The sequence below is a fragment of the Dietzia sp. NPDC055343 genome, assembly GCF_053645265.1.
Window position 1 is genome coordinate 1 of sequence record NZ_JBSHMJ010000005.1, and the last position, 55,621, is coordinate 55,621.

A 55,621-nucleotide genomic window follows, 5' to 3' on the forward strand; every position below is an offset into this window, starting at 1 on the left:
ACCCCGACACGGGGCCTCCGGACGAGGGGTGCCGTACCCGGTGCGCGACAAGACGGCCCGCAGGAGGCCGTCATGGCGTGGATAGTTCTTGTCTTTTCCGGTGTTCTCGAGGCCGTGTGGGCCACCGCCCTGGGCCGGTCCGAGGGCTTCACCCGGCTCGGACCCTCCGTGGTGTTCGGAGTGGCGCTGGTCGTGAGCATGGGCGGTCTCGCCTACGCGATGCGGGACCTGCCCGTGGGCACCGCCTACGCGGTCTGGGTGGGCATCGGCGCCTCGCTGACCGTGATCTACGCGATGATCACGGGCGCCGAGCCGGTGTCCGTGCTCAAGGTGATCTTTCTGCTGATGATCGTCGGCGGCGTCGTCGGGCTGAAGGCCGTCAGCTGACGTCCGCCGAGTGCTGTGGCTCGTGATCGCGAAGCGGCAAGCCGCCGCGACCCCGGGAATGACCTAGGCTGGTCCGCGACACGGGGTGCCGCCCATCCGGGCAGCTGAGATCACACCCGTCGAACCTGATCTGGGTAGTTCCAGCGAAGGAATGTCGATACCGCGGCCGCGTCTCTGCGCAGGTAGGCGGGTATGCATCGCCACCCTTCGCGGGAACCGCCGGAAAGCGAGTGGCAGTGAATTCCGGGAACAGCGTGCGTATCGACGAGCAGGTAGTCCTGGTCACCGGCGGAGCCCGGGGCCTCGGTAAGGAAATCGTGCGGGCGTTCGGGCGCGAGGGCGCGCTCGTCGTCGTCAACTACCGTCGCAGCGCCGAGGCCGCGGCCGACCTGGTCCGTGAGCTCGGCGAGGACCGCGCCGTGGCGGTCCGGGCGGATGTGACCGACGACGACGAGGTACGCAGCCTCGTCGAGGCGGCACGTACCCACTTCGGACGACCGATCACGACGGTCATCAACAACGCCCTCGCCGACTTCGAATTCAACGGCGACGCCCGCCCCTCGCCCGAGACGCTGACCTGGGCGGACATGGAAGGACAGCTGCGCGGCGCCGTCAAGGCGACGCTCGCCACCACCCAGGCGGCGCTGCCGGGGATGCGCGAGGGCGGGTTCGGGCGGATCGTTAACATCGGTACCAACCTGTTCCAGCACCCGGTCGTGCCGTACCACGACTACACGGCCGCGAAAGCTGCCGCGCTCTCGCTGACCAGGACCCTGGCCACAGACCTCGGGCCGGACGGCATCACGGTCAACATGGTCTCGGGCGGGCTGCTGCGCACCACCGACGCAAGTGCCGCTACACCTGAAGAGGTCTTCGACCTCATCGCCTCGGGCACGCCGCTGCGTCGCGCGATCGAGCCCGCCGAGTTGGCGGACGCGGTGCTGTTCTTCGCCTCGCCGTGGGCGCGGGCGGTGACGGGGCAGAACCTCATCGTGGACGGTGGTCTGGTCAAGGGCTGAGAGGAGACGCTGTTTCAGCGAGCCCTCACGACTCGACGACGTCGTGAGGGGCTCTGACGTCCGACCCATGACAGATGTCACCGGGTAAGTCGTGACAGCCAGCCCTGTTCAGGCGGGCGCTGGCCGACGATCGTGGAGGCATGGTCAAGCACAGCCCAGCCCACACCCCACCCGCCGAAGCCACGGCCACGGGTCGTTCTCCCGGTGTCGGTCCGCGGCCGCCGGCTCTGGAGTTCCGGGACCTGGGCCAGACGTTCACGGTTCGCGGATCCGGACCCGTCCGCGCGATCCGCGGGCTCGACCTGCGCATCGACCCCGGAGAGGTGGTCGCGCTCCTCGGCCCGAACGGTGCGGGCAAGACCACCGCGCTCGACATCGCCCTGGGGCTGACCGAACCAACGGAGGGCCAGGTCCGGGTGTTCGGCGAGGCCCCGCGAGAGGCGATCGCGGCCGGCCGGATCGCCGCGGTGCTCCAGACCGGAGGTCTGCTCGCCGACCTGACGGTGGAGGAGACGGTCCGCGCGATCGCGGCACTCTACCGCCGGACGCTGTCGGTCGGGGAGGTGCTCGAGCGGGCGGGGATCGCCGAACTCGGCGGCCGCAGGGTCGCCCGGTGCTCGGGTGGTGAGCAGCAGCGCCTGAGGTTTGCGCTCGCGCTGCTGCCCGATCCGGACCTGCTCATCCTCGACGAACCCACCGCCGCGATGGATGTGGGGACCCGCCGTGAGTTCTGGGCGACCATGCACTCTGAGGCCGCATCCGGGTCGACGATCATCTTCGCCACGCACCACCTGGAGGAGGCGGAGGCGTTCGCCGACCGCATCGTGTTGATGGCGCGGGGGCGGATCGTCGCCGACGGCCCCGTCGACCGCGTCCGCGCCATGGCCGCCGGCAGTCGCGTGACCGCCGTCTGGGACCCGATGGCGGGAGAGCCGTCGCCGGAGGAGTTGCCCGGTGTCACCGCCGTTGACCGCACGGCTGCCCGGGTGATCCTCACCAGTTCGGACAGCGACGCCACCGCGCGCGTCCTTCTCACCGAGACGTCCGCGCGCGAGGTCACCATCTCGGCCAGGTCGCTGGACGACGCCTTTGTCACCCTCACCGCCGATGGTCCTGCAGACCCTGCACTGGCCGACACGGCACCCGTCGACCCTGCCGCTACCGACACCGATCCGGAGGCCACCCGATGAACGTCACCTACTGGGCCATCGACCTGCGCCGGACCCTGCGCGACATCACCAACATCTTCTTCATCGTCGGCCTGCCGCTGGTCATGTACTTCGTGTTCGGCAGCGCGCAGAGCTACCGCGATGCACCCGTCGCGCACGGCAACGTGGGCGCCGTCGTCATGATCTCGATGGCCGTCTACGGCGCGGTCACCGCCACCACCGCCATCAGCGGTGGGGCCGCCCTCGAGCGTTTCCAGGGGTGGGGCCGCCAGCTCGGACTCACCCCGTGGAGCGGCGCCGGCTTCGTGGTGACCAAGTCCGCCGTGGCCATGACCATCGCGGCCGTGCCCGTCCTCACCGTGGGCATCGCCGGCGCGGCCACCGGCGCGCAGGCCACACCGCTGGCCTGGGTGCTCTCGCTCGGCGCGGCGTGGCTCGGCTCCGCGGTCTTCGCGGGCTACGGACTGAGCGCGGGAATGGCGTTCCGCTCCGAGTCCGCGTTGGGGGTCGCGGGCGGCAGCCTGGTCCTGCTCGCGTTCGCGGGGAACCTGTTCATCCCGCTGTCGGGCGTGATGCTGGACCTGGCGCGCTTCACACCGCTCTATGGGGTCAACGCGCTGGCCCGCTATCCGATCACCGGCGGCGTGGTGGCCGACGGCGTGGTCGATCCGGTGTGGTTGCCTGTGCTCAACGTGGTTGCCTGGGCCCTCATACTGGGTACGACAGCCGCGGTGCTGGTACGTCGCCGCCGCGGTCGGGTGTGAGGAGCGACCGGGCATGACGAGCGGTGAGAGTACGACGACGACAACGGCAACGCGTGCGTCCCCGTCACCAGTGGCGGACGGGGAGGTCAGCGCGAAGTCGGTGAACGATGAAGCAGCTGCGGGGCCGTCGCGGTGGCGGCGATTCCGCTCCGCGATCACCGGTCCGAGTGTGCTGTTCTCGCTGATCTGGCAGGTCTTCCTGATCTACCCGATCCTCGCTGTGGTCTTCTCCGGGGCCCCCGCCGCGCCCACGGTGCTGGGGCTGGTCTCGATCGCGGCGTTCTCCGCGGTCTATCTGATGGCTTTCGCCTCGCCGGCCGTGACCGAGGGATACCCGCTACACCTGCGCAGCTCCGGTGCCGCCGGACCATCGGGGCGAGTCGCCGGCGATCTCCGCGACCCTGCCCGGGAGGAGCCCGCGCCGCTCGGGCTGGGCTACCTGGCCGGGCTCGTGATCTGCACTTTCGGGACCCTCCCGGCGGCCGGGCTGAACGGGCCGGTCAACTTCGTCCCGTTCCTCGCCTGCTTCGTTGCTGCCGCGTGGCCGATCCGGCGGAGCGTGCCGACCGCGATCACGCTGATCGTCATCGGCACCGTCGCGGCCCTGGTCGAGAAGACGTGGGGGATGCTGGTCCCGGGGTTCCTGGTGATCCCCGTGGTGCTGTCGATGCTGGGCACACGGATCTCGGTCGGCATCAGCGACCGAGAGGGCCATTACCGGCGGGCGCTGGGTGTGGCAGAGGAGCGCGCAAGGGTCGCGCGCGACCTGCACGACGTCCTCGGACACACCCTGACGGCGCTGACGATCCGCGCCCAGCTGGCCCGGGCGCAGCTCGACTCCGACCCGGACGCCGCCCGGGCCGAACTGGAGAACATCGAGAACCTCACGAGGACCGCCCTGTCGGAGATGCGGCAGACCGTGTCCGGCATGCGGGTGGCGGATCCGGTGCAGGAACTCGCCGGCCTGACCGATTCCTTGCATACCGCGGGTATCGATGTCGTCGTCGTCGGGTCCCCTTCTCTCCTCCCGGACGCGCGGTCGGGCCTGGTGGCCTGGACTCTCCGCGAGGCCGGCACCAACATCGCCCGCCACTCGGGCGCGGGGAACGTGACTGTCGAGTTCTCCCGCGACCGGCTACGGATCACCGACGACGGCGTGGGGGTCGACGCTCGCCGCGCCGCCCACTCTGACGTCGGCCGGACCATCTCGGCTCCGGCGGGGCAGGGCCTGCCGGGGCTCGCGAGCCGGGCCGAGGACGCCGGCGCACGGTTCGTGGTCCGCGACCGGGGCGCGGCGGAAGCGGCGTCGGTCACCGGCACCGTCGTCGAAGTGGGGTGGCCGCGATGACCGAGCCGATCCGGATCATCCTCGCCGACGACCAGGCGCTCGTGCGGGGCGGGCTCGCGGCACTGCTGGCGATGGAGCCGGACATCGAGGTGGTGGCCGAGGTGGGCCGCGGCGACGAGCTCGAGGCCGCGGTCGCCCGGCATCTGCCCGACGTGTGTGTGGTGGACATCGAGATGCCGGGCGGTGACGGCATCACCGCGACCCGGCGCATCCGACAGGACCATCCGGACGTGCGGGTGCTGATCGTGACGACCTTCGGGCGGCCCGGATACGTCAACCGGGCTCTGGAATACGGGGCCGGTGGATTCGTGGTCAAGGACACCCCGGCGCGCGAGCTGGCCGAGGCCGTTCGGAAGGTCAACGCGGGGGAGACGGTGGTCGATGCCCAGCTGGCACGGGAGTCGATGGCCGCCGGCCCGGACCCCCTGACCCCGCGCGAGAAGGACGTCCTGCGCGAGGCGCTGACAGGGGCCCGCATCGCCGACATCGCGGCCGAACTACATCTGACGCAGGGGACCGTTCGCAATCACCTGTCCTCGGCCATCGCCAAGACCCACACCTCCACCCGCGGCGAGGCGGCGAGGGAGGCGCAGGTGCGTGGCTGGCTGTGAGGTCTGTCGACCCAGCCCGCTCACCGGCGGGCGGCCGGGTGGAGTGCCCGCCCCCGCCGGTCGGGCTGATCAGGCGGACGGCGAGGTGTTGGTGCCGCCGTCGTTGATCTCGAAACGCGTCCACTCACCGTCCATGTCGACCTGCATGGCGTAGCCGAGGGAATCGTCCGGGACCTCGATGGTCTTGAACCAGTCGTAGGCCTTGGTGTCGTCGGCGAACTCCTTCTCGTCGATCACGTTCTGGTCGGGATCGATCACGCGGTAACGGGGCATGACTGCTCCTTCGTTCGGGTGTTGTCGCTTCCGCTCGCAGTCTGGGTGATCGAACAGGCGCCCGCATCCGGTCCGGCGCCCCGCCGCCGGCCTGCAGGGGCCCGTCCGCCTCAACCGGTGGTGGCCAGGCGGTCGGCCTCCTTGAACTCGATCACGGGGTCGCTGTGGTTGTGCTCGTAAGGGGCGGCGGCCTCACCCGTGGTCCGCGCGGCCTTGATGTCCTCCCACTGCTCCAGGGGCGTGCGCGGGTCGCCGAATCGCTCGCGCGCCCACTGCGGGGAGTGGGTGCGCGGGCTGTCGGCGGGGACGCCGCGGACCGCCGGCTCGATGTAGCGGACCGCGCGTGGGCAGATCCGCTCGACCATCCACATCATCGCGTCAGGATGGGCGGCCACCCGGTAGAACGCCTTCCAGAAGGCGATCGCGGCGGTGTCTACGGCGCGGGACTGGCGGACACCGAGCATCGGACGCATCCATCGCGGGTAGGTCGCGATGATGCTCGCCCGCAGGACCGGCCGGCCGAGTTTCCGCAGCACCTTGGGCACGCGCGGCTCGATGGTCTCGAAGCCGTTGAGAATGTGGTCGACATTCGCGATCGCGGCCTCCGACGCGGAGAGGCGGTCACGCCAGTCGTCGAAGTACTTCTGCACCTCGCCGCGGGTACGCGGCACCTGTTCCTGGCGGATGGGCTGGACTTCGGCGGCGATCGCACACTGCCGCCAGTACTCGTTCTCCTCGTCGCGGCTGAGCCGGCCGGGGCCGAAGGTCTCGTAGACGTAGAGGATCGAGTGCCACGCGGTGATGTGGATCCACAGCTGCGAATCCGGGTCGTTCGAGTCGTACTCGTTGCCGGTCACCTTGTTGGTCCCGTAGGCCCGGGAGTGGACCTTCATGAGGATGTCGGACATCTTGATGACCGTCGGCGTATCGGCGAAGAGCACCGCCGAGAAGTACTCCATGGTGCGGTCGTAGCGCAGCGGGGTCCGCTGGATCACCTGGCCGGTCTCGTCCACCGCGGCGGTGAGATCGGGGTCCAGATGCTCGATGGTCACCGCCCGGGCGAAGCCCTGGAGGGCGGAGGCGGGAAAAGTCCAGACCTTCCACGCCACGGAGCCGGGGCCGAAAAGCCCTTCGTCGCTTCGGTTCTTGGTGGGTCTTGCCACGTTTTCCCCCTCGGAAGTAGCCTGCGTGAAGAAGCTCACAGCAGTTGCCGGAGAGTATTGGACACGAGCCGACCATTTGTAAAGCGTTCTCGCTAAGTTACTGGTCAACGCGCTGCCTTTCCGAGTGATCTCGCACATCCTCCTACGGCGCGTACGGTCGAACTCCCGACCCCAGGAGGCCACCGTGACCGCCGATCGCCCCGGCAATCGCCCGCACTCGACCACTGAGATACCGGAGCCGGCCCCGACCGTGGACCCGGTGACCAAGCATCCGATCGAGATCCCCTTTCAGTCGCAGCCCGCCCCCGGGCTGGCTTCCGAGCTGGTGCCCCGGGCCGACCACGGTGAGAAGTCCTGGGTGGGGCACGGGCGGCTCGAGGGTCGCCGGGCGCTCATCACCGGTGGCGACTCGGGGATCGGACGGGCGGTGGCGATCGCCTACGCGCGGGAAGGTGCCGACGTGGCGATCGGCTATCTGCCGTCCGAGCAGTCCGATGCCGATGAGGTGGCCGAGCTCGTCGGTGAAGCCGGACGCAACTGTGTGCTCCTGCCGGGGGACGTCGGCCACGAGGAGACGGCACGGGGGATCGTCCGCGACGCGGTGGCCGGTCTCGGCGGTCTGGACGTGCTGGTGCTCAACGCCGCGCGCCAGACCTACGTGGAGAACCTGGAGGATCTGAGCTCAGAGCAGTGGGCCGAGACCATGAACGTCAACGTGAACGCGCCGTTCTGGCAGATCCAGGAGGCGCTTGCGCACCTGATGCCCGGATCGAGCGTGATCTTCACATCGTCGGTGCAGGCCTACACCCCGTCGGCCGGCCTGGTGGACTATGCGACGTCGCGGGCGGCGGTCAACACCATGTCCAAGTCTCTCGCCCAGCAGCTCGCCCCGCGCGGGATCAGGGTGAACGCGGTGGCGCCGGGCCCGTTCTGGACCGCGCTGCAGGTGAGCGGCGGCAAGGACCCGGAGCAGCTGCCGTACCACGGGCAGAAGAGTCCGCTGAAGCGGCCCGGGCAGCCCGTCGAGATGGCGGGTGCGTACGTCTACCTGGCCTCGGAGGAGTCGTCGTACACCACGGGTAACACGCTCTCCGTGACCGGCGGATCGCCGACCCCCTGACCGCGGCCATCGACGACATGGGGCCGGCGCCCGAAATGGGTTCGCCCTCCCGGCCGCGATGGGCAACGGCCGGGAGGGCGAGTTCGTGGGGAGGGGCGGATCAGGTGTCGTGGATCAGGACCCCTCGCATGATCTTTCCGTCCTGCAGGTCCTGGTAGCCCTGGTTGAGGGTCTCCAGGGTGTAGGTGGTGGTGATCAGCTCGTCCAGCTTGAGCTTGCCCTCGTCGTACAGGCGCAGCAGCTTGACGATGTCGTACTGCGGGTTGGCGGATCCGAAGAGCGAGCCCTTGATGGTCTTGCCGAACAAGGCAAGCTGCGTGCCGCTGACCTGCACGGTCTTGTCGGTCATGTTGCCCAGTCCGGTGATCACCACAGTTCCGCCCTTGCCGATCACGTCAAAAGCGGCGGACACGACCGGCTCGTCGACGGTGCCTACCAGGATGAGCGCCTGATCGGCCATCTGTCCCCAGGTCAGCTTCTCCACGGCGGCGTGGGCCTCCTCGGCCGTGGCGAAGGCGTGCGTGGCGCCGAACTTCATGGCCTCGTCACGCTTGAACTGGACGGGGTCCACCACCACGACGTGGCGGGCGCCCGAGTGAACGGCTCCCTGGACGGTGTTGATGCCCAGGCCGCCGATACCGTAGATCACCACGGTGTCGCCCTGCCGGACGCCGCCCGTGTAGACCGCTGTGCCCCAACCCGAGGGCACGCCGCAGCCCACGAGGACGGCCTTGTCCAAGGGAAGCCAGTCGTCCACCTTGACGACCGAGTGCTGTGAAATCACCGAGCGTTCGGAGAAGGTGCCCAGCATGCACATGGCGCCGAAGTCCTTGCCGTCCGCGTGGAACCGGAAAGTGCCGTCCGGCATGTGGCCCTCGAGGATGGTGGCGCCCATGTCGCAGAGGTTCTGCCGACCGGTGGAGCAGTAACGGCAGGTGCCGCAGTTCGGGATGAACGAGCAGACGACGTGGTCTCCGGGCTTGACCTTGGTGACGCCGGTGCCCACGGCCTCGATCACCCCGGAGCCCTCGTGCCCGCCGACGATCGGGAAGCGGGGCGGCAGCGAGCCGTCGGAGAGGTGGAGGTCGGAGTGGCACAGGCCGGCGGCCGTGTACTTGATCAGCACCTCACCGGGGCCCGGATCGTCCAGGTCCAGTTCGATGATCTCGAAGGGCTGGTGGAGATCGAACAATACTGCTGCTTTGGTCTTCATGAGGAGGTCCTTTCGAAAGAGCGCGGCCCGCGGGGGAGCGGGGCCAAGGGAACGGGCCGGCGCGGCCCGGGCGGCCGCGACGCGGGTCTACAGCTGGATGTTGACCGAGCGGGTCTGGGTGTAGAGGTCGAGCGCGCCGGCGCCGAGCTCGCGGCCCCAGCCGGACTGCTTGAATCCGCCGAACGGCATGGCGGTGTCGAAGCCGTTGTACTGGTTCACCCACACGGAACCGGCCTGCAGGCGGCTGGCCACCTGGTGGGCCTTGGAGAGGTCCTTGGTCCAGACGCCGGCGGCCAGCCCGTACATGGAGTCGTTGGCCTGGCGGACCGCGTCGTCGACGTCGGAGAAGCGCAGGGCGGACACGACGGGACCGAAGATCTCCTCCTTCACGACCCGGTCCTCGGGCTTGACGTCCACGAACACCGTCGGCTGGATGAAGAAGCCGGTGTCGCCGTGGCGGGCCCCGCCGGTCAGGGCGCGACCGCCGTCCTCGATTCCGGCGCGCAGGTAGTAGGACACCTTGTCGAACTGGTCTTGGTCCACGACGGGCCCGAGCACGGTGTCGGGGTCGAGTCCGTGGCCGATGGTGGCCTGGGACGCGGCGTCGGCCACGGCCTGGGTGAACTCCTCGTAGATGGAGTCCTCGACGTAGAGACGCGTGCCGGCGGTGCAGGCCTGGCCGTGGTTGAACATCCACGCGGCCACCGACCCGGCCACGGCGGCGTCCCAGTCACAGTCGGCGAAGACGATGTTGGCACTCTTGCCGCCGAGCTCGAGGGAGACCTTCTTGAGGTTGCCCTTGGCGGCATCCACGATGAGCTTGCCGACCTCGGTGGAGCCGGTGAAGGCCACCTTGTCGACGTCGTCGTGGCCGGAGATGGCGGCACCGGCGTCGCCGAAGCCGGTGATGATGTTGACCACGCCGTCGGGCACGCCGGCCTCCTGGCAGACCTCGCCGAGCAGGAGCGCGGTGAGCGGGGTCTGCTCGGCCGGCTTGAGGACGAGGGTGTTGCCGGTGGCCAGGGCGGGGCCGAGCTTCCAGGCGGCCATGAGCAGCGGGAAGTTCCACGGGATGATCTGACCGCATACGCCCACGGGGACGCGCTGGGTGTAGGCGTGGAACTGCTTGTCGCCGGCGAACGGCATGGACACGGGGACGGTGGAGCCCTCGATCTTGGTGGCCCAGCCGGCGTAGTAGCGGAACACGTCCGCGGCCCAGGCCACGTCGACGGCGGTGGCGATGCCCACGGATTTGCCGTTGTCCAGCGCCTCGATCTGTCCGAACAGTTCGGCCTTGGCGTCGAGCAGGTCGCCGATGCGCCACAGGATCTGCTCGCGCTCACGCGGCTTCATGGTGGCCCAGGCGCCGTCGTCGAAGGTGCGGCGCGCGGCGGCCACCGCGCGGTCCACATCCTCGGGCCCGCCGTGCGCGACCTGGGTGATCTCGTTGCCGGTGGCGGGGTCGTAGGTGCCGAAGGTGCGGCCGTCGGCGGCGTCGACCCACTGGCCACCGATAAGCAGGCGATGCGGGCGGGCCAGGAAGTCGCGGGCCTCGGCGCCCAGGCGCTCGTCGACGGGCGCGGCGGAGCCGGTGTCGCGGGAGAGTGTGCCGGTCATGTCTACCTCCGAAGTCGGTGGCGGCCTCGGTGTGAGGCCGGTCACAGACCACTATGGAGGAGGGTCAAGGGCTCGGAGTGTTCAGATTCTGGACAATCTACGACAGGTCGAACTCGCGCATACGGGCGTAGAGGGTGGTGCGGCTGATGCCGAGCCTGCGCGCCGCCCGCGACCGCACACCGTCGCACTCGGCCAGCGCCGCGACGATCGCGTCGTACTCGCCGCGCGCGAGCGCCCCGGACGTCGGTGGTCGTCCCGTCCGGGCGCGCGAGGGCAGGTCCCCCACGTCGAGCCGCGGCGGGGTCCGCCCCTCGATCCCGTCCAGGCATTCGGTGAGGACCGCGCGGAGCGAGACCAGACCGTTGGGCAGGTCGAGACCGCCCACGGCGTCGATGAACCGCGAGGTCACCGTGGGTGCGGCGGCGCCGCGCGCGGTTGCGAGCGCGCCGACCATGGCGTGCACGATCCCCTCGAGTTCCGCGCCGCGTTCGTGCAGGGGGCGCACCGTGGTTCGTGCGCCGCACGCGTCGAGCGCCTCGGTCACGGCGGGGCGCGGGTTGTCGCGACAGGTGACGACGACGAGACCGTTCTCCATCGCGTTCAGTCGCGAGGCCAGACGGCGTAGATCAGTGTCCTCGAGGAGATCGATGTCGTCGAGAACCAGAGGGATGCCCCGGTCGCGGTGTTCCCGCAGGGCGGGGACGGCCAGTTCCTGCCAGGCCTGCCGGGCATGGTCCGCACCGGCCAGCCGCACGTGGACAGCCTCCGGGCCGGCGGTCGCCAGCGCCGCGGTCGTTCTGCCGGAACCCGACGGGCCCACCACGGCGTGTGCGCCGCGGTTCGCTTTCCGGTGGACGGTCCGCCGGGCAGCCGGCTTGTCGTCGTCGTCGGGAAACGACAGGTCGACAAGGTGGCCGCGGCGCCCGACCCGACTCGTGCTGACCCCCACCCGCCCCACCGACAGTTCCACGACATCCGCCGTCTCGCCCCGCTCCACCATCCGCCGCAGCGCCGCGATGTCCTGGGCGGCCAACCGCTCGAGGCTGGAGTTGGAGGCCAGGACCACCTCGTCGCCGAAGGCGCACGTCGGAGAGTCGGAGGAGCGCGTGCGTTCGACGAAGCGTCGCCACAGCTCGCGGTCGTCGCCCCGCGCGGTATCCACGTAACGGGCCTCGATATCGGCGACGATCTTGCGCACGAACGGCGCGAACAGGCGCGAGGCGTCGGCGTTCATGCCGGACAGGTTCACCGCGCCGACCATCCGGCTGGTGAGCGGGTCGATGATGGGGTGACCGTAGCAACTGAAGTCGCGCAGGACCTCCGCGAAGTGCTGCTCGCCGTGGATGAACACGCCGCGGCGCGTCTCGAGGGCGGTGCCGATCCCGTTGTTGCCCACCGCGTCCTCGGTGAGGATCGCACCGTCGTCGACCCCGCGCTGGAGCAGCATCCTGGAGATCCGTGCGGCGTCCCGGACCGTGCGGATGACCTGGCCCCCACGATCGGCCAACAGGAGAGTGGCACCGGTGTCCCGGAGGGCGGAGTCCAGATCGTCCAGGATCGGGCCGGCGGCCTCGGCGAGACGGTTGGCGCGCGTGGCGTGCGGGTCGGGGCTACCCGGGCGCGCACTCTGCGGGGTGAGGCCGCACAGCTCGGACCGGCGCCAGGCCAGGGTGTGCTGGTCAGGGCCGGGGGCAGGCGAGAGCGGATCGGCGAGGGGGGTCAAAGGTCACCTCCGGTGAGCGCGCGGGTGTGATCCGCACCATACCGCCGAAACCGCGTGCAGGACGACGGCGCTGGTGATCTCTCAGGTTGGGGACGGGTGGCGCGCGGCGTGCGCCGGGTGGAGCAGATGGTCCGGCGGTCCGGCCGCCCGCGTCGGCCCGGGCCGGGCTGCGAGGCGGGCCGAGACCGCGTCCGCGCACTCGGTGACGGCCTCCACGGCGCGGAACACGGCGCGGCCGGTCATCCGACGGCCGGGAGCCACCGCCACGGACCCCACCGCGCGGCCGTCCGCCCGCAGTACGGGCGCGGCCACAGAGGCCACGGCCAGGTCGGTGGCGGCCGTGAGTTCGGAGTCGGTCACGTCGATCTCGGACAGTTCCACGAACAGCTCCGACACACGGTCGCGCACGAGTGCCCCGATGCCCGACGCCTCCAGCGAGTCCGCCATCCGCAGCAGTTCGCGGCGCGCCGGGGTGAGCCGCTCGATGGACCAGCCGCGGCGGGCGATCTGCGGCAGCACCAACTCGAGGCGGTCTCTGGCGGCCGCGGTCAGTTCCCCCGACCCCGCCAACCAGCGTCGCTGCTCGGCCAGGAGGAACCGAGAGGCGAGCTCGCGGGCGAAGGGTGCGCGGATCGGGACCACGTGTCCGACGGGCATCACCTCGCGGGAGGCGGTACGCATGCCCGCGCCCACGGAGTCCACGACCTGGGCCATCCCGTCCCGGGACTCGAAGACCACGGCGGCGATCCCGGTCGCGTCGGCCAGGGCCTCGAGCGGCTGGCGGGCGGCGCGGACCAGGTCGGCCCCGGCGGCCAGCTGTGCCCCCACCTGGCGCAGGCGCGGTCCCGCACGCCACCCGCCGTCTGTCTTCTCGGCCCACTCGTCGGCCTGCATCCCGGTGAGCACGGCGTGCAGGGTCGAGCGGCTGGCGCCGACCTCGCGTGCGATCTCCGCCAGTGACAGGGGTGGGCCGTCGGTGGCGAGTGCCTCGACCACGGCCAGTACCCGATGCGTGGGTTCGTGTCGCATAGTCGACACCCTATGTCGATTAACGGATGAACGGCCACCAATTGTGTTCACGGAGGTGGAAATCCGGCCCGTGCGACGCACGATGGAGCAGATACCAGGGACAGACAGATCTGTCTGCCCGCTGTCCGGTCGGCCCTCCCGCCCGGGCCCACGACATTGGAGGTCGCATGACGACGAGGTCGGCGGTGACGCTCTCGCATCTCGACGCGCTCGAGGCGGAGTCCGTCCACATCTTCCGCGAGGTAGCCGCGCAGTTCGAACACCCGGGGATGCTGTTCTCCGGGGGCAAGGACTCCGTGGTGATGTTCCACCTGGCGCGAAAGGCCTTCTGGCCCGCGCCGATGCCGTTCCCGCTCATGCACGTCGACACGGGCCACAACTTCGACGAGGTCATCGACTACCGCGACCGCGTCGTCGACGAGACCGGGGTCCAGCTGCTCGTGTCCTACGTACAGGACGACATCGACGCCGGTCGCGTGGTCGAGGAGACCGGGCCCGGCACCAGCCGCAACCGCCTCCAGACCACCGCCCTGCTGCGTGGCATCCAGGAGAACCGCTTCGACGCGGTCTTCGGCGGGGCCCGCCGCGACGAGGAGAAGGCCCGCGCCAAGGAGCGCGTCTTCTCCTTCCGCGACTCCTTCGGCGCCTGGGACCCGCGCGCACAGCGCCCGGAGCTGTGGAAGCTCTACAACGGCAAGCACCGCAAGGGCGAGCACATTCGCGTCTTCCCGCTCTCCAACTGGACCGAGCTGGACATCTGGCAGTACATCGAGCGGGAGGACATCGACCTGCCGCCGATCTACTACGCGCACGAGCGCGAGGTGATCGAGCGCGACGGCATGCTCCTGGCCAACACCCGCTTCCTCGAGACCCTCCCCGGCGAGGAGGCCCGCACCGAGCTGGTCCGCTTCCGCACCGTCGGTGACGCCACCTGTACCGGCTGTGTGGAATCCGACGCCGTCGACAACGCCGCCGTGGTGGCCGAGGTCGCGGGAACCCGCGTCACCGAGCGTGGCGCCACCCGCGCCGACGACCGCATCTCCGAGGCCGGCATGGAAGACCGCAAGAAGGAGGGGTACTTCTGATGAGCACCGCGACCACCGAACCCACCACCGACTACACGACCGGGGACGCCGTGCTGCCCGAGGGGCACACCATGTCCGACCAGGCGCAGCTGCTCCGCATCGCCACCGCGGGATCCGTGGACGACGGCAAGTCCACCCTCATCGGTCGCCTGCTGTTCGACTCGAAGGGCATCTTCGAGGACCAGCTCGCCTCCATCGAGGCCACCTCCGCCAAGCGCGGCGACGAGTACACCGACCTCGCGTTGCTCACCGACGGGCTGCGGTCCGAGCGCGAGCAGGGCATCACCATCGACGTGGCCTACCGCTACTTCTCGACCCCGCGGCGCAAGTTCATCATCGCCGACACCCCGGGCCACGTGCAGTACACGCGCAACATGGTCACCGGCGCGTCCACAGCGGACGTGGCGATCATCCTCGTCGACGCCCGCAAGGGCGTGCTCGAGCAGACCCGGCGGCACGCCTTCCTGTCGGCACTGCTGGGCATCCCGCGCCTGGTCGTGGCCGTCAACAAGATGGACCTGGTCGACTACGACGAGGCCACCTACGAGGCCATCCGCACCGAGTTCACCGACTTCGCCGCCAAGCTCGAGGTCCACGACGTGACCTTCGTGCCGCTGTCGGCGCTCAAGGGCGACAACGTGGTCAACAGAGCGGTCGAGTCCGCTGACCCGATGCCGTGGTACACGGGCCCGGCGCTGCTCGATCACCTTGAGAACGTGCACATCGCCTCGGATCGCAACCTCACCGACGTCCGGTTCCCGGTCCAGTACGTGATCCGGCCCCAGCGCGCCGACGGACTGGATCACCGCTCGTTCGCGGGCACCATCGCCGGCGGGATCATCAAGGTCGACGACGACGTCGTGGTCATGCCGTCCGGTCGGCAGTCAACGGTCAAGGCGATCTGGGGTCCGGGCGGGGCCGAGCTGGATGAGGCCGCCGCACCCGCCGCCGTGACCATCGCGCTCAACGACGAGATCGACATCGTTCGCGGCGAGATGATCGCGCGGCCGGGCAACCGCCCGCACCAGGGCACCGAGCTCGAGGCCATGGTCTGCTGGTTCGCCGACGACGCGACGCTGACCACCGGCAAGCGGTACATCATCAAGCACACCACCCGCGACACCAAGGCGATGGTGACAGGCCTGGAGTACCGGCTCGACATCAACACCCTGCACCGCGACCCGGACGCCACCGAGCTCGAGCTCAACGAGATCGGCCGCATCGGCCTGCGCACGCAGAACCCGCTGATGTACGACCCGTACCGCCGCAACCGCGACACCGGGGCGTTCATCGTCGTGGACGAGCTCTCCGGCGACACGGTCGGCGCGGGCATGATCATCGGGCCCGCCACCAGCGGCTCGAACGTGGTCTGGCACGCCGGGACCGTGCAGCGAGGTGACCGCGGCCAGGGCCGCACCCTGTGGTTGACCGGCCTGTCGGGCTCGGGCAAGTCCACGATCGCCTCCGAGGTCGAGCGGCTGCTCATCGAATCCGGGCATCCCGCCTACATCCTGGACGGCGACAACCTGCGCCACGGCCTCAACGCCGACCTGGGCTTCTCCGCCGAGGACCGGGCCGAGAATATCCGCCGCACCGCGGAGGTGGCCGCACTCTTCGCGGACGCCGGCGTTGTCGTCATCTGCTCTCTCATCTCGCCCATGCGCGCCGACCGCGACGCGGCGCGCGCCGTCCACGCCAAGGCCGACCTGCCGTTCACCGAGGTGTTCGTCGACACGCCCCTGGCCGAGTGCGAGGCCCGCGACCCCAAGGGCCTCTACGCCAAGGCGCGCGCGGGCGAGATCGCCGAGTTCACCGGTGTCTCCGCGCCGTACGAGCCACCGCTGACCCCGGACCTGCACATCCGTCCCGAGGACGGCACCGCAGAAGAGGTCGCGCAGCGGATCGTCAGCACGCTCCTGGGAATCTGAGTCGGTGCCCGAGGCGCTCTGGACCTACGACTCACTGGGCCTCCTGGTCGTCAGCGCCGTGATCGGCGTGGTGATCGGTCTGACGGGGATGGGCGGCGGCGCGCTGATGACGCCCGCGCTCATCCTCTTCGGGATCCCGCCCACCGCCGCGGTCGCCAACGACCTGGTGGTCAACGCGGTCAACAAGGTCGTCGGCGCGGGCGTGCACTGGCGGCACGGCAAACCGAACCTCAAGATCGCCTTCTGGCTGATCATCGGCTCGGTCCCCACCGCGTACCTCGGCGCCTGGCTGGTGCACGCGGTGGGTGCCGAGGATGTGCAGGGGATGCTCAAGATGGCGATCGGGGCGACGCTCATCGTGGCCTCCACCGCCTACTTCCTCCGGGCGTTCTTCGAGATGTCGGGCAGGATACGAACGGGCGACGACGCGGACCCGCCGGTCAAGCCCGTACTCACCCTGCTGGTCGGTGTGGTCGGTGGCCTGATGGTCGGCATCACCTCGGTCGGATCGGGGACCGTCATCATGATGTGCATCATGCTGCTGTACCCCACGCTGGCGGCGCTGCGGCTGGTGGGAACCGACCTCGTGCAGGCCGTCCCGCTGGTGATCGCGGCCGCGATCGGGCACGTCATGGTGACCGGCGTCGACTGGACCCTGCTGCTGCCGCTGCTCGTGGGCGGCGCCGTGGGAACGTTCTTCGGCTCGAGGTTCGCCGGTCTCGTGCCGGGCGGGCTCATCCGCCGCGGGATCACGATCGTGCTGGCTGTGACCGCCTCGGCGATGCTCGGCGCCTCGCCGCTGCTGATCGGCGTGATCGCGCTGGTGTTGCTGACCGTCGGCCCGCTGGTGTGGAAGTTGCTGGTGCGTCGCTACTCAGTGCATCTGGGCCAGCCCGCAGAACCGGCGCGCGTCTGACGCCGGCCCGCGCGGTACGACCCGTGCGGTCCGGTGGCGCGTCACCCATCCGCGGGTGACACTCCTGCGGTGCCCAACACCGACCTCATGTACGCGGTCGTCGGAGCGGCGCTTCTCGTCGGTTCCATCCTGCCGCGACTGCTCCGGGAGCGGGTTCTGTCCGCGCCGATCGTCGTGGTTGGCGTCGGCATGCTCATCGGTTGGCTCATGCCGAGTGAGTCAACACTCGTCGATGTCATCGAGCACGCGGAGCTCGCCGAGCGGATGGCGGAGGTCACCGTCATCGTCGCGCTCTTCGGCGTCGGGCTGGCGCTCGACCGGCCACTGACCTTCCGCGGCTGGAGCACCACGTGGCGCCTGCTCGTCATCGGGATGCCGCTGTCGATCGCCGGCGTCGCGATGCTCGGGTGGTGGGCCCTTGGCCTGACCCCGGCGGTCGCGGTTCTTCTCGGGGCCGTACTCGCCCCTACCGACCCGGTGCTGGCCTCCGACGTGCAGGTGGAGGGGCCCGGGCACGGGGAGGGCGAGAAGGTCGACGACGAGCACGACGAGGCCCGCTTTGCTCTCACCTCGGAGGCGGGCCTCAATGACGCACTCGCGTTCCCGTTCGTCTACCTCGCGATCTTCCTGGCCACCAGAGGGCCGCTCTCGGAATGGGGGTGGTCGTGGGCGGCGTGGGACCTCGTCGGCAAGACGGTCATCGGGGCCGTGGCCGGGTGGATCATCGGCCGGCTGGTGGGCGCGGGCCTCTACCGTGTCCGCATCGGGGAACACCGCCTGGTGGGGTACGCCGAACCCGCGGCCGCGGTGGCCACTCTGCTCCTGGCCTATGGAATCGGCGAGTTGGTGGGCGGCTGGGGATTTCTGGCGGTGTTCTGCGCGGCTCTGGGAGTGCGCGCGGCCGAGCGACACGACGAGAAGCACGCCCGCGCCCACGAGTTCATCGAGTTCACCGAGCATCTGCTCACGCTGTTGGTCCTGCTGGTGATCGGGGCATCGTTCATTTCGGACGCGATCTTCCGGCTGGAGTGGTCGCACGCCGCGGTCGCTGCCGGAGTCCTGCTGGTGATCAGGCCGCTCACGGCCTGGGTCGCACTGCTGGGCGATCGCAGGCTGCGGCGCCCCGAGCGCCTCTTCGTCGCCGCCTTCGGGGTGCGGGGCGTCGGATCACTGTTCTATCTCTGCTACGCCATGGGCTACTTCTCGAAGGACGACGGCTGGTCACTCTGGCCCGCGGTGTCACTGGTGATCGTCGCGTCCATTGTCCTCCACGGTGCGGCGGCGTCCCCGGCCTTGAGAGCGCTCACGCACTACCGTCGGAGGAGCCGGACGACCTGAGGTCGGCCGCCGGCGTCAGCGAGGCTCCCACGCGTCGGTGTCGAGCGTCAGCTCGTGGACCTCGCCCGGCAGCTGCCCGTTCGCCAGATCGGCGATCGTGACTGCGTCCATCACCCGGCGCAAGGCCGCCCGCGAGGCGATCCACACGTGCTGCAGGACCGCGGCCCGTTCGTTGTAGACCACCGACTCCGGACGGACGTCGTAGACGCTGACGAGGGGGCCGTCGACGGCCCGCAGGACATCGGCGACGGTGATCCCCGAGGCCTCGCGGCCCAGGAACCACCCACCGGTCTTGCCGCGGCGGCTGGCCACGATGCCGGCCCTGCGCAGGTCGGACAGGATCGCCTGGAGAAAACCGTGCGGTATTTCCTGTCGCCGTCCCAACTCCTCCGCGCTCAGCGGGTTCTCGCGGGGATCGTCGTCGGGGCTGGCCAGCTGGGCCGCCGCGAGTTCGACGAGCGCGCGCAGCGCATAGTCCGATTTCGCGGTGACCCTCATGCGGAACAGTGTCCCAGAGCCGGGCCGGCGCCGGGCAGGGGAGTGGGGCGCCCCGGCCCGGGTCAGGCGGGGTCACGTGCGCGCGGGGTCCGTTTCCTCGTCCGCGGCGGGTCCGGCCGCGGTGGTTGTGGTCCCGTCGACGGCCTCGTCGTCGTCCCGACCCCGGGCCCCGCGCTCCACGGCGCCGTGGTCCCGGACGCGCCGCTCGGCGCGCACCGCCCACACGATCCCGGCGATCCACGCGGCGGCCAGGGCGACCAGGATCGGCGTCACGGCGGACGCGGGCGCGTCGGCCCAGAGCAGCAGGGTGCGGGAGTTGGTCACCACGATCAGGCCGCCGGCCGCGGTGCCGAGCACGCGCGCGGGCAGGTGCTTGACGAGCCAGGCCGCGAGCGGCGCCACGAGCACGCCGCCGATGAGCAGCGCGGCGGCGTAGCCCCAGTTGATGCCCGCCGCGCCCAGCCCCACGAGGAAGCCGAGCGAGCCACCCACGGCCACCACGAACTCGGAGGTGTCGATGGAGCCGACGACCTTGCGCGGCTCGACCCGGCCCGAGGACAGCAGGGACGTGGTGCCGACCGGGCCCCACCCGCCGCCGCCGAGCGAGTCGAGCGTGCCGCCGACCAGCCCGAGGGGTACGAGGAACCCGGTGCGGACGCGGCCGCGGAATTCGGGCCGACGCCCGCCCAGGGCGAGGAAGCGGTACAGCACGTACAGGCCCAGCGCGAGCAGGATTGCGCCGACGACCGGGGTGGCCGCGTCGGCGGGGAGGCTTGACAGGACGGTCGCCCCGGCGAAGGCGCCGATCGCGCCGGGGACAGCGAGGATGCGCACGATCCGCCAGTCCACGTTGCCGAGTTTGTGGTGGGAGATCCCGGAGGCGAGCGTGGTGCCGATCTCGGCGAAGTGCACGGAGGCCGAGGCTGCCGCCGGCGCGATTCCGGCGGCGACCAGCAGCGTCGTGGACGTGACGCCGTAGGCCATGCCCAGCGACCCGTCGATGAGTTGGGCGATGGCGCCGACGACGCCGAGCACGATGAGTGTCTTCACGGATGACCCTTCAGGGTAGTGACTTCATTAAGTTGACTAGAACAGTAGACATAAGCGACGGGCGCTGTCTAGACCGATCTGTCTACGCCGTTGGCGTCCGCTGTTTCGGCCCGCCTCCTAGGCTGGGGGCATGACCGCCACGCGTACCCCGGACCAGCAGCTCGCCGTCGATCTCGCAGCGGAGGCCGGACGCCTGCTCGTCGAGTTGCGAACCTCGGGCCCGACTGGCCGGGAACTGGGCGATCTCGGTGACCGCCGCGCCAACACGCTGCTGCTCGACCGGCTCGCCGCGGAGCGCCCCGGTGATGCGGTGCTGTCGGAGGAGTCGAAGGACGACCTCGCGCGCGTCGACGCCGATCGCGTCTGGATCATCGACCCGGTCGACGGCACTCGCGAGTACGGGCTCGGCGACCGGCCGGACTGGGCCGTGCACGTCGCGTTGTGGGAGCGAGCGGGAGACCCGGCACGGTCGCGTCTCACCGCCGCGGCGGTGTCGCTGCCGGCGCTCGGCGTGGTGTTGGGGGTCGACGACGACGAGAACTACGCCGACCCGGCCGGCAATCACGGGGTGGACGGCAGTGGCCTGCTGGACCCCCGCACGGATTCCCGGCCGCGCATCGTGCTCTCGGCATCGCGGCCTCCGGCCTTCGCGGACGCGGTCGCCCGCGCGGTGGGTGGCGAGCTCGTCCCGCTGGGGTCAGCCGGTGCCAAGGCCGCAGCGGTGGTGCGCGGGGAAGCCGACGCCTACATTCACGCCGGTGGCCAGTATCAGTGGGATTCGGCCGCTCCAGCCGGGGTCGCGCTGGCCCGCGGGTTCGTCGCGCTGAGGGTGAACGGTGACCCGCTCGAGTACAACGTGGCCGAAACCTTCCTGCCGGACCTCGTGGTGTGCCGCGCCGACCTCGCGGACGCGATCCTCGAGGCGATCGGCTCCGTGGCCGGCTGAGCCGACGGCCACACTCGGCTCGCTCGCGACAGATTCGGCGGCGAGGGGGCTGGTACTGGTCGGACCCGCTGACCTGCGGTGCCGTGAACCGTCCTTTCAGGGCAGCCCAGGTCAAGGCCCTGCGGGGCCCTGCCGGGAGGCCGCCCACGACCGGCGCTCGCCGGCCCGGCGTTCTCGCCCGACGACTCGCAGCAGGAGAGGGCTCTGGGATCGGCCGGCGTGAACTCGGCTTTCAGTTCCTTGTTCAGCTTCATGGCTGCGAGCGGACTTCCGCCGTGCTGTGCCGCGCTTGAGTCCTTGGGTACGGTTCGACTGTGGCCGCGCACGGAGACGAGGAACCGACGGACCGGGGAGATACCGCCGGCACGGGTCCGGAGCCCGAAGTCTGGCGCCTGGTGCATCCGCGTCACGGCACGCTCGAGGTTGCGGTGGGCGGCCCGGCGCAGCTGCGCACGGTTGACCCGGGTTTTCCGCGCAAGAAGAGGGAAGACGACGACACTGCCGTAGACGACAGCGCGCCCTCCAATCCCGGGTACGTCCTCCTGTACGACGGGGATGTGGTGGCCCGTGCCCACCGGGTCGGCAATCACAAGGTCTCGATCACCGGTGATCCGCCCGACCGCGGGAAGTTCACCGGTAACCTCTCGGTTCTCTCGGGCCCGCGGGTACAGATGCGCAGCAGCGCGTTCGCGACGACGGTCCGCCAGGTGACCTTCCGCGAGGGCAGCGAGGTCGTTTACTTTGATCCGCCGCCGGGGTCCGCGGCCGAAGCCCGCCTCGAAGCGATCGCCGCCTCCCCGTGGAAGCGGGTGGTCTATCCGGTTGCCGCGGGGGTGGGTAAATCCGGGTGGGCGATCGCGATGATCGTGTTGCTCCCGTTGATCGGCCGAGTGCTGAGCCCGATCCTGGACTGGATCGCTGAGCGGATACCCGACATCGATATCCCGTGGCCCGATATCTCGCTACCGAGCATTCCGTGGCCGGACATCTCTCTCCCGACGATTAACCTCCCCGAGGTGAACGTCCCGGGCTGGGTCGAATTCCTGCTCGAATACTCGAAGGTGTGGGTGCCGCTGTTGGTCGGCGTGGCGATCGCGGTGGTGGCGGTCCGGCATTCGCAGAAGTCCCGTCGCATCAAACGCGAATGGGAGTCAGCGGGAGAAGTTCAGGAGTGAGCCGGGAACAGAACCGGCCCGGCCGCGCGGGTGCGGGGCCGGACCGGGCGCTGCTGCCGGGTGGGCGACGCCGGGTGGCGTCAGGGGGTCACTTGTCGGTGACCAGCGCGCCGGCGATCGCCAGCATGAAGGCGTCCTTGGACAGGGACATGCCCTCCTGGCTCGGGCGGATCCCGTCGGACTCGGTCATGGCGGGGTTGCGGAAGTACATCGAGAGCAGGCCGGCGGAAAAGACACCGAGCGCCGCGCCGGCGACCCTCTTGGGCACGATCGGCGTCAACAGCGCCGCGCCGATGCCGATCTCGGAATAGGCGACGAACTTGCCGAAGGTATCGGGGTCCATCTCGGCCACCGCGGGGACGCCGGTGGCGGCGAAGCCCTGCAGGCCCGCAGCTGCCTCGGTGGGCATACCGCGCTTGCTCCAGCCGGAGTTGAGGACGAACGCGCCGGTGATTCCGCGGAGGATGGCATTGGACAGGCTCATGGGGGTGCTCCTTCGATCGGGGTCTGAATGTGTGATTGACGTGACCCTTAGGTGACGTGACACCAACTAGCCTAACGCAGACGACGCCGGATGTAATCCCCGCAGCATCCGTAGCTGATCGGCCCTGAGATTCAGCGTGGCGGATGCGCTCGGGGCTCGTCGGTGGAAAGGTCGCCGGTATGAGCACGATCAGAACCGACACCAACACCGACCGGCCCGACCCGGACACCGACCCCGACGAGGGCAAGCCCGACTCGCCGACGTCGCTCACCGGCTCGGCGTGGAAGATCGGCATCAAGAGGGCTGTCGGTGAGTTCTCACGTGACCAGTGCACCGACCAGGCAGCCGGCCTGACCTACTTCGCGGTCCTGTCCCTGTTCCCGGCATTATTGGCCGTGGTCTCACTCCTCGGTGTGTTCGGCCAGGGTCAGGCCACCGTCGATGCGGTGATGGAACTGCTCGAGGGCGCCGCGCCGGAAGAGACGCTTGCCGCTCTCCGTGGGCCCATCGACTCGCTGGTCACCACCCCGGCAGCCGGGTTCGCGCTGATCGCCGGTATCGCGGGGGCCCTGTGGTCGGCCTCGGGCTACGTCGGCGCGTTCGCCCGGGCCATGAACCGGGTCTACGAGGTCGAGGAGGGCCGCCCCTTCTGGAAGCTCAAGCCGTCCATGCTCCTGCTGACCGCCGTCATCCTGGTCCTGATCTGCATCGCCGGGCTCCTTCTGGTGATCAGCGGACCGATCGCGGCCTGGGTGGGCGACCTGATCGGACTGGGCGATACCGCGGTCACGGTGTGGAACATCGCCAAGTGGCCGGTGCTCCTGCTCGTCGTCGTCGTCATCCTGGCCGTCCTCTACGGATTCGCGCCCAACGTCCGGCAGCCCAAGTTCCGCTGGATCTCCATCGGCGCGATCGTCGCGCTGCTCGTGTGGGCCGTGGCCACCGGCGCCTTCGTGGTGTACGTGACCAACTTCGGCTCCTACAACGCCACCTACGGCTCGCTCGCCGGCGTCATCATGTTCCTGCTCTGGCTCTGGATCACCAACAACGCGTTCCTCTTCGGGGCCGAGGTCGACGCCGAGGTCGAGCGCGCCCGCGAACTGCAAGCCGGCATGCACGCCGAGGAGGCCATCCAGCTGCCGCCGCGGGACACCACGGCCAGCGACAAGGCCGAGGACAAGCGGCAGCAGACCATCGACGACGCGGCTGACGTGCGCCGCGAGGCCCAGGCCGAGCAGGCCCGCAACCGCACCTGACCGGCCGGCCTCGGACCCCCGGCCCGCCGGGAGCGCTGGAGGCTCGGACGGGCAGTCGCTGGAGCGGGTGCCGGCGGAGGACAGGGTCGTACACCGCTGCTGCTCTGCCCGGTGCGGCCGGTGGTGTTGGCTGTCGGGGTGGCGCGGCTGACCGGGGAAAGGCCCCGCAACGGCGACAATCGGGGGCATGACCCCAGGAAGCAACGGCACGGCGATACGCAGACGACTGCGCGTTGTCTGGCTGGTGCTCACGCGCTCGATCTCCGAGTTCCTGCGCGACCGCGGCCCCGATCTCGCCGGCTCCCTCACGTATTACGGCGTGCTCTCGCTGTTCCCCGCGATCCTCGTGGTGATCTCGCTGCTCGGCGTGTTCGGCCAGGGCTCGCGGACCGTCGACGCGGTAATGGACATGCTCTCCGACGTGGCGCCGGGGGCGATCCTGGACCCGATCCGCGCCCCGGTCGAATCGCTGGTCACGGCCCCCACCGCGGGGCTCGCGCTGATCGTCGGTACGACGGTCGCCCTGTGGTCGTCCTCGCGGTACGTCTGGGCGCTCGGCCGTGCGATGAACAGGGTGTTCGGCGTCGAGGAGGGGCGGCCGCTGTGGCGGGTGCTGCCGGCCGGGCTGGGGCTGACGGCGTTGCTCATCGTGCTGGTCGCCTTCGGCGGACTGGCGTTGGCGTTCACCGGGCCGGTCGCGGCGACCGTCGGCGGGTGGATCGGGATGGGGAGCGAGGCCGTGGCCGTGTGGGAGCTGGCCAAGTGGCCGGCCACCCTGATCACCGCGATCGTCGCACTGGCCGTGCTCTACCGGTTCGCGCCCAACGTCTCCGGCCGCCGGTTCCACTGGATCTCGCTCGGCGCGGCCGCGGCGTTGGTCATCATCGCTGCGGCGACCGCAGGATTCAGCTTCTTCGTCGTCAACTTCGGCAACTTCAACGAGGTCTACGGTTCGCTGGCCGGGGTGATCGTGTTCCTGCTGTGGCTGTGGCTGGTCAACATCGCCGTGGTTTACGGGGCGCGCCTCGACGCCGAGGTGCTCCGGGTCCGCCAGCTGCGGGCCGGTATCCCGGCGGCGGAGTCGATCCGGGTGACCCCGCGCGACACCCGCGCGCTCGTCGCGCGCGAACGCAGACGGGCCGCGATGATCGCCGAGTACCGGGCGATGCTGAGCGAACCAGACGGAGCGGGCCGCGACGCAGGTATGGCCGGAGCGGAGGCCGAGCAGCGGTAGGGTTGCACCCATGCGCCTCGTCGTCACCGGGGGAGCCGGGTTCATCGGCGCCAACTTCGTCCGCACCGTCGTCCGCGAGTACCCGTCGGCCCACGTCACGGTGCTCGACTCCCTGACCTACGCCGCCAACCGCGCGAGCCTTGCCGACCTGCTCGGGGAGGGCTCCGGCGGAACGGCCCGCGTCGATCTGGTGGAGGCGGACTGCGCGGACGCGGCCGTGACCGACCAGCTGGTCGCCGAGCTCGCCGGCCCGGGCGACGCCGTGGTGCACTTCGCGGCCGAGAGCCACAACGACAATTCGTTGGCCACGCCGTGGCCGTTCGTGCACTCCAACATCGTCGGAACCTACACGGTTCTCGAGGCGTGCCGCCGTCACGACGTCCGTCTGCACCACGTCTCGACCGACGAGGTGTACGGGGACCTGGAGCTGGACGACCCGGCCAAGTTCACCCCGGCCACGGCCTACAACCCGTCGAGCCCGTACTCGGCCACCAAGGCCGGCGCCGACATGCTCGTCCGCGCCTGGGTGCGCAGTTTCGGGCTGCGGGCCACCATCAGCAACTGCTCCAACAACTACGGGCCGTACCAGCACGTGGAGAAGTTCATCCCGCGGCAGATCACCAACATCCTCGACGGTCGTCGCCCGCGCCTCTACGGGAGCGGGGCCAACGTGCGGGACTGGATCCACGTCGACGACCACAATTCGGCCGTGCTGCGGATCCTCGCCGATGGCGAGCTCGGCCGCACCTACCTCATCGGCGCCGACGGCGAGCAGTCGAACCTGCAGGTCATGCGGACGATCTGCAAACTGATGGGCGTTAGTGGAACGGACGGCGATCCCGGGTTCGACCACGTCACGGACCGACCCGGCCACGACCTGCGATACGCGATCGACGCGAGTGCCACCCGGGAGGAGCTGGGCTGGGCGCCCCGGCACACCGATCTGCGCGCGGGGCTGCAGCAGACCATCGACTGGTACACGGCCAATCGGGACTGGTGGGAGCCGGTCAAGGAACGCGTCGAGGCGAGGTACGCGAGCACGGAGAAGGTGCTGTGAAGGGAATCATCCTGGCCGGCGGCAGCGGCACCCGGCTGCGGCCGCTCACGTCGGCCACCAGCAAGCAGCTCATGCCGGTGTACGACAAGCCGATGATCTACTACCCGCTGTCCACGCTGATGTTGGCGGGGATCCGCGACATCCTGATCATCACCACGCCCGAGGACTCGCCCCGGTTCCGCCGCCTGCTGGGCGACGGTTCGCAGTTCGGGATCTCGCTGAGCTACGTCGAGCAGGCCGAACCCGACGGTCTGGCGCAGGCGTTCGTCCTGGGTGCGGACCACATCGGCGACGAGCCGGTGGCGCTCGTCCTGGGCGACAACATCTTCTACGGCCCCGGCATGGGTACCCGGCTGCGCCGTTTCTCGCAGGTCGACGGCGGCGCGGTGTTCGCCTACCAGGTGTCGAACCCGCAGGAGTACGGCGTGATCGACTTCGACGCCGAGGGGCGCGCCGTCAGCCTGGAGGAGAAGCCGGAGAACCCGGCCTCGGACTTCGCGGTCCCGGGCCTCTACTTCTATAGCGCCGACGTGGTGGAGGTGGCGCGCGCACTGGAGCCGTCGGCGCGCGGCGAGTACGAGATCACCGACATCAACCGCCATTACCTGCGGCAGGGTCGCCTGCAGGTGGAGGTGCTGCCCCGCGGCACCGCGTGGCTCGACACCGGCACGCACGACTCGCTCCTCGACGCGGGCAATTACGTGCGGACGATCGAGGACCGTCAGGGTCTCAAGATCGGCTGCCCGGAGGAGGTGGCGTGGCGGATGGGATATATCGACGACGACGAGCTCACCGAACGCGCCCGGGAGCTCATCAAATCCGGTTACGGTTCCTACCTCCTCCAGATCCTCCGTCGCGAGAAGGGCAGGCGGTCGTGACGTCGGCTGCGGGCGGGGACGGCTCCGAACCGGCCGACGCAGGCCCGAGCGGGCCCTGGGACTCGAGCCCGAGTGGTTTGCCGCGCATCCTCGTGCCGGGTGGCCGCGGCCAACTGGGGCGGGCTCTGGCGGGGCTCGCCCGGGGCAAGGCCGTGACCCCGGGGAGGGACGAACTCGACATCACCGACCCCCGCTCCATCGCGACTGCTCTCGACCGTCTCGCCCCGGAGGTGGTGGTCAACGCGGCCGCGTACACGGACGTGGACGGCGCGGAGTCCGATGAGGAGGGCGCGACCGCGCTCAACGTCGACGGCCCGCGGGCACTGGCGGCGGCGTGCCGCGAGCGGGGTATCCGCCTGGTCCACATCAGCACCGACTACGTGTTCTCCGGCGACGTGCCCGGCGGGGGCGACCCGGCGACCGCGCCCGCGCTCCAGCCCCACGACCCGACGGCTCCCGTCACGGTCTACGGCCGTACCAAGCTCGCCGGCGAGCGGGCCGTGTACGAGGAGTTGCCGGAGGCGACGGTGATCCGCACCGCCTGGCTCTACACCGGGGCGTGGCGGGTGATCGAGAACCAGCCGGGGAGCGACTTCGTGGCCACGATGATCCGCCTGGAGTCCGAGCGCGAGACGCTGAACGTGGTGAACGACCAGTGGGGCTCGCCCACCTACGTCTCGATCTTCGCCGATCAGGTGCTGATGTTGCTCGCCGCGGAAAAGGCCGGGGAGGCCAATGCCCACGGGCGCACGCACCACGTCACGGGCGGCGGCCGCGCAACCTGGTTCGATCTCGCCCGGACCGTATTCCAGTACCTCGGCGCCGACCCCGAGCGCGTGCGTCCGTGCTCGAGTGACGAGTTCCCCCGGCCTGCGGCCCGCCCGAAGTTTTCCGTGCTCGGGGACACCGCGTGGCGTGAGCTCGGACTGGCACCAACGCGGACCTGGAGAGAGGACCTCGTCCCGGGGATGTCCTATCTGACGTCACAGCGCGAATAGGTCGCTCTCGGCCAACGCGGCACCTCGTCGTCGTCGTTCTCACAACGCTCTCACCCGGCGGACAGCGACGGACCACGGTGAGCGGGTACTCCGTCACGCCTGTCAGGCGGGACGGACCCGCATGGCCGACGGCGCCGCGATCGGGGCGCGCGTGGTGAGCCGCGGCAGACTCAGTCCCTGGTGCGCCTTGGAGATCCGGCCGAACACCGCGCTGCGGTCCATGGGGCGATGCGGCAGGTCCAGCGCGCGGCGGACGTCCGACGGGACCAGGCTGGCGGCGGCATCCACCACGGTGGTGCAGGACCGGTGCGCGGTGACCGAGTTCTCGGCGACGCCGGGGCAGGCGTTGGCGTTCTCCCGTAGCTGGCGGGCCGCGCGCCGACCCGCGGTGGTGGCGCGGGCCCGGTCGCGGGAACTGCGCAGGAGCTGCTCGAGCTCGCGGGCCGAGGTGGGGAACGCGCCGGCGCCCTGCAGGTGCGCGATGCCGGCCCACTGGCGGACGTACTCGTCCGACTCGGCCGGAGTGAGGGGCTTGGCGGCGAAACGCTGGTACGCCGCCAGCAGCGACCAGGCGGTGGCGGCCTGCGCCCAGCACGCCAGCTCCGGGTCGGCGCCGTAGTAGTAGTCGCCGTGCTCGGTGGTGCCGCTGAGCGAACTGCGGTCCCGGTGGGCGTGGTCGATGGTCACCATCGCGTCGTCGACCGTCCCGAACGTGGTGATCTCCACCAGGTCGTGCAGGTAGTCGTCCACGATCCACGGGTTCCTGGCCGCGCTGCCGGACCCGACGATCGCGGCAAACGCCGGGTTCGCGAGCAACATGAGCAGGGCCGTGGTGACGCCGAGCGGGGTGGCCGCGTCGCCGTGCACGCGCCAGATCGGATCGCCCGGGCGGAACCACCGTGGGCCCGGGACGTCCAGCACAGAGCACACCGGTGAGTCCGACGCGTCGCGTGGAGCGAGTGGAGACACAGGCACCCCCCTGGGTTTCGTGAGCCGCCCGAGGGGCGGCCGGCTGGGACCTGGTGGCGACTTTAGCGCGGCAGGGCCCGGACGGCGGGACGCACGGGCACATTCCGTGCGGCGTGTTCCGTCGCGAACCGCGCGATCACGACCGCGCGCTGCCCTCTAGGCTGGGCGTGAACCGCCACCAGACACTGACGTCGCAAGGAGTCGGCCGTGACAAACCCCCCTCTTCCCTCCCCCCGTACGGGTCCGGTAGTTCCTGATCGGTTCGCCGGTCGGACCGCGATCGTCACCGGCGCCAGCCGCGGCATCGGCCTGGGGATCGCCCGCAGGCTCCTGGCGGAGGGAGCCTCGGTGGTCATCACCGCACGCGGGCAGGAGGGACTGGACGCCGCCCTCGCCGAGCTCGACGCGCCGGGGCGGGTGGTCGCCGTGGCCGGGAAGAGCGACGACGAGGACCATCAGCGCGAGACCGTCGACCGGGCGGAGTCCGAGTTCGGGCCGGTCGACTTCCTGGTCAACAACACCGGTATCAACCCGGTGTTCGGGCGGACCGTGGACCTCGACATGTCGGCGGCCCGCAAGATCGCCGAGGTCAACACGCTGGGCACCCTGGCGTGGACCCAGAAGGTGTACCACTCGGGGCTGGGCGAGCGTGGTGGCGCGGTGGTCAACATCGCCTCGATCGCCGGGCTGGCGCCGTCGCCGGGGATCGGCTGGTACGGCTCGACCAAGGCCCTGGTGATGCGGCTGACGCAGGAACTGGCCGTGGAGGTCGGCCCGGCGGTGCGTGTCAACGCGATCGCGCCGGGTGTGGTCAAGACCCGCTTCGCCGAGGCGCTGTACGACGGCCGCGAGGAGGCCATGTCCGCGGTGCTGCCGGCCGGGCGGCTGGGGGTGCCCGACGACATCGCCGGCCCCACGGCGTTCCTGCTCTCGGACGATTCGCACTGGATCACCGGCCAGACCCTGGTCGTGGACGGAGGCGCCCATATGGTCGGCGCGGGATTGCAGGGCTGAGATGACGTCTATTCAGGAGTTCTGTGCCTCCACCGGGCGCAGCCTCGAGGCGAGCCCGCCGATGGCGGTGGCCGCGCAGCCGCTGACGTGGGTGGACAGCCCGCCGTGGCAGCGCATCGAGTCCCCGGAGCCGTCCGCGGTGATCTACGTGGACCCGGGCGCGCACCGCGACGGGTTCTCGCCGAACGCGGTGGCGACCTGCGCGCGGGTGTCCCCGCCGATGCCGACCGAGCAGGCTGTCGAGATGATCGTCTCGACCGCCGACGCGCTGACCGGCTGGGCCCTTCTCGAGCAGGTCGCCGGCGAGGGCGACGAGACCGCCGGCGCCGTCCGCAGTGTCTACCGCTACCTGCGCGGCACCTACACCGCCGAGCCGGGGGAGATGGCCACCTCGAGCCTGATCGTGGGGTGGAGCGATTCCGAGGCCACCTACGTCTTCCAGTTCGTCGTCACCGGGTGGCGCGAGGACACCGCGCTGCACGACGACGCCATGGGTTGCCTCCTGCTGGGCGAGTGGACGGCTGCGCAGATCGTCGACGCGATGCGGGGTTAGGGTGGTCGGCGTCCCCGCACGGGGGCGTCCTCGATCTCGGGAAGGCGGGACCGTCAGTGCAGCTTCGGGAACTCAGTGTGACGGGGGCGTGGGAGATCACCCCTCGCCAGATCGCGGACGACCGTGGCGCGTTCCACGAGGCGTTCACCGATCCCGCGTTCCGGCGCATGACCGGCCACCGCCTCGACCTCGCACAGGTCAACGTGTCCGTGTCCGCCGAGGGGGTGCTGCGGGGCCTGCACTTTGCGGAGGTCCCCCCGGGGCAGGCCAAGTACGTGCTGTGCCCTGCGGGGACGGTCTTCGACGTCATGGTGGATGTCCGGGTCGGCTCACCTACGTTCGGTGAGTGGGCGGGCGTCATCCTCGATTCGACCGAGCAGCGGGCGGTCTACGTCCCCGAGGGCGTAGCGCACGGCTTCCTCTCGCTCGAGCCGCAGTCCACGGTGATGTACCTGTGTTCGGAGGGGTGGCGGCCCGGTGCCGAGCACGTGATCGACCCATTCGACCCCAAGATCGCGATCGACTGGCCCTCGATGGCCCTGGACGGCACGCCCATTGACCACGTCATGAGCGAGCGCGATCGCGGCGCCCCCGGCCTGCTGGACGTGGCGGCGGCGGGTCGGCTGCCGAAGTGGGACGACTGCGTGGCGTACACCGACCGTCTGCGTGAGGCCACGCCGCGTGTGGACGAGGAGTGGCGCCCGGCCCACTGAGCGCGATCGGCCACGCGGTGTGGCGCGTATCCCAGGGGCGGCAGGTGGCGTGGGCGCCCTCCTGCGCATACCCTATGGGGTATGTAGTCCGATGGTTCGGTCGGCGCGATACGGTGTCGGGTAGGCCATGGGAGAAGTCGACACGATCACAAGGAGATCACCATGTGTTACCCCGTCACCTGCACCGTCTGCGGCAAGACCACCTGGGACGGCTGCGGCCAGCACATCGACGACGTCAAGGTCGGAGTCCCCGCCGAGCAGTGGTGCGACGGGCAGCACGCCACCGCGACGGGGGCGTAGTCCGCCCCTTTCGCCACGTCAGGCCGTGGCCGAGGGGTAGAACCGAGGAAACGACTCCTCGTCCCCTTACCGGAGGCCCACGGTGAACACCCCCTACGTCCGTGTCGAGCGCAGCGGTCCGATCGCGCGCGTCATCCTCGACCGCCCCGAGCGGCGCAATCCGCTCTCCCTGCAGATGATGCGGGACGCGACCGCCGCGATCCGTGATCTCGGCGGGGACCCCTCGTGCGGCGTCGTCGTGGTGACCGGGTCAGGCCCGGCACTGTCGGCGGGGCATGAGATCAGTGAGATGGTCGACCGCACCCTGGAGCAGGAGCGGGAGGTCTTCACCACCTGCGTCGAACTGATGGAGAGCGTTCAGGCGATCCGCCAGCCGGTGATCGCGGAGGTCCAGGGTCATGCGGTGGCCGCCGGTTGCCAGCTCGTGGCGACCTGCGATCTCGCGGTTGCCGTGGATTCGGCCCGGTTCGGGACCCCGGGGGTGAAGATCGGGCTGTTCTGCTCGACCCCGATGGTGGCGGTCTCCCGGAACATCGGGCGGAAACGCGCCATGCAGATGCTGCTCACCGGCGAGACGATCGACGCGGCGACCGCCGTCGACTGGGGCCTGATCAACGAGGCCGTCCCGGCGGACCGGCTCCGCGCCCGTGTCGATGAACTCGCCGCCCGTATCGCTGACGCGAGCCCACTCACCCTGGAGATCGGCAAGCAGGCTTTCTACCGACAGATCGACCTGCCCCAGGACGATGCCTACCGTGCGATGGCCGAGACCATGGCCACCAACGCCGTCACCTGTGACGCGCAGGAGGGCATGTCCGCGTTCCTGGAGAAGCGCACGCCGGAGTGGCGCGGCGAGTGAGCGGACGGGCGTGCAGTCCGCGGTTGCGGAGTGCACGCCCGACTTCGTTATGCGCTCTGCCCGATATCCCGACGTGGTCAGGGATCGAGCGGCTTGCGACGATCAAGGTCCCGGAGGAAGTCAGGGTCGTCGTCAGGCGCGATCACGCGCGGGGGAGCGGGCCGTGAGCCCGGGCCGAAGGCCCGCCACAGCAGAATCGCCACGGTGATCACTCCGATGAGTGCGAACAGCCAGATCACTCGAACCTCCTTCACACCACGATACGTATCCTGGGAGACATGAGCGAGCGAGATGAGTCAGTAAACCCGGCGGAGACCTCCGAGGGTGGGTCGGCTGCCGAATGGGAGACGCCCAAGCTGGACTCTCCCGGTGCTCGTCTGGCGCGGAACATGATCTTCTACACGATAGTCCGGCTGCTGCTGGTGCTCGCGCTGGCGCTGCTGGTCATCGGCATCGGCTACCTGGCGGGTGCCCAGGTGCCGGTTCTGGTCGCCGCGATCATCGCGGTCGTGATCGCACTGCCGCTGTCGATGGTGATCTTCAGCAAGCTGCGTTCCCAGATCAACTCGGACATCGCGGCTGTCGACGAGGGGCGCCGGATCAAGCGCGAGGACCTGCGCCGGCGCATGAACGAGGCATGAGTTCGCGCGGCGTAGTGGACGGGCAGTAGCCCGCAGACCTCAGGTGACCGGGTCGGTCCCCACTAGGGGACGGCCCGGTCCTGTCATTTCGGCACGGTCAGATCCGCACCAGACGATCCACACACCGCGGCTCGCGATGGGCGAGGAGCGACGGTGGGTTCTCGGGGCCGGGCCGCGGACTAGCGCGGGACCGGAGCGTGCGAGCCGTGCGAGCCGTGCGAACCGAGCGAACCGAACGGCCCGGTCGGGCCGGCCGATTCAACCGAGGTCGGGGGGGCCGCGGGTCGACTCTGCTGGGCCCCGGTTGTGGTGGGGACCTCGGTCGGCCGACCCGGCTCTGACGACCCAGGCGTGGTGGGCGAGGTCTCGGTCTCGCCCGGGTTGCCGGTGCCGGGCGTGGTCTCGCCGGGCTCGGTGGGCTCGGTGGGCTCCGTCGGGTCGGTCGGCCCGGGCGAGGTCGAGGGCGGCATGGTGGGCGACGTCTCGCCGGGGGACGTCGTCGTGGACTCGGAGTCCGGATCGTCCGTCTCGGAGGTCGTCTCCTCGCCCTCGAGCTGGTCGCGGTCCTCGTCGGTGGTTCCCTCGGGGTCGGCGTCGGTACGCGGCTGAGCGGGCGTCCACTGATAGGAGTCGGTCGTCTCCGACACGGGGGTCTCGCGGGTCGGCGCGAGGCTGCCCGCGTCGGCGTCCGGCACGTACAGCGCGCCCGGGGCGGGCTGTACGCCGATGTAGTAGCGGCTGAGGCAGTGGTCGGTGACGTTCTGCGATCCGTCGGTGAAGAACGTCATTCCGGGAGTGCCGCCGTCGGCCTCGGTGGCGCAACGCGCGATGAAACGGCCCGGCTGGGCCTCCTCCTCAGTGGTCTGGCTGGGAGAGGTCAGTTCGGCCGCGGAGGCGGACCGGGGCGCCTCGGAGAGGACCTGCGGTTCCGGCTGCGCGCACGACGCCGCCAGCAGCGCAATTGCGCCGGCGGACAGGAGCACCCGATTTCGCATAACGATAGTGTCTCAGTTCTGTCAAAGGATGGCTACCACTGAAGCGTTAAAGACTTCGGATAGTCCGGAAGGTCACGTTCTCTTCGCCGGGCACGGCACGCCGCTCGCACCCGTCATCGCCTCTCCTGTCCTGATCGACGGCGGATCGCGGAATGTTACCGCCGGTCTCTTGGCGGCCGAGTGCCCGGAGGTTGTCGGGCAGAGGCGTCAGCGGACGACCCGCCGCGAACCCTGTGGCTCGTGTGACTCATGTGACGTATGATGCCTGTGTGATTGGGGTGTCCCCGGTCGCGTCACGTCCACTCCTCGACGACAAGGTGGCCTCATGTTCCAGCGACGCCCTGACCGCACCGTCCCCCGCTCTCGTTCCCTCGTGCTCGGGGGTGCGCTCGCCGCACTCGCCGTGGTCGGCGGCGGCACGGTGGCCGCCGTCAACTCGCCGGCGGAGGTCGAGGCCGAGGGGATCCAGCTCACGCAGAACGCCGCCGCGCAGGGTGGTGCAACACAGGAAATGCCCCTCGGGACCGAGGTGAACCTGGATCTGGAGCCCGTGGTGGCGCAGGCCGCGGGCGGGACGATCCCTGCCGGGACCACCGTCACGGTCACGGGCCTGCCCGACGGTCTCACCCAGGACGGGTGGGTCATCTCCGGCACCCCGACGCGCGCGGGTGAGTACGACGTGCTGGTCACGGTCTCCAACGCGGACGTCTCACGCTCGCAGCGGGTCACGATCACCGTCACCGAGGGAGCAGAGGGGGCCACGGACCCGACCGTCACCTCCGATCCGTCCGGGACGACGGACCCGTCCGCCGACACCGGGCCTGCCACGCAGGTCGAGCCGACGCTCTCGGCCGTCCCCGGTGAGCGCGCGCGTGGCGGCGCCGAGGGCGCCGCCGAGGAGCCCGGCTCAGGCGATGGTGTCGGCGGCGACGGATCGGGTGTCGACAACGACGACAACGACGACGACAACGGCGACGGCGCCGGTGGCAACACCGGGACCGGAGGCGACGGCGAGGGCGGCACCGGAGGCGACGGGACCGGCACCACTCCCGAACTGTGTTCGGTTCTCGGTGGCGGCCAGACCGATGCGTCGTCCCTGGCGCAGTTGCTGCCGACTATGGGCGACGAGGACACCGCCTCCACCGGCCTGGTGATGGTGCTGGTCAATGCGGTCGTGGGCCTGCTGCCGTCGGTGCTCGGTGAGGACGGCCCGTTCGGCGACCTCGGCTCGGCGGGGGAGATGCTGTGCACTCTGGCGCCGGGGCTGCTCGGTGGTCAGGGCGGGGCGACCGCCGCGGACGGCCCGGGAGCGGCCGCGACGACCGGGGTGCCGGCGGACGCTCAGCTCCAGGGGGCGGCCGCCGCGCTGCCCATCGCGCCGACCGCGCTCCTGGGTCTGCTCACCACGGGCGCCGGCAGCCTGGGCGGGTGAAGTCGGCCGGCGGAGCGGCCGACTTCGCGGGACCGTAGTGCGCTTGAGGCAGGTTGTCGGACCGGCGCGATAGGCTTCTCCTGTCGTCACCGGCCCTCGGGCTTCCCGGGCTCGACATGAGTCGTCGCCCCATCGCTGCACTGCCATAAAGGAGTCCGCCAGCCATGTTCGCCCGCAAGGTCGTCACCGCCTCCGCTGCCGCGCTCGCCCTGGCGGCACTCGCTGTCCCCGTCGTGAGCGCGCAGGGTGGCGGCTCCGATTCCGGTTCGCTTCCGGTTGAGGGGTTGCTTGGTGGGAGTCTCGCGGGTGGGTCGCTCGCCGTGGATTCGGCCGGCGAACCGGATCCGGATACGGAGGACGGACCCGGCCAGTCGGACGGTGACCCGGCCCTCGGTGGCGGTAGCGGCTCCGCGGGATCGGGGGGCGGCGACAGCAGTCTTCCCGACCTGGCGCCTGAGGACGGCGCGGTGTGCGATCTGCCGGACCTGGGTGGCTCGGTCGCCAAGTTCTATCCGCTGTTCGGAATCGACGGGATCCCTGCCGGGGTGTTCGACATCGTCACCTCCGCCCTGGACACGTTCCCGAACCTGCTCGACATCGTGGCGGGCGAGGGGAGCGGCACTGAAATCCTCGGTCGGACCGGCTCGCTGGACGAGGGTCTGTGTAAGACGATCTTCGGCGGCCAGATGGTGATGCCGCCTGTCACCGTGATCGTCGACGGTGACGGTCAGCCCGTCACCACGGTCACGGGCACCGTCGCTCGCGCGCCTCAGGGGATCGGTGCCGCTTCGTCGCCCGCCTCCGTCACCTCTGTTCCGGTTGCAGGGGCTGCGGAGTCCGGTACCGGCGATTCCGCTCGCGTGTCCGCGCCCACTGACGTCGATGCAGGGGGTGCACGTTCCGCGCTTCCGACCACCGTTCCGGTGTCCTGACACCGCGCAGCTGGCGCAAGCCAAGCCAGCGTCACGCCGCAAACTGCCCGGCCCCACGTGGGGTCGGGCAGTTGCCATTTGTCGCCCTCGGCGGCGCATGCCGCGCGGTGCGCGTCCGGGCCCCGGGGGCGGGCGGTAGCCAGGAGGTAAGTCCCTCGCCACATCGAACCCTATGCCCCACGGGGTATGTTACTGGTGTGATTCATGAGACATAAGTGGTTAATGAGTTAGAAGTAGACAGTTGGTGTGCGAGTGGTTAGAGTGACCCTTGTAATGGTCTGCGCTCTCATTTGGGAGTGAGCGATCGAACCCCTCCGGAAGGAATCAGCCGATGCGTGATCGCCTCGCCCGTCCTCGTCGTATCGTCCGGGGCCGCCTCGTCGCCCCCATCGCAGCCGCCGCCGCTGTCGCGCTGGTGGGTGGCGTCGTCGTCGCCACTCCCGATGCGCCGACCGTCCGTCAAGATGTCCAGACCGTCGCGACCGTCATCCCCGGTCTGCAGGTTGACACCGAGTTCTCTTACGACCTGGACGACCTCAGCTGGACCGGGAGCATGGGTGGTTTCAAGGCCACCGCAGTCAGCGGATTGCCTGACGGCCTGACGTTCGATGGCGGCGTCATCAGCGGTACCCCCACCAAGTCGGGCTTGTTCGATGTCGTCGTGACCGGAACCGCGGGCGGGACGATCGTCGAGCACACCCTCCAGCTGGTTGTCGCCGACTCCGAGGGCAACCTCCCGGCCGGCGCCCAGGCGGGATCCTCGGGTGCGGTCCAGGGCAGCCTCGGCGGCGAGGCGGAGGCCGGCGGCCAGATCGTCACCGGGTCTGAGGGCGCGGACTCGCTGCTCGACGCAGTCGCCAGCATCGTCGTCGCCCTCGGCGGAAACTCTGACTCCGTCGGTGAGCTCGCGACCGGGTCGACAGGCGGCACTGACACCCCGAGCGGCCCGCTCGGCTCGCTGACCGACACCGAGAGCGGGCCAGCCGGTTCGACCACCGAGGGCGAGGCTTCCGGCGACGCCCAGATGACCACCGAGGGCCAGATCACCGTTCCGGGCTCGTCGGTCCCCGGCTCCACCACCACGGGTACCACCGGCTCGCTCGGCAACGTCGCACCGGGTCTCGCCCTGACCGGTGCTGCCCTGCTGGGCCTGGCCGGCCTGAGCATCGTGCTGAACGGCGGGTCCTCGACTCCGGGTGCCTCCTCGAGCGTTCCGGCGCTGCTCGGTTCCAGCACCGGTGGGACGACCACCGGCGGTTCGACCGGATCGGGCCCGAACGGCTCGTCGACCAACAGCCCGGGTGGTTCGGCGGGCTCGGTCGCCCCGACCGTCGCAGCCGGCTCCCCGAAGAAGCCCCAGGCTCCCGGCCCCACGGTCGCCAATGGCCGCGGCTGACCGCTAGAGACTCCCGGCGGCCGGGCAGGTCGTCGGTGACCCCGTCAACCCCGGTAGGCATCTCCTCACCCGAGATGACTACCGGGGTGGCGTGTATTTCGGGCTACGGTGGTCGGGTCGCGGTGTCGCGGCAACAACGTGCGAAAGGCTGTAGTGCGCATCTCCCGACCTGTCATAGCCTCCGTCGTCGCCCTCGGTGCCATGTCCGCGGCCGGGTTCGCGGCCGGCGCGGTCGAGGATCCGGAGGTCGCACCACCGGTTGTCGAGACTGCTGAGCTCCCACATTCGACCATCAATCCGGACGCCGAACAGTCGGACACGGAGCAGCCGGACGCCTCGCGGCCTTAGCCGGACCGGCCACGGCCGATGCCGGCGTCAGCGTCAGCACCCGAGCGGCGCCGACATGCCAGCGCCGACTTGCCGCCGCCGGCGGCTACAGCGTGGCGATCAGGAAGCCACAGCTGACGAGCACGCTCCAGGCGAGCATCGCGACCCCGGCCATCCCGAGCGCCGGAATCAGGTCGGCGCCGGAGGCCCGCGCCCGGACCGGTCCGTTGGCCTTCCACGCAATCGGCATCGCGATCAGTCCGAGCAGCGCCCATGGGGTGGCCGGAATCAGCGCGAGGGTGGCCAGAAGCGGTACGAGCAGTTCGAGCACAGCGTGCAGGCCGCGCGTGTTGGAGTCGCCGAGGCGCACGGCGAGGGTGACCTTGCCGGCCTCGGTGTCCGAGGGGATGTCACGCAGGTTGTTGGTGAGGTTGACCGCGCACGAGAAGCTGCCCACCGCCACGGCCGCGACCACCGCGTACCAGGTAATCGACCCGAGCTGGGTGAACTGCGTGCCGAGCACGGCCACCAGTCCGAAGAACACGAACACCGCGACCTCGCCGAGCCCGCGGTAGCCGTAGGGGGTCTTGCCTCCGGTGTAGAACCAGGCGGCGAAGATGCAGGCCAGCCCCACGAGGATGAGCCACGGCGCCGACGTCGCGCTGAGTACGAGACCGGCCGCGCCGCCGAGGCCGAGGAACGCGAACGCCGCCCGCTTCACCGTCGCCGGCTTGGCGAGCCCGGAGCCGACCAAACGCAGCGGCCCCACGCGCTCGTCGTCGGTGCCACGGATCCCGTCGGAGTAGTCGTTGGCGTAGTTGACGCCCACGATGAACGACCAGGCCACGACCAGCGCCAGCAGCGCCTGCCACCAGACGAACCCGCCGGCCAGCCCGGCCGCCGCAGAGCCGACGAGCACCGGCGCGAACGCGTTGGGCCACGTCCGCGGGCGGGCGCCTTCCAACCAGTGGGCCAGGGTGGCGCCGCCGGACTCGGCGGGGATGTCGGGGGACTGGAAGGTCTCGCGGGTCATTCTGTGATTGTCCCATCGATGACGCCCCGGGCGACGGCGCGTCGGTCCACTTTGCCGCCCGGCAGCGTGGGGAGCTCGGACAGGACCGCCAGCGTGGCCGGGGCCGAGTGCGCGCCGAGGATGGAGGTCACGTGAGCGCGCAACTCGTCCGGCGCGGCGGGGGCGCGGAGGGTCACCGCCGCGACCGGCCGTGCGCCGAGTCTGGTGTCGGGGATCCCCACGACGACGACGTCGACCACCGCCGCGTGCTGCCGCAGCGCATCCTCCACGGTCTGCGGCAAGAGCGTCAGGCCGCCGACACTGATCGCGTCGTCGAGTCTGCCGAGGATGCGGAGCCGGCCATCCGGTCCGAGCCGGCCGGCATCGTCGGTCCGGAACCAACCCCTGCGGGCGAACGCAGGATGTCCTGGTGCATTGCGATATCCCAGCGCGACCTGCGGCCCCGCCAGCCAGACGCGGCCCGAGGCGGTGTCGTCGTCGTCCTCGATGTGGACCTCCACCCCCTCCAGCGGGACACCGTCGTACACACACCCGCCCGCGGTCTCGCTCATCCCGTACGTGCGCACCACGCGGATCCCGGCGTCAGCGGCGCGGGCGAGCAGCTCGGGAGCCGCCGCGGCGCCACCGAGCAGGATGGCGTCGAGTCGGGCGAGGGCGGCGAGGGCCTCGGGAGATCCCTCGTCGAGCACCTTCGCGAGCTGACCCGGGATGAGCGAGGTGTAACCGCGGGCCCCGCCGGCCACGCAGGCCTGCACGGCCGAGGGCAGGCCCGCCGGGTCGAACCCGCCGGACAGGTCCATCACCACCGGGTCGAACCCGGCCCGCAGCGACCGCAGGATCACCTGCAGTCCGGCGATGTGGTGGGCCGGAAGCGCGAGCAGCCACCGGCCCGGACCGCCGAGGAACACATCGGTCGCCGCGGCGGAGGACCCCAGCGCGGCGGCGGACAGCATCGCGCCCTTGGGCGTCCCCGTCGAGCCGGAGGTGCTCACCACCATGGCGGCGCGAGCGTCGATAGGCTCGCCCGGCCGCTGGCTGTCGACGAGCAGACGCGTGCGCGCAGGGTCCTCCGCGGGCACCGGCAACAGGGCGGGCCCACGGCCCGAGAGCATGTCCACCAGCGGGGGGAACACCTCGGCCACCGCCGGTCCTGCCGGCACGGGAAGAATGCGCAGGTCGCGGGTGTCGGTCACGGCTTCTCTGGTGCCTCGGGCCTGGTGAGTCAGTAGTAGTACGGGTAGTCGTCCCAGTTGGGCTCGCGCTTCTCCAGGAACGCGTCGCGCCCCTCGACGGCCTCGTCCGTCATGTAGGCCAGCCGCGTGGCCTCGCCGGCGAACACCTGCTGGCCCATCAGGCCGTCGTCGGTGAGGTTGAACGCGAACTTGAGCATGCGCTGCGCGGTGGGCGACTTGCCGTTGATCTGCCGCGCCCATTCGATCGCCGTCTTCTCCAGCTCCGCGTGGTCGACCACGCGGTTGACCGCGCCCATGGCGAACATCTCCTCGGCGGTGTAGGCCTGCCCGAGGAAGAAGATCTCGCGGGCGAACTTCTGGCCGACCTGCTTGGCCAGGTACGCGCTGCCGTAGCCGGCATCGAAGGAGCCCACGTCCGCGTCGGTCTGCTTGAACCGGGCGTGCTCGCGGGAGGCCAGGGTCAGGTCGGAGACGACGTGCAGAGAGTGCCCGCCCCCGGCCGCCCAGCCGTTGACCAGGCAGATCACGACCTTGGGCATGGTGCGGATGAGCCGCTGCACCTCGAGGATGTGCAGACGCCCGCCCTCGGCCTTCACCCGCGCCTGGTCGACCTTGTCCGCGGTTGCCCCGGCCACGTCCGAGTCGTGCTCGGTCGAGTACTGGTAGCCGGAACGACCACGGATCCGCTGGTCGCCGCCGGAACAGAACGCCCAGCCGCCGTCCTTGGAGCTGGGCCCGTTGCCGGTGAACAGGATGGTGCCCACGTCGGGGGAGCGGCGGGCATGGTCGAACACCCGGTACAGCTCGTCCACCGTGTGCGGCCGGAACGCGTTGCGCACGTCGGGCCGGTCGAAGGCGATGCGCACGATGCCGTTGGCCCGGCCCTCGCCCACGTGCCGGTGGTAGGTGAGGTCCGTCAGGTCCACGCCGGCCGCGAAGCCCTCGATCTCCCGCCACTGCGACGGGTCGAAGGGGTTGTCGGCGCTGTCCCGGGGCGTGCCCTGTGGCGTGTCCTGCCCGGTGCTGCTCTGCTCAGTCATGGCCTCGACGTTAGCGTGGAGCTATGACATCCGTACCGGGCCCCGAGTCGATCGACGATCTGCTCGACCGCGTGCACGTGGTGGCCCTGCCCATGCGGGTGCGGTTCCGCGGCATCACCGAGCGCGAGGTGGTACTGGTCGAGGGCCCGTCCGGCTGGGGTGAGTTCGGGGCCTTCCCGGAGTATGACGACGACGAGGCGGCCAACTGGTTGGCCTCCGCGATCGAGATGGCGTGGCAGGGTCCGCCGCCGGCGCTGAGGACGCGGGTCGCGGTCAACGCCACGATCCCGGCGATCGCGGCGGGCGAGGTGCCCGCGATCCTGGACCGGTTCCCCGGCTGCACGACGGTCAAGATCAAGGTCGCCGAGTCCGGACAGGAACTCGTGGACGACGTGGCCCGCGTCGCCGCCGTTCTACAGGCGCGCCCCGGCGTGCGGGTCCGGGTGGACGCCAACGGGGGGTGGGGCGTCAACGAGGCCGCGGCTGCCGTGCGGGTCCTCGACCAGGCCGTCCGCGCCGCCGACCCCTCGCGCGCGCCGGGAACCGGACCGGTGTCGCTCGACGGGCCGGGCCTCGAGTACGTGGAGCAGCCCTGCGCGACGGTCGACGAGTTGGTCGAGCTACGCGGGCGCCTGGCCGCGGACGGGGTGCGGGTCGATGTCGCGGCGGACGAGTCCATCCGCCGCGCCGAGGACCCGCTTCGTGTGGTGCGCGCCGGCGGCGCCGACCGTGCGGTGGTCAAGGTCGCGCCTCTGGGCGGCCCCCGGCGGCTGCTCGCGGTGGCCGCGGAGCTGGGCGTCCCCGTCACCGTGTCCTCGGCGTTGGACTCGGCGGTGGGAGTGTCCGCCGGTGTCGCGGCGGCCGCTGCGCTACCCGGATGTGGGGACGACGACGCCTTCCCCGCCGCGGGCCTGGGCACCGGAGGGTTCTTCGTCGACGATGTCGTCGAACCGGGCGCGTTCGCCCTGGAGAACGGCAGCCTCCCGGCTCGCCTGGTGGCCCCGGACCCGGCACGGCTGGAGGGGCTGCGGGCGGGCGGCGCGCGCCGGGACTGGTGGATGGGCCGGATCCGCCGCTGCCACGGCCTCCTGTGACCCGGCGGCGGCCGCGGATCCGCCCGTGAACCGGGGTCGCCCCCGATAGAGTTCTCGCCATGGACACTCTCATCGCGGTGGTCTGGTCCGACGCCGAGGACGAAAGCCCCGGCGCGGGCCCTGCCACCGAGACCGCTACTGCCACTGGTGCCGCCACCCCCACGTCGGATGCGGCGCGGGTCCGCGCGGAGATCGCCGAGGCCGTCGCGGAGCCGTTGGCGGACCTGGGCGTGTCGCGCTACGTCGTCAACGTCCGTGACGCCGAGGTCGAAGGCGCACTGATCGACGTCCGCGTGACCCCACGCCGGCTGGTGGCAGCCGTTCGCGCTCGCGTGCCGGTGGCGTCCGCGGCCGGGTGCGCGGACCTACTGCACGCGCTGCGGCAGCTGGGCCCGGTCTCGGCGTGGTCCGTCACCGCCTCGGAAGTCCTGCCGGTGATCGAGACGACCAGCGTCGCCGAGCCACTTCCGCCGGAGGGCGTCAGGTGCGAGGGCATGGCGAATATCGCGTTCCTGCGCCGTCCCGAGCGCATCCCCAGGCAGGAGTGGCTGCGCACCTGGTTGGACCACCACACCACGGTGGCGGTCGACACCCAGTCCACCACCGGCTACACACAGCACGTGGTGGTTCGTGCGTTGACGGACGACGCGCCGGAGATCGACGGCATCGTGGAGGAGATCTTCCCCATCGCGGCGGTTTCCGATCTCGGTGTGTTCTTCGACGCGCCCGGAGACGAGGCGCGGATGGCCGAGAACATGAGGACCATGACCGCCTCGACGTCTCGGTTCCTCGACGAGGGGACGGTCGACGCCGTCCCCACCGGCCGATACGAGATGGAAGTTCGGCGACCGGGCATCTGACAACCCGGCGGCGAGCACGAACGATGAAGCGGCCTCCCCCATCTGTCGTGGGGGAGGCCGCTTCACTCTGCCAGGTGAGAACACCACCTACATATCAGTCCTCGACATAGGCGTCGTCGAACATGACGACGTTCAGCATGGTGGCCTTGAGGCCGTGGACGGAGTCGTCGACGATCGCGTACTCGTCTCCGTTGGCGATCACCGTGAACGGCAGGACCTCGTTGTGGACCTCCTGCAGTGCGGTGAACGCGGCCTTTTGGGATTCGAGGTCGGAGGCCGCCTTGAGTTCGGTGATCGCCGCGGTGAGCCGGGGGTCGTCCACGCCGGTGAGGTTGGTGGCGCCGGTCGGTGTGAGGGCGCTGGCGAACGCGGAGGCGGGGTCGGCGTCGGAGACGGCGATGCCGCTGAGGACGATCTCGTAATCGCCGGTGAACTGACGGGCGGTCACCTGGGAGACCGGGGCGTTCTCGATGGTCACGTTGAATCCGGCGGCGTCGAGCAGCGCCTTGTTGACCACCCCGGCCTCGATGTTCTCCGGGCCATCGGCGATGAGGATCGTCACCGCGCCGTCCCAGCCGGTGTCAGCCTTGACCTCCGCCACGAGTTCGGCCGCCCGCTCCTGGTTGTACGCAGGCCCCTCCTGGCCGTCGTAGAAGCGTGAGCTCTCCGCGAGCAGTGCGGACGTGGGCTCACCGTTCCCGCCGGTCAGGCGCTGGTCCATCAGCTCACGGTCCAGTGCGTAGGCGACGGCCTGGCGCGCACGCTGGTCCGTGAGGACGCCGTCGTAGCCGGCCGCGCCCGAGTTCATGTTGACGACCGATCCGGAACTGATGATGTCGTGGAAACCCTGGACACCCGCGTCCTGCGCCTCGGCGACGAACTTGGCGCCCCGGAGGTAACCCACCTGCAGTTCACCGTTCTGGAACGCTTCGAAGGTGCCCTGCGATCCGGGGATCCGGATGAACTCGAGAGTCGGGCAGACCGGCCCGCCGTAGTAGTCGGGGTTCGGGGTGAGGACGGTCTTCTGGCCCGGGACGAACTCCTCGAGCATGAAGGCGCCGGCGCCGATGGGGGCGGTTTCCCACGCGGCCGGACTGCTGGCCTCGTACGCCTGCTGCGGGATGACCTCGCCGACGGTGCCCGAGAGCAGGACCGGGAAGCCGGCCCACGGTTCATCGAGGGTGAACCTGACGGTCAGCGGGTCCACCGCCTCGGCATCGGAGACCTGGAGAGCATCGGTCATCGCGGTCGACCGCGTGGCGGGGTCCTGGTGGAGACCGAGGGTGAACGCGACGTCCTCGGCGGTCAACGGGTCGCCGTTGGAGAAGGTCACGCCCTCGCGCAGGGTGAGCGTCCACACCGTGTTGTCCTCGTTGGACTCGAGCCCCTCCGCGAGCTGCGGGACGAACTCCCCCGCCTGGGAGTCCCAGCGCATGAGGCGGTCGTACACGGCCGCCGACTGGGCGCCTCCGCGGGTCCCGTACTGGCCCTGACCCGGTGCGAACGAGGGCAGCATGACGTACTCGCCCATGGTGATCGTGCCGCCCGCCGTGTCCTCCGTGCACTCCTCGCCCATGGCCGGGCGGAGCGAGTCGGCGTCAGTCCCGGCTGCCGTCTCCGTGCCGCCGTTCTCGCCGCCGCCGCACGCGGTGAGGGCCAGGGCGGCGGCTGCGAGGACCACGACTGAGGTGGGTGCGGTGCGTTTCATGATTCTCCTTGAGGGGCTGCGGGTCCGGGACGCATGATGCACTGACTTAAAGCGTCTGGTGTGATGAACGTCACGTTGAGTGGTGGGTCGGTGAAGAAACGTGAATACGCGACGCGAACACGTCGTGATCGCTAGTGGTGGCTCTGCCCACAGTTGACGTCCAGGCATTGACCGGTGATGCCGCTGGCGAAGTCGGATGCGAGGAAGATGGCGGCATCGGCGATCTCGTCGGGGGTCGGCAGACGTCGTGAATCCGTCTGCTGGGCCTTCTCGTCGTACTTCGCCGCGACCGTGGCTCCGCCCTTCGCTTCTCGCCGCTCGTAGAAGCCGCGGAGCTTCTCGCCCCAGATGTAACCCGGGGCGACCGAGTTGACGCGGACCCCCTCGGGCGCCAACTCGACGGACAGGCTGCGAGCCGCGGCCAGGAGGGCTGCCTTGTCCATGCGGTAGCTGCCGAACCCTGGTAGGCGATTGCGAAGGACGAGGGAGTTGACGAGGACGACGGATCCGCGCCGAGCGCGGAGCGTGGAGGCGAGCTCCTGAACGAGCCCGACCGAGGCCAGGACGTTCAGGTCCGCCTGCTGCCGCATCTCGTCGAGGTCGGCGTCGAGGAGTTTGATGAACGGCGGGTGGACGAACGCCGCGTTCATCAGGACGTCCACGTGCCCGAACGCATCCGAGGCGGCTCGGACGAGTTCGCGGCGCGCGGCCGCGTCGGTGACGTCCGTCGGCACGGCGAGGGCTTCTCGGCCCAGCGCCCGCACCTCCTGCCCGATCGCGTCGAGGCGCGTCCCATCTCGTGCGGCGAGCACCACGTCGGCGCCGGCCTGCGCGGATCGCACGGCGAGAGAGCGGCCCAGGTCCGGGCCGACCCCGCTCACCAGCACCACCTTGCCCGCCAGAACGGAGGGCGCCGGGGCCCGTGGCGTGGGGGCGGGTTCAACGATGTCGTTCATTGTCACTCCTTGAGATGTGAGATCTGCGGCGACCGGAATCCACATCGCCGGCGTCAGCGGTCGAAGGCGTCCAGGACCTGCTTGTCGGTGAGCCCGTAGTCGGCGAGCGTGTAGCTGTGTCTGGGCGCGGCGGCGCCACTCCTGGCCTCGCGGTCACTCTCGACGACCGACGCTTCGACCTCCGGCGTCCAGTCCAGGTCGAAGGCCTCGTACACCTGGCGCACGGTGGCGACCTGGTCGGACACGAGGTCGCCGAACGCGATGTCGACGAACTGCGCCCGGTCGTACCTGGCACGCGCGTCGTGGAACGCGTGATACGAGTTCGACCAGAGGTCTAGTTGGGTGCGGCCGATGGTCTCGCCCACGAAGGTCTCCGAGTGGCCCGCAGTGGCGCTGGCGGCGAGTGAGCAGGCGGAGGCGATGCAGGTGACCGGTTCACGGTGGGTGTAGACGATCAGCGCATCTGGGTAGACCGCCATGAGGGCGTCCAGTGCGGTCATATGCGACGGGTTCTTCAACACCCAGCGTTTGTCGGGGTCGTTGAGACCGACGAGCTGCAGGTTGCGCCGGTGCCGCGCGTAGGCGTCCGTCCAGTCCTGGCCGGCCAGCCACTCGGTGTAGCGCGGCAGGTACGCGGTGGTCTGATAGGAGTTCGACTTGCCGGTCTGGCGCAGCATCCGCCAACACTCCTCGACCACCGCGGCGTCCATGTAATGGATGCCCATGAACTCCGGGTCCGCGGCGTGATGGGCGGCGAACGCCCGCTGCATCGCGGCATACTGCGGGTTCGACTCCCAGGTGTCGTACGGTGGCCGGGGCTGCGGGAACTGGGTCAGCCACATCTCGAGCCCCTGGGCTCCCGGGTCGGCGTGCAACAGCCGGTGCAGGATCGTGGTCCCGGTTCGGGGCAGCCCCATCAGGAAGATCGGACGTTCGACCCGCACATCGCGGTGGCCGGGGTGGGCCGCGAACGCCGCCTCGGTGAGCAGCACCCCGGTAAGGGCGCTCTTGACCTCCGAGCGCTGGAACGCGCGGCCCCGGGGGGTGAGCCCGGCCTCGGCCGAGTTGAGGTCCTCGATGATCACCCGCAGACCTGCTTCGTGGGCGCCGGTGCCGAGGTCCGACAGTCCTGTGGAGCGCATGGCGGCGGCCACGATCTCCTCGTACGAGCCGACCTCGGCCCGCTCCCTGGTCATGACGTTGTCACTCATGTGGTGGTCCTTATCCGGGGTCACGAGATCATCCGCTGCGCGATGCCGACCTGACGGTCGGCGATCCTCGCGGCGTACTGCTCGGCGGTGACGAGGTTGTCGTCGTAATAGGGCAGGCTCCGGGCGAGGTCGTCGAGGGCGACGAGCTCCACGGACGGTCCGTCGGCTGGCCCGAGCTGACGTTCGGTGTGTTGCCAACGCAGCATGATCACCCCGGACGCGTGGTTCGTGGTGTCGAGCCAGTTCGCGATGCCGGGATTGCGGGTCGAGATCACGTAACGGAACATCCCGTCCGGGTCGGCTTGGGACTGTGCGGCGGTCAACGACGACTGGTAGTGCTCGTAATCGGTCGACACGTACCACTTGGAGCCCAGCTGGGTGGCCTGGTACGCGGCGTCGTCGCACACGGGGACGGTGACGACCAGGGCCTGATCGTCCCGCAGGTCGTAGTGGCCCAGCGCCGAGTACTGGCTGGCCAGCCCGCCCGGTGTCCGCCTGGGCGAGGTCAGGGTGTTGACCGGTTCGGAGTAGGTGAACCACTTCGGGAACTCGAACCACGTGCGGATCCGGGTGGTCAAGGCCTTGGCGGCGACGTCGTAGCGCTTCTGGACCCCCTCGCGGGTCAGCGGCGGCCGCGGCACGCCGGCCGTGTCGAGTCTCTGGATGCGGATCGAGCCACGGCGCTCGGCGATCCAGTTGTTGTAGACCTCTCGGACGATCAGGTTGGAGCCCTTGGACAGCCCGAGTTCGGGGCCGAATCTCCACGTGAAGGTGCCGTCGTCGGCGATGTCCAGCTCGCGATCGTCGAAGGCCGCCAGCGTCGTCGGTGCGCCCGCGGCCGTGTAGCCGCCGTCCATGAGCTGAAAGGACAGGTCCGCCGTGGTGCCCCGCACGCCCGAGACCTCGTAGGTCCCGCCCTCGGTGAGGTAGGCGTTGAAGTAGATCGCGTCCGGGTTGTCGAGTCCCTGACGCGCGTACTGATGAGTGCCGTTCATCAGCACGGGGTGGACGAGGTCGTAATCGAAGGCCGCCTGCACCGACGAGCGGATACTGCCCGCGAGGTAGTCGTAGCCCTCGGCGCGCTCCTGTTCGGTGATGGTGAACGGCGGGTCGGCGATGAGAGCCTCGGCCTCGGCGACCGCGTCCCGCAGGCTCCGGGTCCAGTCCTCGGTCATGAGTCCTCCTCCTGGTGGTTGATCGGGTGGGCCGCGAGATGGTCGAGGATCGGCGCGGCGAGCTCGGGGTGGCACACCAGCAGATCCGGGAGAAGCACGTCGGGTTGGTTGTAGACCAGTGGTGTGCCGTCGATCCGGCTGGTGAACAGGCCGGCGCGGCGGGCCACCGCGACCGGGGCAGCGGAGTCCCATTCGTACTGGCCGCCGGCGTGCACGTAGGCGTCGGTGATGCCCCGGACCACCGAGATGACCTTGACGCCGGCCGAACCCATCGGCGCCAGGTCGGCGCCGAGCTCGGCCGCGAGCTCCTCCACGAACGCAGGTGGCCGGGTCCGGGAGACCGCTATGCGCGGTCGCGCGGCTGCGGGCCCCCGCGCCGCCGGGGCGCACCCCGTGTGGAAAGTCCGGCCGAGCGCGGGCTGGGACACGGCACCGGCGGTGAGCTCGCCGTCCTGCCACAACGCCACGTGGACCGCCCAGTCGTCGCGTGGTGGCTCGGAGTACTCCCGGGTTCCGTCGACCGGGTCGATGATCCAGACCCGCCGCGCGGTGTGCCGGTCGTGGCGGCCGGTGGTGCCGCGGTGCTCCTCCTCGGAGAGCACCGCGTCCCCGGGCGCATATCTCGCGAAGAGGTCCATCAGCACCTCGTGCGAGCAGAGATCACCGGCGTCCTTCAGCTCCTCGCCCGCGAGCCCCGAGCCGCGCAGGTCGAGCAACACCCTGCCCGCGGCCTCCGCCGCCCAGGCCGCGAATCGGTGGTCGTCCCGCAGCGCCTCGGGCGGAGGTGACGGGGCCCCTCGTCGCATCTGCTTCTGCACAGCCGTCACGATGCCCACACTCCTCGGTTCGTATTTCGTGTCAGAACTATGACACCAAAAGCGAACCGGGCACAACCCCTTCGGGCCTGCGGGCCACGCGAGGTCAGGTGTGCGACAGGTCGGGCCCGCACCAGGCCCCTAGCGTGGCCGGGCTCAGACGCGCCCTTCCGGCGGCAGCAGGCGATCGATCGCCCAGGTGACCGCATCGACGGCGTCGTCGGTCGGCATCCGCCAGATCGACGTCAGCCGCTCATAGGTGTCGTTGCTCCACAGCACATCCAGGAGTGCCGCGAGACGACGGTCGCCTCCACAGGCGTCGAGCAATGCCTGCATCCGATCGCGGTTCATGGCGATAGCCGCTTCCGAGGGCGAGGGCTGCGTGTGCAGAGCCCGGTCAAAGGTGCTGAGCGAGGTGAACAGGCGCCCGACCAGCTCCGACACGTCGTCGACGGACAGGTCGTCGTAGGAGATGCCGGCATCCTGATTGATCCGGAGCAACAGTGCTTCGTGGAGGTCCGACTGGGTGGGGAAGTGGCGGTAGACGGTCCGCTCGCTCACCCCGGCGGCGTCGGCCACCGTCTTGAACGTGATGTCCACCCAGTTCCACCCGCCGCTGGCGCGGGCCAGGTCGAGGGCCGCCTCCAGGATGCGCTCGCGCCCCTGCTGCTGTCGGCGGGAACTGTCGTACTTACGAGCACCGGTGGCCATGCCGGAACCCTATCGCCGCCCGCCCGGTCAGCCGCTACTTCATCGGCCGGGGGAGCTCCCGCGTCCGCGGGGCGTAGCCCCACTGGTGCCGGCCCAGGCGGGAGGGCGGCAGCAGCGAGTTGAAATCGGGCAGCCCGTCCGCGGCCAGCACGTCGTCCGCGATGGTCACGCTCACGACCCGACCGAGCAGCATCGCACTGGTACCGAGGTCGATCACGTCGTGGCGGACGCACTCGAACGCCATCGGTGCCTCGGCCACCCGCGGCGCGGCGACTCTGTCGGACGCCACCGAGGTCAGGCCTGTCGCCTCGAACTCGTCAACATCCGGGCCGAACGGGGCGGACGTGGCGTTCATGACCTCCATGAGCGACTCTGTGCCGATGTTCACCACGAACTCGCCGGTGTCCACCAGGTTCCGGTGGGTGTCCTTGTGGCCGATCGAGGTGACCGACAGGATCGCCGGGTCCGTGCAGGCAACGGTGAAGAACGAGTACGGCGCGAGGTTCGGCACCCCGTCGGCGGACACCGTCGACACCCAGGCGATCGGCCGGGGCGCGACCGAAGCGGTGAGCAGCGGGTACAGGCCCCTGGCGGGGGGATCATCGGGCGTGTAGACGGTGCGCATGAGCCCATTCTGCCGCCGTGGCCGCGTATCGTCCTGCCGGGCGGCGGGGGTCACTCTGCCCGTTGCGGGCCGGCGCCCCGCGCCCCACGCCCGCGCCCCGCGCCGCCGCGGACTCACTCTCACCAGGCCGGCGCGGGCACCTCCGGGTGCTCTGCGAACCACCGGCCGATGTAGGACATGTCGATGCCCTGGTCGCGCGCGATGAGGTCGTACATCGTGCCGCCGTCGATGGCCTCGCGCAGGATGTCGGCGTGTCCGCTGTGCCGTTCGATCTCGGCGAGCGCGTGCAGTGCCGCCCAGCGCCCGTTGAACGCGGGCAGGTCCGCGGGGAACCAGGGCATCTCGGTGGGCACCGGAACGGTCGCGTCGAGGTCGGCGGTGCGGAGGTGGTCGAGTGCGGTGGCGTGCCGGCGGTCGAACTCGACCAGGACGTCCTCGGCGGTCGCGTCGGGCGCCACCTGGTTGACGGTCTCCGCGTGTTCGAAGGACTCGAGCAGGGTGCGGCCGGTGTCGAGGGCCCGGGGCGCGGCGGCGGCGCGACCGAGCCAGCTCTCCGCGACCTCACCGATGTGCAGGGTGAGCCAGCCGAGTGTGAGCTCGCTTGACGGGATCGGGCGGGCACGGAGCTGATCTGCGGTCAGTCCGGCGACGATCGATCGCGCGTTGGTGAGCGCGACGTCGATCCACTCGAGCAGGTTCTCGCGCTCGGTGCCGGAGGTGGCGGGGAAGAAGGGCATGACGACTCCTCGTGATCTGGCGGTCTGGTGGTTCGGTCAGCGGGTGGTGGCGTACAGGTCGCGGAGCAGGCACATCTCGGCCCCGTGGTGGATGACCTCGCGGCTGATGTGCAGGACGAGCGTGGCCATGGGCGCGTCGGCCCAGTGCCCCTCGGCGGGGCCGACGGGGGTCGCGAGGGCCCGCGCGTCGAGCCCGCGGACGCCGTCGATCCACCCGGCATAGGTGCGGTCCAACTGGGCGAGGCCGCCGGCGGCGTCCCCGGCGAACTCGTGGGTCATGTAGTCGTGCGGCGGTCCGCCGAAGTGGGAATGCCACCGGGCGCCCAGCACGCCGACGACGACGTGGCCGATCCGCCACGCGATGGTCGTCAGCGGCGCCGGCTGGGGCTCGGGGTAGGCGAAGTCGATCGTGAACTCCCCGGTCCCGCCCTGCATCTCCGTCGCGCCGGTGCCCCGCGGGCGCACGCCCCAGGTCAGCTCGTCGGGAGCAGGGGAGAAGTGGTACTCCTCGTCGGTCAGGCCCTCCAGTCGCGGGCGTAGGTGACCGTGCCAGTGGAAATCCAGTTGGTCGACCAGCTGACCGGTCCAGTCGAGGGGGCTGTCGGTGGCCTGTGGGCGGTCTACGGGCGGGGGACTGTCGGCGGTCATGTCGGGCTCCTGGGGGATCGGTTCCACGGCCTGCGGTCGCGGTGAAAGCAGCATCGCAGCCCATCAGGACAGGATCCGTCCTCTGCGGGTGGGAGACTTCTCGCATGACCGCGGACAGGACGCCCACCACCCAGCGCGTGCTCAGCCTGCTGGACCTGCTCCAGCGCCGGTCCGTGTGGACGGGCGCCGAGTTGGCCGGCGAGCTCGGGGTGACGGTCCGGTCCGTGCGCCGGGACGTCGACCGGCTGCGCGACCTGGGGTACCCCGTCGAGTCGGAGCGCGGAGCGGGCGGCGGTTACCGACTGGGCTCGGGCCGGAGACTGCCGCCCCTCCTGCTCGATGACCGCGAGGCGGTCGCCGTCGCCATCGCCCTGCGCCTCGCCGCCGGCGGTGCGGTCGCGGGCGTCGGCGAGCACGCGTTGGGAGCGCTGACCAAGCTCGACCAGGTGATGCCGGGCCGACTGCGGGAGCGGGTCGCCGCCGTCACCGAGTCGATGGTGGCGGTCCCGGGCACGGACACCCCGGTCGAGCCGGCGCTGCTCATCGAACTCGGGCACGCGGTCCGCGCCTCGGAGCAGGTGCGGATGGACTACCGGGACCGCGCGGGCCGGGACACCGAGCGCCGGGTCGAGCCGTACCGGATCGTGGTGTTGGGCCGGCGGTGGTACCTCCTGTCGTTCGACCTCGACCGGGCCGACTGGCGCACCTTCCGTCTGGACCGCATCCGGTCGGTGCACCGCACGCGCTGGCGGTTCACGCCCCGCGCGGACGTGCCCGATCCGGCCACGCATGTGCAGCAGTCCGTCGCCACGGCGCCGTACGAGTACCGGGCCAGCGTGGTGGTGGAGGCGCCGGCGGAGAAGGTGCTGGAGTGTTTCCCGCCGCCGTTCGGCGCGGTGACGGCCCTGCGCGGCCACGACCACCCCGACGGCCCGGCCTGCCGCCTGGAGGCCGGCGCCACCGACCTGGACGATCTGGCCTGGTACCTGGCCCGCCTGCCCGCGCCGTTCACGGTCGAGTCGCCGGACGGGTTGCGGGGGCGGTTCGCCGCGCTGGCCGAGCGGGTGACCCACGCCGCCCGCCCGTCGCGGGGACCCGACGCCGCGACCGCCCCCGACTAGGCTGGTGGCGATGACTCCCAGCCACCCCACCCAGAGCAATCCCAGCACCGCGCAGGCCCGCGTGCTGGTCGACGAGATGCTCCGCCACGGCATCACCGACGCGGTCCTGTGCCCGGGTTCACGCAGCGCGCCGCTGGCCCTGGCGCTGGCCGCGGCCGAGCGGGCCGGCCGGCTCCGGCTGCATGTCCGGATCGACGAGCGCGGGGCCGGGTTCACCGCACTGGGACTGGCGCTCGGCTCGAAGCGGCCGGTCCCCGTCGTGGTCACCTCCGGCACCGCGGTGGCCAACCTCCACCCGGCGATGGTCGAGGCCGCGCACTCCGGGGTGCCGATCCTCGCCCTGACCGCCAACCGCCCGCCCGAGCTGCGGGGGACCGGCGCCAACCAGACCATCGACCAGGTGGGACTGTTCGGGCCGCACGCGCGAACGGTGGTCGAACTGGGAGCGGCCGGAGACCCCGAGCTCGAGCACCGCCATTGGCGTGCCGCGATCGGCCGCGCGATCCTCACCGCCACGGCCCTGTCGGATCCGGGTCCGGTGCAGGTCGACATCGCCTTCCGCGAGCCGCTCGTCCCGGCGGAGGGGGACGAGGAGTACCGCCTCACCGCCGCCGACGGCACCGCCCTGGGCGGGGATGATGACGACGACGACGCCGCGACCGCGCGCGCTGTCACCGCTGCGCCGGTCGATCTCCCGGAGGGCCGCCCCGGCGGTCGTTCGTGGGTGCAGCGGGCCATGGCGGGGCTGGACTCCGCGCCGGGCGCCTCGGCCGTGGCGGTGGACCTGACCCGGCGGACGCTGGTCGTCTCCGGAGCCGGCGCGCAGCCCGTGTCCGGGCTGGTGGGCGTGCCGACGGTCGCCGAGCCCGGGGCGCCGGTCCCGCTGCACCCGGTGCACCCACTCGCGATCCCCGGACTGTCTCCGGAGCAGGTCGTGGTGACCGGGCGGCCGACCCTGCACAGGTCGGTCACCGGGTTGCTGGCCGATCCCGGGGTCGACCTGGTGATCCTCGACGCGGGCCCGCACTCGCCCAACCCGACCGGCAGCGCCGCCGAACTCGCGGACTCGGTCCTCACCGGGTGGGACGTGGACCCGGCGTGGGTCGCCGAGGCGGCCAAGGTGAACACGCACGCCCATGAGGCGGTCGACCGCCTCCTCGACCGGCACCTCAACTCGGCCGGACCCACCGGGTTGCACGTGGCACGGGCGGTGGCCCGCGGGATGCGGGACGGCGGGAACCTCGTCGTGGGCGCCTCCAACGCCATCCGCGACCTGTCCCTGGTGGGCCCTCTGGACCCCGACGTGTCGGTGTACGCCAACCGCGGGGCGGCCGGCATCGACGGCACCGTGTCCACGGCCATCGGGGTGGCCCTCACGGCGCCGGGCCGCACGGTGGCGCTGATGGGTGACCTGACCTTCCTCCACGACCTGTCGGGACTGGTACTGGGCCCCCGCGAACTGCACCCCGAGGATCTGACGATCGTCGTCGCGGACGACGACGGAGGCGGCATCTTCTCACTCCTCGAGCAGGGCGATCCCCGGCTGGCCACCGATTTCGAGCGGGTCTTCGGCACCCCGCACGGCGCCGACCTGCGCGCGCTCTGTGTCGGCGCGGGCATCCCGTTCACCGACACCGACCCGGCCGGCCTCGAGGAGATGCTCACCGGGCCGTCGATCTCCGCCCGGCACCGCGACATCGTCCCCGAGGGCATGCGCGTCGTGCGGGTCTCCACCAGCCGCCAGGGCCTGCGCGACCTCCACGCCGCCCTACGGGCAGAGGCGCTCGGATGAGCGGGGCCCCCGGGTGACCACCACGGGATCCGCACGCCCGCTCCGGCCGGCTCGCCGGCGCTCGGCCCGTCAGGTGCGGCGAGCGGCGCTCACCAGACGTGCGGTGCGGATCGTCGCCGTCGTCGTCGCCCTGTTCTCCCTCGTCGTCGCGCTGCTCATCCTCCTGGCGTGCTTCATCAACGACCAGCGCATCGACCAGGACATGGGCAGCGCCACCGCCACCGTCACCGAGGTCACCGACCGGCGCGCAGCGGTCGAGTTCGACGCCGGCGGCGGGCAGAACGTGCGTCCGGTGACCGGCGTCTTCTATCCGACCGGCCTCGTCGAGGGCCAACGCGTGCAGGTCGAGTTCCGGCGCGCGAACCCCGACCTCGTCCGCGTGTCGGGCCGCAGCTGGACCGTCGCGGTGGTGCCCGTGTTGAGCGTCCCGGCGGTCGTGGTCCCGCTCGCGGCGCTCGTGTATGCCGCCACGTCGCCGAGGGTTCACCGGCC

At 70.6% G+C, this 55,621-nt stretch carries 57 protein-coding genes and 2 riboswitches (1 of these 59 cut by a window edge); of the genes, 33 read left to right on the top strand and 24 right to left on the bottom strand.

Features of this window, described 5'->3' with window-relative positions; translation table 11 throughout:
• Positions 1-62, top strand: a riboswitch (guanidine-III (ykkC-III) riboswitch). This riboswitch is flagged as partial in the annotation.
• A gap of 10 nt (positions 63-72) precedes the next feature.
• From ACWIE7_RS03635 to ACWIE7_RS03660, 6 genes are all read left to right on the top strand, one after another.
• Entirely contained in the window at positions 73-387 is a 315-nt protein-coding gene (locus ACWIE7_RS03635; protein WP_454057688.1) for a DMT family transporter, read from the top strand.
• Positions 388-458: 71 nt separating this feature from the next.
• Positions 459-556, top strand: a riboswitch (TPP riboswitch).
• Positions 557-623: 67 nt separating this feature from the next.
• Positions 624-1,406 carry a 3-oxoacyl-ACP reductase gene (locus ACWIE7_RS03640; RefSeq protein WP_454057687.1) on the top strand — a complete coding sequence of 261 codons (783 nt, stop codon included), beginning with the start codon at positions 624-626 and terminating at the stop codon, positions 1,404-1,406.
• A 140-nt stretch (positions 1,407-1,546) separates the two neighbouring features.
• Positions 1,547-2,596 (top strand): ABC transporter ATP-binding protein, encoded by a 1,050-nt coding sequence (locus ACWIE7_RS03645; protein ID WP_454057686.1) that lies wholly within the window; start codon positions 1,547-1,549, stop codon positions 2,594-2,596.
• Positions 2,593-3,339: an ABC transporter permease gene (locus tag ACWIE7_RS03650; protein WP_230928382.1), complete on the top strand. Its 747-nt coding sequence runs from the start codon at positions 2,593-2,595 to the stop codon at positions 3,337-3,339. Before ACWIE7_RS03645 ends, ACWIE7_RS03650 begins: the two co-directional genes overlap by 4 nt.
• Positions 3,340-3,439: 100 nt before the next feature.
• Positions 3,440-4,687, top strand: coding sequence for a sensor histidine kinase (locus ACWIE7_RS03655; RefSeq protein ID WP_454057685.1), 1,248 nt, complete (start codon positions 3,440-3,442; stop codon positions 4,685-4,687).
• Positions 4,684-5,298 carry a response regulator gene (locus tag ACWIE7_RS03660; RefSeq protein WP_452098474.1) on the top strand — a complete coding sequence of 205 codons (615 nt, stop codon included), beginning with the start codon at positions 4,684-4,686 and terminating at the stop codon, positions 5,296-5,298. The genes ACWIE7_RS03655 and ACWIE7_RS03660 overlap by 4 nt, the downstream gene beginning before the upstream one ends.
• A 69-nt stretch (positions 5,299-5,367) precedes the next feature.
• On the opposite strand, the gene ACWIE7_RS03665 is transcribed toward ACWIE7_RS03660, so the two are convergent.
• On the bottom strand, positions 5,368-5,571 hold the full coding sequence (locus ACWIE7_RS03665) for a hypothetical protein (RefSeq protein ID WP_230928379.1): 204 nt from the start codon (positions 5,569-5,571) through the stop codon (positions 5,368-5,370).
• A 110-nt stretch (positions 5,572-5,681) separates the two neighbouring features.
• Entirely contained in the window at positions 5,682-6,734 is a 1,053-nt protein-coding gene (locus ACWIE7_RS03670; protein ID WP_454057684.1) for an oxygenase MpaB family protein, read from the bottom strand.
• Between the two features lie 250 nt (positions 6,735-6,984).
• Here ACWIE7_RS03670 and ACWIE7_RS03675 point away from each other — a divergent pair, with 250 nt between their 5' ends.
• Entirely contained in the window at positions 6,985-7,854 is an 870-nt protein-coding gene (locus ACWIE7_RS03675) for an SDR family oxidoreductase (protein WP_454068659.1), read from the top strand.
• Positions 7,855-7,954: 100 nt separating this feature from the next.
• On the opposite strand, the gene ACWIE7_RS03680 is transcribed toward ACWIE7_RS03675, so the two are convergent.
• From ACWIE7_RS03680 to ACWIE7_RS03695, 4 genes are all read right to left on the bottom strand, one after another.
• The gene (locus ACWIE7_RS03680; RefSeq protein ID WP_454057683.1) at positions 7,955-9,067 is read right to left on the bottom strand and encodes an NDMA-dependent alcohol dehydrogenase; all 1,113 of its coding nucleotides are present in this window, start codon (positions 9,065-9,067) and stop codon (positions 7,955-7,957) included.
• A gap of 87 nt (positions 9,068-9,154) precedes the next feature.
• Positions 9,155-10,684 (bottom strand): aldehyde dehydrogenase family protein, encoded by a 1,530-nt coding sequence (locus ACWIE7_RS03685; RefSeq protein ID WP_454057682.1) that lies wholly within the window; start codon positions 10,682-10,684, stop codon positions 9,155-9,157.
• 97 nt (positions 10,685-10,781) lie between these two features.
• A complete protein-coding gene (locus ACWIE7_RS03690; protein WP_454057681.1) occupies positions 10,782-12,407 on the bottom strand; it encodes a helix-turn-helix domain-containing protein in 1,626 nt (541 codons plus the stop codon).
• A gap of 81 nt (positions 12,408-12,488) precedes the next feature.
• On the bottom strand, positions 12,489-13,436 hold the full coding sequence (locus ACWIE7_RS03695) for a helix-turn-helix domain-containing protein (RefSeq protein WP_454057680.1): 948 nt from the start codon (positions 13,434-13,436) through the stop codon (positions 12,489-12,491).
• 167 nt (positions 13,437-13,603) lie between these two features.
• Between ACWIE7_RS03695 and cysD the strand changes: the two genes are divergently transcribed.
• The 4 genes from cysD to ACWIE7_RS03715 all read left to right on the top strand — a co-directional run bounded on the left by cysD (position 13,604) and on the right by ACWIE7_RS03715 (position 18,703).
• Positions 13,604-14,521 carry a sulfate adenylyltransferase subunit CysD gene (gene cysD, locus ACWIE7_RS03700; RefSeq protein ID WP_454057679.1) on the top strand — a complete coding sequence of 306 codons (918 nt, stop codon included), beginning with the start codon at positions 13,604-13,606 and terminating at the stop codon, positions 14,519-14,521.
• Complete coding sequence (cysC, locus tag ACWIE7_RS03705; RefSeq protein ID WP_454068608.1) at positions 14,521-16,449, top strand: adenylyl-sulfate kinase; 1,929 nt, start codon at positions 14,521-14,523, stop codon at positions 16,447-16,449. Before cysD ends, cysC begins: the two co-directional genes overlap by 1 nt.
• Before the next feature lie 4 nt (positions 16,450-16,453).
• Complete coding sequence (locus ACWIE7_RS03710) at positions 16,454-17,365, top strand: sulfite exporter TauE/SafE family protein (protein ID WP_452098481.1); 912 nt, start codon at positions 16,454-16,456, stop codon at positions 17,363-17,365.
• 69 nt (positions 17,366-17,434) lie between these two features.
• On the top strand, positions 17,435-18,703 hold the full coding sequence (locus tag ACWIE7_RS03715) for a cation:proton antiporter (protein WP_454068609.1): 1,269 nt from the start codon (positions 17,435-17,437) through the stop codon (positions 18,701-18,703).
• A 15-nt stretch (positions 18,704-18,718) separates the two neighbouring features.
• Here ACWIE7_RS03715 and ACWIE7_RS03720 read toward each other — a convergent pair whose 3' ends face one another.
• A complete protein-coding gene (locus tag ACWIE7_RS03720) occupies positions 18,719-19,201 on the bottom strand; it encodes an RrF2 family transcriptional regulator (protein ID WP_230928370.1) in 483 nt (160 codons plus the stop codon).
• Between the two features lie 72 nt (positions 19,202-19,273).
• Positions 19,274-20,251 carry a sulfite exporter TauE/SafE family protein gene (locus ACWIE7_RS03725; RefSeq protein WP_454057676.1) on the bottom strand — a complete coding sequence of 326 codons (978 nt, stop codon included), beginning with the start codon at positions 20,249-20,251 and terminating at the stop codon, positions 19,274-19,276.
• A gap of 130 nt (positions 20,252-20,381) precedes the next feature.
• On the opposite strand from ACWIE7_RS03725, the gene ACWIE7_RS03730 reads away from it, so the two are divergent.
• Positions 20,382-21,197 (top strand): 3'(2'),5'-bisphosphate nucleotidase CysQ, encoded by an 816-nt coding sequence (locus ACWIE7_RS03730; protein WP_454068610.1) that lies wholly within the window; start codon positions 20,382-20,384, stop codon positions 21,195-21,197.
• A 314-nt stretch (positions 21,198-21,511) separates the two neighbouring features.
• The gene (locus ACWIE7_RS03735; protein WP_454068611.1) at positions 21,512-22,372 is read left to right on the top strand and encodes a hypothetical protein; all 861 of its coding nucleotides are present in this window, start codon (positions 21,512-21,514) and stop codon (positions 22,370-22,372) included.
• A gap of 88 nt (positions 22,373-22,460) precedes the next feature.
• Here ACWIE7_RS03735 and ACWIE7_RS03740 read toward each other — a convergent pair whose 3' ends face one another.
• Positions 22,461-22,856 carry a hypothetical protein gene (locus ACWIE7_RS03740; protein WP_230928366.1) on the bottom strand — a complete coding sequence of 132 codons (396 nt, stop codon included), beginning with the start codon at positions 22,854-22,856 and terminating at the stop codon, positions 22,461-22,463.
• Between the two features lie 179 nt (positions 22,857-23,035).
• Here ACWIE7_RS03740 and ACWIE7_RS03745 point away from each other — a divergent pair, with 179 nt between their 5' ends.
• The 5 genes from ACWIE7_RS03745 (at position 23,036) to rfbD (ending at position 28,279) form a co-directional block, all read left to right on the top strand.
• Complete coding sequence (locus tag ACWIE7_RS03745) at positions 23,036-24,112, top strand: YihY/virulence factor BrkB family protein (protein ID WP_454068612.1); 1,077 nt, start codon at positions 23,036-23,038, stop codon at positions 24,110-24,112.
• Positions 24,113-24,299: 187 nt separating this feature from the next.
• Positions 24,300-25,346, top strand: coding sequence for a YihY/virulence factor BrkB family protein (locus ACWIE7_RS03750; protein WP_452098488.1), 1,047 nt, complete (start codon positions 24,300-24,302; stop codon positions 25,344-25,346).
• 10 nt (positions 25,347-25,356) lie between these two features.
• The gene (gene rfbB, locus ACWIE7_RS03755; protein WP_452098489.1) at positions 25,357-26,403 is read left to right on the top strand and encodes a dTDP-glucose 4,6-dehydratase; all 1,047 of its coding nucleotides are present in this window, start codon (positions 25,357-25,359) and stop codon (positions 26,401-26,403) included.
• A complete protein-coding gene (gene rfbA / locus ACWIE7_RS03760) occupies positions 26,400-27,281 on the top strand; it encodes a glucose-1-phosphate thymidylyltransferase RfbA (protein ID WP_452098490.1) in 882 nt (293 codons plus the stop codon). Before rfbB ends, rfbA begins: the two co-directional genes overlap by 4 nt.
• 77 nt (positions 27,282-27,358) lie before the next feature.
• Positions 27,359-28,279: a dTDP-4-dehydrorhamnose reductase gene (gene rfbD, locus ACWIE7_RS03765; RefSeq protein WP_454057704.1), complete on the top strand. Its 921-nt coding sequence runs from the start codon at positions 27,359-27,361 to the stop codon at positions 28,277-28,279.
• A gap of 102 nt (positions 28,280-28,381) precedes the next feature.
• Here rfbD and ACWIE7_RS03770 read toward each other — a convergent pair whose 3' ends face one another.
• Positions 28,382-29,200 (bottom strand): oxygenase MpaB family protein, encoded by an 819-nt coding sequence (locus ACWIE7_RS03770; RefSeq protein WP_454057672.1) that lies wholly within the window; start codon positions 29,198-29,200, stop codon positions 28,382-28,384.
• A 255-nt stretch (positions 29,201-29,455) separates the two neighbouring features.
• Between ACWIE7_RS03770 and ACWIE7_RS03775 the strand changes: the two genes are divergently transcribed.
• The 5 genes from ACWIE7_RS03775 to ACWIE7_RS03795 all read left to right on the top strand — a co-directional run bounded on the left by ACWIE7_RS03775 (position 29,456) and on the right by ACWIE7_RS03795 (position 32,687).
• The gene (locus ACWIE7_RS03775) at positions 29,456-30,262 is read left to right on the top strand and encodes an SDR family oxidoreductase (RefSeq protein WP_454057671.1); all 807 of its coding nucleotides are present in this window, start codon (positions 29,456-29,458) and stop codon (positions 30,260-30,262) included.
• A 1-nt stretch (position 30,263) separates the two neighbouring features.
• Entirely contained in the window at positions 30,264-30,815 is a 552-nt protein-coding gene (locus ACWIE7_RS03780; protein ID WP_454068613.1) for an LpqN/LpqT family lipoprotein, read from the top strand.
• 56 nt (positions 30,816-30,871) lie between these two features.
• Complete coding sequence (locus ACWIE7_RS03785) at positions 30,872-31,528, top strand: dTDP-4-dehydrorhamnose 3,5-epimerase family protein (protein ID WP_454057669.1); 657 nt, start codon at positions 30,872-30,874, stop codon at positions 31,526-31,528.
• A gap of 162 nt (positions 31,529-31,690) precedes the next feature.
• The gene (locus tag ACWIE7_RS03790) at positions 31,691-31,828 is read left to right on the top strand and encodes a hypothetical protein (RefSeq protein WP_230928357.1); all 138 of its coding nucleotides are present in this window, start codon (positions 31,691-31,693) and stop codon (positions 31,826-31,828) included.
• Positions 31,829-31,910: 82 nt separating this feature from the next.
• The gene (locus tag ACWIE7_RS03795; RefSeq protein WP_230928356.1) at positions 31,911-32,687 is read left to right on the top strand and encodes an enoyl-CoA hydratase; all 777 of its coding nucleotides are present in this window, start codon (positions 31,911-31,913) and stop codon (positions 32,685-32,687) included.
• A gap of 77 nt (positions 32,688-32,764) precedes the next feature.
• On the opposite strand, the gene ACWIE7_RS03800 is transcribed toward ACWIE7_RS03795, so the two are convergent.
• Positions 32,765-32,926, bottom strand: a complete 162-nt coding sequence (locus ACWIE7_RS03800; protein WP_230928355.1) for a hypothetical protein — start codon at positions 32,924-32,926, stop codon at positions 32,765-32,767.
• A gap of 39 nt (positions 32,927-32,965) precedes the next feature.
• Between ACWIE7_RS03800 and ACWIE7_RS03805 the strand changes: the two genes are divergently transcribed.
• Positions 32,966-33,328 carry a DUF4229 domain-containing protein gene (locus ACWIE7_RS03805; protein WP_454068614.1) on the top strand — a complete coding sequence of 121 codons (363 nt, stop codon included), beginning with the start codon at positions 32,966-32,968 and terminating at the stop codon, positions 33,326-33,328.
• Between the two features lie 179 nt (positions 33,329-33,507).
• Here the strand turns inward: ACWIE7_RS03805 and ACWIE7_RS03810 are convergent, their stop codons facing one another.
• Positions 33,508-34,323: a hypothetical protein gene (locus tag ACWIE7_RS03810; RefSeq protein WP_454068615.1), complete on the bottom strand. Its 816-nt coding sequence runs from the start codon at positions 34,321-34,323 to the stop codon at positions 33,508-33,510.
• 325 nt (positions 34,324-34,648) lie between these two features.
• Between ACWIE7_RS03810 and ACWIE7_RS03815 the strand changes: the two genes are divergently transcribed.
• From ACWIE7_RS03815 to ACWIE7_RS03830, 4 genes are all read left to right on the top strand, one after another.
• Positions 34,649-35,755 (top strand): hypothetical protein, encoded by a 1,107-nt coding sequence (locus tag ACWIE7_RS03815; RefSeq protein WP_454068616.1) that lies wholly within the window; start codon positions 34,649-34,651, stop codon positions 35,753-35,755.
• A 164-nt stretch (positions 35,756-35,919) separates the two neighbouring features.
• Positions 35,920-36,687, top strand: a complete 768-nt coding sequence (locus ACWIE7_RS03820) for a hypothetical protein (RefSeq protein WP_454068617.1) — start codon at positions 35,920-35,922, stop codon at positions 36,685-36,687.
• A gap of 331 nt (positions 36,688-37,018) precedes the next feature.
• On the top strand, positions 37,019-38,083 hold the full coding sequence (locus ACWIE7_RS03825) for a hypothetical protein (protein ID WP_454068618.1): 1,065 nt from the start codon (positions 37,019-37,021) through the stop codon (positions 38,081-38,083).
• A gap of 153 nt (positions 38,084-38,236) precedes the next feature.
• Complete coding sequence (locus ACWIE7_RS03830; RefSeq protein WP_454057663.1) at positions 38,237-38,431, top strand: hypothetical protein; 195 nt, start codon at positions 38,237-38,239, stop codon at positions 38,429-38,431.
• Positions 38,432-38,516: 85 nt separating this feature from the next.
• Here ACWIE7_RS03830 and ACWIE7_RS03835 read toward each other — a convergent pair whose 3' ends face one another.
• Genes ACWIE7_RS03835 through ACWIE7_RS03845 form a run of 3 tightly spaced genes read right to left on the bottom strand, consistent with a single transcriptional unit; the run spans position 38,517 to position 41,676 of the window.
• Positions 38,517-39,443 (bottom strand): 1,4-dihydroxy-2-naphthoate polyprenyltransferase, encoded by a 927-nt coding sequence (locus tag ACWIE7_RS03835; RefSeq protein ID WP_454057662.1) that lies wholly within the window; start codon positions 39,441-39,443, stop codon positions 38,517-38,519.
• Positions 39,440-40,636, bottom strand: coding sequence for an o-succinylbenzoate--CoA ligase (menE, locus tag ACWIE7_RS03840; protein ID WP_454057661.1), 1,197 nt, complete (start codon positions 40,634-40,636; stop codon positions 39,440-39,442). The genes ACWIE7_RS03835 and menE overlap by 4 nt, the downstream gene beginning before the upstream one ends.
• A gap of 29 nt (positions 40,637-40,665) precedes the next feature.
• A complete protein-coding gene (locus ACWIE7_RS03845) occupies positions 40,666-41,676 on the bottom strand; it encodes a 1,4-dihydroxy-2-naphthoyl-CoA synthase (RefSeq protein WP_454057660.1) in 1,011 nt (336 codons plus the stop codon).
• Positions 41,677-41,699: 23 nt separating this feature from the next.
• Between ACWIE7_RS03845 and ACWIE7_RS03850 the strand changes: the two genes are divergently transcribed.
• Positions 41,700-42,770, top strand: coding sequence for an o-succinylbenzoate synthase (locus tag ACWIE7_RS03850; RefSeq protein ID WP_454068619.1), 1,071 nt, complete (start codon positions 41,700-41,702; stop codon positions 42,768-42,770).
• 59 nt (positions 42,771-42,829) lie between these two features.
• The gene (locus tag ACWIE7_RS03855; RefSeq protein WP_454057658.1) at positions 42,830-43,630 is read left to right on the top strand and encodes a hypothetical protein; all 801 of its coding nucleotides are present in this window, start codon (positions 42,830-42,832) and stop codon (positions 43,628-43,630) included.
• A gap of 94 nt (positions 43,631-43,724) precedes the next feature.
• On the opposite strand, the gene ACWIE7_RS03860 is transcribed toward ACWIE7_RS03855, so the two are convergent.
• The 9 genes from ACWIE7_RS03860 to ACWIE7_RS03900 form a co-directional block, all read right to left on the bottom strand.
• On the bottom strand, positions 43,725-45,338 hold the full coding sequence (locus ACWIE7_RS03860) for an ABC transporter substrate-binding protein (RefSeq protein ID WP_454057657.1): 1,614 nt from the start codon (positions 45,336-45,338) through the stop codon (positions 43,725-43,727).
• 131 nt (positions 45,339-45,469) lie between these two features.
• Positions 45,470-46,294, bottom strand: coding sequence for an SDR family oxidoreductase (locus ACWIE7_RS03865; protein WP_454068620.1), 825 nt, complete (start codon positions 46,292-46,294; stop codon positions 45,470-45,472).
• Positions 46,295-46,347: 53 nt separating this feature from the next.
• A complete protein-coding gene (locus tag ACWIE7_RS03870; RefSeq protein ID WP_454057655.1) occupies positions 46,348-47,505 on the bottom strand; it encodes a sulfotransferase family protein in 1,158 nt (385 codons plus the stop codon).
• 20 nt (positions 47,506-47,525) lie between these two features.
• Complete coding sequence (locus tag ACWIE7_RS03875) at positions 47,526-48,680, bottom strand: hypothetical protein (protein WP_454068621.1); 1,155 nt, start codon at positions 48,678-48,680, stop codon at positions 47,526-47,528.
• Complete coding sequence (locus ACWIE7_RS03880) at positions 48,677-49,486, bottom strand: 3'(2'),5'-bisphosphate nucleotidase CysQ (RefSeq protein ID WP_454057703.1); 810 nt, start codon at positions 49,484-49,486, stop codon at positions 48,677-48,679. Before ACWIE7_RS03880 ends, ACWIE7_RS03875 begins: the two co-directional genes overlap by 4 nt.
• A 165-nt stretch (positions 49,487-49,651) precedes the next feature.
• Positions 49,652-50,206 carry a TetR/AcrR family transcriptional regulator gene (locus ACWIE7_RS03885; protein WP_454057653.1) on the bottom strand — a complete coding sequence of 185 codons (555 nt, stop codon included), beginning with the start codon at positions 50,204-50,206 and terminating at the stop codon, positions 49,652-49,654.
• A gap of 34 nt (positions 50,207-50,240) precedes the next feature.
• A complete protein-coding gene (locus tag ACWIE7_RS03890; protein ID WP_454068622.1) occupies positions 50,241-50,831 on the bottom strand; it encodes a flavin reductase family protein in 591 nt (196 codons plus the stop codon).
• A gap of 119 nt (positions 50,832-50,950) precedes the next feature.
• On the bottom strand, positions 50,951-51,568 hold the full coding sequence (locus ACWIE7_RS03895) for a mycothiol transferase (RefSeq protein WP_454057651.1): 618 nt from the start codon (positions 51,566-51,568) through the stop codon (positions 50,951-50,953).
• 36 nt (positions 51,569-51,604) lie between these two features.
• Positions 51,605-52,216: a DinB family protein gene (locus ACWIE7_RS03900; protein ID WP_454057650.1), complete on the bottom strand. Its 612-nt coding sequence runs from the start codon at positions 52,214-52,216 to the stop codon at positions 51,605-51,607.
• Between the two features lie 104 nt (positions 52,217-52,320).
• Here ACWIE7_RS03900 and ACWIE7_RS03905 point away from each other — a divergent pair, with 104 nt between their 5' ends.
• The 3 genes in view from ACWIE7_RS03905 to ACWIE7_RS03915 are tightly spaced (at most 13 nt apart) and all read left to right on the top strand, a layout consistent with a single transcriptional unit that may run on beyond the window.
• Positions 52,321-53,337 (top strand): helix-turn-helix transcriptional regulator, encoded by a 1,017-nt coding sequence (locus ACWIE7_RS03905; RefSeq protein ID WP_454057649.1) that lies wholly within the window; start codon positions 52,321-52,323, stop codon positions 53,335-53,337.
• Between the two features lie 10 nt (positions 53,338-53,347).
• Positions 53,348-55,129, top strand: a complete 1,782-nt coding sequence (gene menD, locus ACWIE7_RS03910; RefSeq protein ID WP_454068623.1) for a 2-succinyl-5-enolpyruvyl-6-hydroxy-3-cyclohexene-1-carboxylic-acid synthase — start codon at positions 53,348-53,350, stop codon at positions 55,127-55,129.
• Between the two features lie 13 nt (positions 55,130-55,142).
• Positions 55,143-55,621 carry the 5' portion of a hypothetical protein gene (locus tag ACWIE7_RS03915; RefSeq protein WP_454068624.1) on the top strand. It continues 10 nt past the right edge of the window, so 479 of the gene's 489 nt are visible here — the first part of the coding sequence; the start codon lies at positions 55,143-55,145; its stop codon lies beyond the right edge, outside the window.

Bases quoted from the DNA above. Each gene is read 5' to 3' on its own strand.
- ACWIE7_RS03635 (WP_454057688.1), top strand. From the start codon at position 73: ATGGCGTGGATAGTTCTTGTCTTTTCCGGTGTTCTCGAGGCCGTGTGG.
- ACWIE7_RS03645 (WP_454057686.1), top strand. From the start codon at position 1,547: ATGGTCAAGCACAGCCCAGCCCACACCCCACCCGCCGAAGCCACGGCC.
- ACWIE7_RS03650 (WP_230928382.1), top strand. From the start codon at position 2,593: ATGAACGTCACCTACTGGGCCATCGACCTGCGCCGGACCCTGCGCGAC.
- ACWIE7_RS03660 (WP_452098474.1), top strand. From the start codon at position 4,684: ATGACCGAGCCGATCCGGATCATCCTCGCCGACGACCAGGCGCTCGTG.
- ACWIE7_RS03665 (WP_230928379.1), bottom strand. From the start codon at position 5,571: ATGCCCCGTTACCGCGTGATCGATCCCGACCAGAACGTGATCGACGAG.
- ACWIE7_RS03680 (WP_454057683.1), bottom strand. From the start codon at position 9,067: ATGAAGACCAAAGCAGCAGTATTGTTCGATCTCCACCAGCCCTTCGAG.
- ACWIE7_RS03685 (WP_454057682.1), bottom strand. From the start codon at position 10,684: ATGACCGGCACACTCTCCCGCGACACCGGCTCCGCCGCGCCCGTCGAC.
- ACWIE7_RS03695 (WP_454057680.1), bottom strand. From the start codon at position 13,436: ATGCGACACGAACCCACGCATCGGGTACTGGCCGTGGTCGAGGCACTC.
- cysD (WP_454057679.1), top strand. From the start codon at position 13,604: ATGACGACGAGGTCGGCGGTGACGCTCTCGCATCTCGACGCGCTCGAG.
- cysC (WP_454068608.1), top strand. From the start codon at position 14,521: ATGAGCACCGCGACCACCGAACCCACCACCGACTACACGACCGGGGAC.
- ACWIE7_RS03720 (WP_230928370.1), bottom strand. From the start codon at position 19,201: ATGAGGGTCACCGCGAAATCGGACTATGCGCTGCGCGCGCTCGTCGAA.
- ACWIE7_RS03730 (WP_454068610.1), top strand. From the start codon at position 20,382: ATGACCGCCACGCGTACCCCGGACCAGCAGCTCGCCGTCGATCTCGCA.
- ACWIE7_RS03740 (WP_230928366.1), bottom strand. From the start codon at position 22,856: ATGAGCCTGTCCAATGCCATCCTCCGCGGAATCACCGGCGCGTTCGTC.
- ACWIE7_RS03745 (WP_454068612.1), top strand. From the start codon at position 23,036: ATGAGCACGATCAGAACCGACACCAACACCGACCGGCCCGACCCGGAC.
- ACWIE7_RS03750 (WP_452098488.1), top strand. From the start codon at position 24,300: ATGACCCCAGGAAGCAACGGCACGGCGATACGCAGACGACTGCGCGTT.
- rfbB (WP_452098489.1), top strand. From the start codon at position 25,357: ATGCGCCTCGTCGTCACCGGGGGAGCCGGGTTCATCGGCGCCAACTTC.
- ACWIE7_RS03780 (WP_454068613.1), top strand. From the start codon at position 30,264: ATGACGTCTATTCAGGAGTTCTGTGCCTCCACCGGGCGCAGCCTCGAG.
- ACWIE7_RS03790 (WP_230928357.1), top strand. From the start codon at position 31,691: ATGTGTTACCCCGTCACCTGCACCGTCTGCGGCAAGACCACCTGGGAC.
- ACWIE7_RS03805 (WP_454068614.1), top strand. From the start codon at position 32,966: ATGAGCGAGCGAGATGAGTCAGTAAACCCGGCGGAGACCTCCGAGGGT.
- ACWIE7_RS03810 (WP_454068615.1), bottom strand. From the start codon at position 34,323: ATGCGAAATCGGGTGCTCCTGTCCGCCGGCGCAATTGCGCTGCTGGCG.
- ACWIE7_RS03815 (WP_454068616.1), top strand. From the start codon at position 34,649: ATGTTCCAGCGACGCCCTGACCGCACCGTCCCCCGCTCTCGTTCCCTC.
- ACWIE7_RS03820 (WP_454068617.1), top strand. From the start codon at position 35,920: ATGTTCGCCCGCAAGGTCGTCACCGCCTCCGCTGCCGCGCTCGCCCTG.
- ACWIE7_RS03825 (WP_454068618.1), top strand. From the start codon at position 37,019: ATGCGTGATCGCCTCGCCCGTCCTCGTCGTATCGTCCGGGGCCGCCTC.
- ACWIE7_RS03835 (WP_454057662.1), bottom strand. From the start codon at position 39,443: ATGACCCGCGAGACCTTCCAGTCCCCCGACATCCCCGCCGAGTCCGGC.
- ACWIE7_RS03845 (WP_454057660.1), bottom strand. From the start codon at position 41,676: ATGACTGAGCAGAGCAGCACCGGGCAGGACACGCCACAGGGCACGCCC.
- ACWIE7_RS03850 (WP_454068619.1), top strand. From the start codon at position 41,700: ATGACATCCGTACCGGGCCCCGAGTCGATCGACGATCTGCTCGACCGC.
- ACWIE7_RS03855 (WP_454057658.1), top strand. From the start codon at position 42,830: ATGGACACTCTCATCGCGGTGGTCTGGTCCGACGCCGAGGACGAAAGC.
- ACWIE7_RS03860 (WP_454057657.1), bottom strand. From the start codon at position 45,338: ATGAAACGCACCGCACCCACCTCAGTCGTGGTCCTCGCAGCCGCCGCC.
- ACWIE7_RS03865 (WP_454068620.1), bottom strand. From the start codon at position 46,294: ATGAACGACATCGTTGAACCCGCCCCCACGCCACGGGCCCCGGCGCCC.
- ACWIE7_RS03870 (WP_454057655.1), bottom strand. From the start codon at position 47,505: ATGAGTGACAACGTCATGACCAGGGAGCGGGCCGAGGTCGGCTCGTAC.
- ACWIE7_RS03875 (WP_454068621.1), bottom strand. From the start codon at position 48,680: ATGACCGAGGACTGGACCCGGAGCCTGCGGGACGCGGTCGCCGAGGCC.
- ACWIE7_RS03880 (WP_454057703.1), bottom strand. From the start codon at position 49,486: ATGCGACGAGGGGCCCCGTCACCTCCGCCCGAGGCGCTGCGGGACGAC.
- ACWIE7_RS03885 (WP_454057653.1), bottom strand. From the start codon at position 50,206: ATGGCCACCGGTGCTCGTAAGTACGACAGTTCCCGCCGACAGCAGCAG.
- ACWIE7_RS03890 (WP_454068622.1), bottom strand. From the start codon at position 50,831: ATGCGCACCGTCTACACGCCCGATGATCCCCCCGCCAGGGGCCTGTAC.
- ACWIE7_RS03895 (WP_454057651.1), bottom strand. From the start codon at position 51,568: ATGCCCTTCTTCCCCGCCACCTCCGGCACCGAGCGCGAGAACCTGCTC.
- ACWIE7_RS03900 (WP_454057650.1), bottom strand. From the start codon at position 52,216: ATGACCGCCGACAGTCCCCCGCCCGTAGACCGCCCACAGGCCACCGAC.
- ACWIE7_RS03905 (WP_454057649.1), top strand. From the start codon at position 52,321: ATGACCGCGGACAGGACGCCCACCACCCAGCGCGTGCTCAGCCTGCTG.
- menD (WP_454068623.1), top strand. From the start codon at position 53,348: ATGACTCCCAGCCACCCCACCCAGAGCAATCCCAGCACCGCGCAGGCC.